The 55,174-nt window shown below is 63.5% G+C and carries 55 protein-coding genes and 1 pseudogene (1 of these 56 cut by a window edge); 23 read left to right on the forward strand and 33 right to left on the reverse strand.

The window, feature by feature from the left end; translation table 11 throughout:
* Positions 1 to 143 (reverse strand): annotated as a pseudogene (locus tag PM2_RS12530) (phage infection protein); the annotation flags it as partial.
* Between the two features lie 341 nt (positions 144 to 484).
* On the opposite strand from PM2_RS12530, the gene PM2_RS12535 reads away from it, so the two are divergent.
* Positions 485 to 2,551 carry an AsmA family protein gene (locus PM2_RS12535; RefSeq protein ID WP_028698493.1) on the forward strand — a complete coding sequence of 689 codons (2,067 nt, stop codon included), beginning with the start codon at positions 485 to 487 and terminating at the stop codon, positions 2,549 to 2,551.
* Between the two features lie 66 nt (positions 2,552 to 2,617).
* Here the strand turns inward: PM2_RS12535 and PM2_RS12540 are convergent, their stop codons facing one another.
* Together PM2_RS12540 and osmE are read right to left on the reverse strand one after the other, a co-directional pair.
* Complete coding sequence (locus tag PM2_RS12540) at positions 2,618 to 3,148, reverse strand: ferritin-like domain-containing protein (RefSeq protein ID WP_016712237.1); 531 nt, start codon at positions 3,146 to 3,148, stop codon at positions 2,618 to 2,620.
* 42 nt (positions 3,149 to 3,190) lie between these two features.
* A complete protein-coding gene (osmE, locus tag PM2_RS12545; protein ID WP_016712236.1) occupies positions 3,191 to 3,532 on the reverse strand; it encodes an osmotically-inducible lipoprotein OsmE in 342 nt (113 codons plus the stop codon).
* Positions 3,533 to 3,655: 123 nt separating this feature from the next.
* On the opposite strand from osmE, the gene PM2_RS12550 reads away from it, so the two are divergent.
* Complete coding sequence (locus PM2_RS12550; protein WP_020424232.1) at positions 3,656 to 4,546, forward strand: esterase/lipase family protein; 891 nt, start codon at positions 3,656 to 3,658, stop codon at positions 4,544 to 4,546.
* Here the strand turns inward: PM2_RS12550 and PM2_RS12555 are convergent.
* Positions 4,543 to 5,415 (reverse strand): DMT family transporter, encoded by an 873-nt coding sequence (locus PM2_RS12555; RefSeq protein WP_028698494.1) that lies wholly within the window; start codon positions 5,413 to 5,415, stop codon positions 4,543 to 4,545. The genes PM2_RS12550 and PM2_RS12555 overlap by 4 nt on opposite strands.
* Before the next feature lie 124 nt (positions 5,416 to 5,539).
* Between PM2_RS12555 and PM2_RS12560 the strand changes: the two genes are divergently transcribed.
* The 3 genes from PM2_RS12560 to PM2_RS12570 all read left to right on the forward strand — a co-directional run bounded on the left by PM2_RS12560 (position 5,540) and on the right by PM2_RS12570 (position 7,757).
* Positions 5,540 to 6,328: an AraC family transcriptional regulator gene (locus PM2_RS12560; protein ID WP_025754343.1), complete on the forward strand. Its 789-nt coding sequence runs from the start codon at positions 5,540 to 5,542 to the stop codon at positions 6,326 to 6,328.
* Positions 6,329 to 6,391: 63 nt separating this feature from the next.
* Positions 6,392 to 6,679 (forward strand): PsiF family protein, encoded by a 288-nt coding sequence (locus tag PM2_RS12565; protein ID WP_025754342.1) that lies wholly within the window; start codon positions 6,392 to 6,394, stop codon positions 6,677 to 6,679.
* Positions 6,680 to 6,749: 70 nt separating this feature from the next.
* Positions 6,750 to 7,757 carry an AI-2E family transporter gene (locus tag PM2_RS12570; RefSeq protein ID WP_016712232.1) on the forward strand — a complete coding sequence of 336 codons (1,008 nt, stop codon included), beginning with the start codon at positions 6,750 to 6,752 and terminating at the stop codon, positions 7,755 to 7,757.
* 36 nt (positions 7,758 to 7,793) lie between these two features.
* Here PM2_RS12570 and PM2_RS12575 read toward each other — a convergent pair whose 3' ends face one another.
* On the reverse strand, positions 7,794 to 9,065 hold the full coding sequence (locus tag PM2_RS12575; protein ID WP_016712231.1) for an Hsp70 family protein: 1,272 nt from the start codon (positions 9,063 to 9,065) through the stop codon (positions 7,794 to 7,796).
* Positions 9,066 to 9,229: 164 nt separating this feature from the next.
* Here PM2_RS12575 and cbpA point away from each other — a divergent pair, with 164 nt between their 5' ends.
* Both cbpA and PM2_RS12585 read left to right on the forward strand, forming a co-directional pair.
* Complete coding sequence (cbpA, locus tag PM2_RS12580; protein ID WP_016712230.1) at positions 9,230 to 10,186, forward strand: curved DNA-binding protein; 957 nt, start codon at positions 9,230 to 9,232, stop codon at positions 10,184 to 10,186.
* A gap of 2 nt (positions 10,187 to 10,188) precedes the next feature.
* Entirely contained in the window at positions 10,189 to 10,494 is a 306-nt protein-coding gene (locus PM2_RS12585) for a chaperone modulator CbpM (protein ID WP_016712229.1), read from the forward strand.
* 68 nt (positions 10,495 to 10,562) lie between these two features.
* On the opposite strand, the gene PM2_RS12590 is transcribed toward PM2_RS12585, so the two are convergent.
* From PM2_RS12590 to PM2_RS12670, 17 genes are all read right to left on the reverse strand, one after another.
* Positions 10,563 to 11,078, reverse strand: coding sequence for a GNAT family N-acetyltransferase (locus PM2_RS12590; RefSeq protein ID WP_019098565.1), 516 nt, complete (start codon positions 11,076 to 11,078; stop codon positions 10,563 to 10,565).
* A gap of 31 nt (positions 11,079 to 11,109) precedes the next feature.
* Complete coding sequence (gene urtE, locus PM2_RS12595) at positions 11,110 to 11,808, reverse strand: urea ABC transporter ATP-binding subunit UrtE (RefSeq protein WP_016712227.1); 699 nt, start codon at positions 11,806 to 11,808, stop codon at positions 11,110 to 11,112.
* Positions 11,809 to 11,827: 19 nt separating this feature from the next.
* Positions 11,828 to 12,685, reverse strand: a complete 858-nt coding sequence (gene urtD, locus PM2_RS12600; protein WP_028698495.1) for an urea ABC transporter ATP-binding protein UrtD — start codon at positions 12,683 to 12,685, stop codon at positions 11,828 to 11,830.
* Entirely contained in the window at positions 12,682 to 13,761 is a 1,080-nt protein-coding gene (gene urtC, locus PM2_RS12605) for an urea ABC transporter permease subunit UrtC (protein WP_028698496.1), read from the reverse strand. Before urtC ends, urtD begins: the two co-directional genes overlap by 4 nt.
* Positions 13,761 to 15,281 carry an urea ABC transporter permease subunit UrtB gene (gene urtB, locus PM2_RS12610; protein ID WP_373446705.1) on the reverse strand — a complete coding sequence of 507 codons (1,521 nt, stop codon included), beginning with the start codon at positions 15,279 to 15,281 and terminating at the stop codon, positions 13,761 to 13,763. Before urtB ends, urtC begins: the two co-directional genes overlap by 1 nt.
* Before the next feature lie 88 nt (positions 15,282 to 15,369).
* Positions 15,370 to 16,635, reverse strand: a complete 1,266-nt coding sequence (gene urtA, locus PM2_RS12615) for an urea ABC transporter substrate-binding protein (RefSeq protein ID WP_016712223.1) — start codon at positions 16,633 to 16,635, stop codon at positions 15,370 to 15,372.
* 184 nt (positions 16,636 to 16,819) lie between these two features.
* Positions 16,820 to 18,226: a D-serine/D-alanine/glycine transporter gene (gene cycA, locus PM2_RS12620; protein WP_028698498.1), complete on the reverse strand. Its 1,407-nt coding sequence runs from the start codon at positions 18,224 to 18,226 to the stop codon at positions 16,820 to 16,822.
* A gap of 159 nt (positions 18,227 to 18,385) precedes the next feature.
* Entirely contained in the window at positions 18,386 to 19,753 is a 1,368-nt protein-coding gene (locus PM2_RS12625) for a PepSY-associated TM helix domain-containing protein (protein WP_028698499.1), read from the reverse strand.
* Between the two features lie 58 nt (positions 19,754 to 19,811).
* A complete protein-coding gene (locus PM2_RS12630) occupies positions 19,812 to 21,878 on the reverse strand; it encodes a TonB-dependent copper receptor (RefSeq protein WP_028698500.1) in 2,067 nt (688 codons plus the stop codon).
* Between the two features lie 66 nt (positions 21,879 to 21,944).
* A complete protein-coding gene (locus PM2_RS12635) occupies positions 21,945 to 22,376 on the reverse strand; it encodes a DUF2946 domain-containing protein (RefSeq protein WP_028698501.1) in 432 nt (143 codons plus the stop codon).
* Between the two features lie 22 nt (positions 22,377 to 22,398).
* Positions 22,399 to 22,884 (reverse strand): copper chaperone PCu(A)C, encoded by a 486-nt coding sequence (locus PM2_RS12640; protein WP_028698502.1) that lies wholly within the window; start codon positions 22,882 to 22,884, stop codon positions 22,399 to 22,401.
* A 46-nt stretch (positions 22,885 to 22,930) separates the two neighbouring features.
* On the reverse strand, positions 22,931 to 23,320 hold the full coding sequence (locus tag PM2_RS12645; RefSeq protein ID WP_019098903.1) for a DUF2946 domain-containing protein: 390 nt from the start codon (positions 23,318 to 23,320) through the stop codon (positions 22,931 to 22,933).
* Positions 23,321 to 23,441: 121 nt separating this feature from the next.
* Positions 23,442 to 24,296, reverse strand: coding sequence for an SPFH domain-containing protein (locus PM2_RS12650; protein ID WP_016712216.1), 855 nt, complete (start codon positions 24,294 to 24,296; stop codon positions 23,442 to 23,444).
* Between the two features lie 26 nt (positions 24,297 to 24,322).
* Positions 24,323 to 24,760, reverse strand: a complete 438-nt coding sequence (locus PM2_RS12655; RefSeq protein ID WP_028698503.1) for an NfeD family protein — start codon at positions 24,758 to 24,760, stop codon at positions 24,323 to 24,325.
* An 89-nt stretch (positions 24,761 to 24,849) separates the two neighbouring features.
* Complete coding sequence (locus tag PM2_RS12660; protein ID WP_016712214.1) at positions 24,850 to 25,569, reverse strand: cobalt-precorrin-6A reductase; 720 nt, start codon at positions 25,567 to 25,569, stop codon at positions 24,850 to 24,852.
* Entirely contained in the window at positions 25,566 to 26,660 is a 1,095-nt protein-coding gene (locus PM2_RS12665; protein WP_028698504.1) for a cobalt-precorrin-5B (C(1))-methyltransferase, read from the reverse strand. The genes PM2_RS12660 and PM2_RS12665 overlap by 4 nt, the downstream gene beginning before the upstream one ends.
* Positions 26,653 to 27,864 (reverse strand): bifunctional cobalt-precorrin-7 (C(5))-methyltransferase/cobalt-precorrin-6B (C(15))-methyltransferase, encoded by a 1,212-nt coding sequence (locus PM2_RS12670; protein ID WP_028698505.1) that lies wholly within the window; start codon positions 27,862 to 27,864, stop codon positions 26,653 to 26,655. The genes PM2_RS12665 and PM2_RS12670 overlap by 8 nt, the downstream gene beginning before the upstream one ends.
* Positions 27,865 to 28,006: 142 nt before the next feature.
* Between PM2_RS12670 and cobG the strand changes: the two genes are divergently transcribed.
* The 7 genes from cobG to PM2_RS12705 all read left to right on the forward strand — a co-directional run bounded on the left by cobG (position 28,007) and on the right by PM2_RS12705 (position 34,522).
* Positions 28,007 to 29,338 (forward strand): precorrin-3B synthase, encoded by a 1,332-nt coding sequence (gene cobG, locus PM2_RS12675; RefSeq protein WP_028698506.1) that lies wholly within the window; start codon positions 28,007 to 28,009, stop codon positions 29,336 to 29,338.
* Complete coding sequence (locus tag PM2_RS12680) at positions 29,331 to 29,957, forward strand: precorrin-8X methylmutase (protein ID WP_016489386.1); 627 nt, start codon at positions 29,331 to 29,333, stop codon at positions 29,955 to 29,957. Before cobG ends, PM2_RS12680 begins: the two co-directional genes overlap by 8 nt.
* A complete protein-coding gene (locus PM2_RS12685; protein WP_016712210.1) occupies positions 29,954 to 30,688 on the forward strand; it encodes a precorrin-2 C(20)-methyltransferase in 735 nt (244 codons plus the stop codon). Before PM2_RS12680 ends, PM2_RS12685 begins: the two co-directional genes overlap by 4 nt.
* On the forward strand, positions 30,676 to 32,373 hold the full coding sequence (gene cobJ, locus PM2_RS12690; protein ID WP_028698507.1) for a precorrin-3B C(17)-methyltransferase: 1,698 nt from the start codon (positions 30,676 to 30,678) through the stop codon (positions 32,371 to 32,373). Before PM2_RS12685 ends, cobJ begins: the two co-directional genes overlap by 13 nt.
* Before the next feature lie 100 nt (positions 32,374 to 32,473).
* Entirely contained in the window at positions 32,474 to 33,163 is a 690-nt protein-coding gene (locus tag PM2_RS12695; RefSeq protein WP_016712208.1) for a hypothetical protein, read from the forward strand.
* 62 nt (positions 33,164 to 33,225) lie between these two features.
* Positions 33,226 to 33,912, forward strand: a complete 687-nt coding sequence (locus tag PM2_RS12700; protein WP_028698508.1) for a hypothetical protein — start codon at positions 33,226 to 33,228, stop codon at positions 33,910 to 33,912.
* Entirely contained in the window at positions 33,899 to 34,522 is a 624-nt protein-coding gene (locus PM2_RS12705) for a hypothetical protein (RefSeq protein ID WP_016712206.1), read from the forward strand. Before PM2_RS12700 ends, PM2_RS12705 begins: the two co-directional genes overlap by 14 nt.
* On the opposite strand, the gene PM2_RS12710 is transcribed toward PM2_RS12705, so the two are convergent.
* From PM2_RS12710 to PM2_RS12750, 9 genes are all read right to left on the reverse strand, one after another.
* Entirely contained in the window at positions 34,519 to 35,115 is a 597-nt protein-coding gene (locus PM2_RS12710; protein WP_016712205.1) for a MarC family protein, read from the reverse strand. The two genes, PM2_RS12705 and PM2_RS12710, sit on opposite strands and share 4 nt — an antisense overlap.
* Before the next feature lie 37 nt (positions 35,116 to 35,152).
* The gene (locus PM2_RS12715; protein ID WP_016712204.1) at positions 35,153 to 37,924 is read right to left on the reverse strand and encodes a hybrid sensor histidine kinase/response regulator; all 2,772 of its coding nucleotides are present in this window, start codon (positions 37,922 to 37,924) and stop codon (positions 35,153 to 35,155) included.
* Between the two features lie 135 nt (positions 37,925 to 38,059).
* On the reverse strand, positions 38,060 to 39,355 hold the full coding sequence (gene purD / locus PM2_RS12720) for a phosphoribosylamine--glycine ligase (protein ID WP_016712203.1): 1,296 nt from the start codon (positions 39,353 to 39,355) through the stop codon (positions 38,060 to 38,062).
* Positions 39,356 to 39,503: 148 nt separating this feature from the next.
* Positions 39,504 to 41,111, reverse strand: a complete 1,608-nt coding sequence (purH, locus tag PM2_RS12725) for a bifunctional phosphoribosylaminoimidazolecarboxamide formyltransferase/IMP cyclohydrolase (protein WP_016712202.1) — start codon at positions 41,109 to 41,111, stop codon at positions 39,504 to 39,506.
* Positions 41,112 to 41,192: 81 nt separating this feature from the next.
* Complete coding sequence (fis, locus tag PM2_RS12730; protein WP_016712201.1) at positions 41,193 to 41,513, reverse strand: DNA-binding transcriptional regulator Fis; 321 nt, start codon at positions 41,511 to 41,513, stop codon at positions 41,193 to 41,195.
* Entirely contained in the window at positions 41,510 to 42,523 is a 1,014-nt protein-coding gene (dusB, locus tag PM2_RS12735) for a tRNA dihydrouridine synthase DusB (RefSeq protein ID WP_016712200.1), read from the reverse strand. The genes fis and dusB overlap by 4 nt, the downstream gene beginning before the upstream one ends.
* Positions 42,524 to 42,698: 175 nt before the next feature.
* Entirely contained in the window at positions 42,699 to 44,051 is a 1,353-nt protein-coding gene (locus tag PM2_RS12740; protein ID WP_028698509.1) for a DUF3426 domain-containing protein, read from the reverse strand.
* A gap of 42 nt (positions 44,052 to 44,093) precedes the next feature.
* The gene (prmA, locus tag PM2_RS12745; RefSeq protein WP_016712198.1) at positions 44,094 to 44,972 is read right to left on the reverse strand and encodes a 50S ribosomal protein L11 methyltransferase; all 879 of its coding nucleotides are present in this window, start codon (positions 44,970 to 44,972) and stop codon (positions 44,094 to 44,096) included.
* Positions 44,973 to 45,086: 114 nt separating this feature from the next.
* Complete coding sequence (locus PM2_RS12750; protein WP_016712197.1) at positions 45,087 to 45,542, reverse strand: MaoC family dehydratase; 456 nt, start codon at positions 45,540 to 45,542, stop codon at positions 45,087 to 45,089.
* A 143-nt stretch (positions 45,543 to 45,685) separates the two neighbouring features.
* On the opposite strand from PM2_RS12750, the gene PM2_RS12755 reads away from it, so the two are divergent.
* The 3 genes from PM2_RS12755 to PM2_RS12765 are packed head-to-tail and all read left to right on the forward strand — an operon-like array spanning position 45,686 to position 47,361.
* Positions 45,686 to 46,048: a CidA/LrgA family protein gene (locus PM2_RS12755; RefSeq protein ID WP_016712196.1), complete on the forward strand. Its 363-nt coding sequence runs from the start codon at positions 45,686 to 45,688 to the stop codon at positions 46,046 to 46,048.
* Positions 46,045 to 46,761, forward strand: coding sequence for an LrgB family protein (locus PM2_RS12760; protein ID WP_016712195.1), 717 nt, complete (start codon positions 46,045 to 46,047; stop codon positions 46,759 to 46,761). The genes PM2_RS12755 and PM2_RS12760 overlap by 4 nt, the downstream gene beginning before the upstream one ends.
* Positions 46,762 to 46,770: 9 nt before the next feature.
* Positions 46,771 to 47,361: an LON peptidase substrate-binding domain-containing protein gene (locus PM2_RS12765; protein WP_016712194.1), complete on the forward strand. Its 591-nt coding sequence runs from the start codon at positions 46,771 to 46,773 to the stop codon at positions 47,359 to 47,361.
* Positions 47,362 to 47,375: 14 nt separating this feature from the next.
* Here PM2_RS12765 and PM2_RS12770 read toward each other — a convergent pair whose 3' ends face one another.
* Positions 47,376 to 48,692 carry a bifunctional DedA family/phosphatase PAP2 family protein gene (locus PM2_RS12770; RefSeq protein WP_016712193.1) on the reverse strand — a complete coding sequence of 439 codons (1,317 nt, stop codon included), beginning with the start codon at positions 48,690 to 48,692 and terminating at the stop codon, positions 47,376 to 47,378.
* 2 nt (positions 48,693 to 48,694) lie between these two features.
* The gene (locus tag PM2_RS12775) at positions 48,695 to 49,363 is read right to left on the reverse strand and encodes a DNA-3-methyladenine glycosylase (RefSeq protein ID WP_016712192.1); all 669 of its coding nucleotides are present in this window, start codon (positions 49,361 to 49,363) and stop codon (positions 48,695 to 48,697) included.
* 487 nt (positions 49,364 to 49,850) lie between these two features.
* Here PM2_RS12775 and PM2_RS12780 point away from each other — a divergent pair, with 487 nt between their 5' ends.
* The 6 genes in view from PM2_RS12780 to rodA are tightly spaced (at most 43 nt apart) and all read left to right on the forward strand, a layout consistent with a single transcriptional unit that may run on beyond the window.
* Entirely contained in the window at positions 49,851 to 51,122 is a 1,272-nt protein-coding gene (locus tag PM2_RS12780; protein WP_016712191.1) for a glutamate-5-semialdehyde dehydrogenase, read from the forward strand.
* Positions 51,091 to 51,783, forward strand: coding sequence for a nicotinate-nucleotide adenylyltransferase (gene nadD, locus PM2_RS12785; protein ID WP_019098025.1), 693 nt, complete (start codon positions 51,091 to 51,093; stop codon positions 51,781 to 51,783). The genes PM2_RS12780 and nadD overlap by 32 nt, the downstream gene beginning before the upstream one ends.
* Before the next feature lie 43 nt (positions 51,784 to 51,826).
* Complete coding sequence (gene rsfS / locus PM2_RS12790) at positions 51,827 to 52,246, forward strand: ribosome silencing factor (protein ID WP_016712189.1); 420 nt, start codon at positions 51,827 to 51,829, stop codon at positions 52,244 to 52,246.
* A 10-nt stretch (positions 52,247 to 52,256) separates the two neighbouring features.
* Entirely contained in the window at positions 52,257 to 52,724 is a 468-nt protein-coding gene (gene rlmH, locus PM2_RS12795) for a 23S rRNA (pseudouridine(1915)-N(3))-methyltransferase RlmH (protein ID WP_003249722.1), read from the forward strand.
* A gap of 16 nt (positions 52,725 to 52,740) precedes the next feature.
* Positions 52,741 to 54,630, forward strand: a complete 1,890-nt coding sequence (gene mrdA, locus PM2_RS12800; protein WP_016712188.1) for a penicillin-binding protein 2 — start codon at positions 52,741 to 52,743, stop codon at positions 54,628 to 54,630.
* Positions 54,631 to 54,668: 38 nt separating this feature from the next.
* Positions 54,669 to 55,174, forward strand: partial view of a rod shape-determining protein RodA gene (gene rodA / locus PM2_RS12805; protein WP_042131952.1) — the start only. Its footprint extends 598 nt past the window's final position; the window shows 506 of its 1,104 coding nt (coding positions 1-506); the start codon lies at positions 54,669 to 54,671; the stop codon falls past the right edge of the window.

Raw genomic sequence — 55,174 nt, forward strand, 5'->3', positions numbered from 1 at the left:
CCTTCGGCTACGGTTTTCAGCGGTTGGGCGATTTCGGCAGCGCTGGAGCGCGATTCAGCGGTCAGGTGTTGTTCGGCGGCTGGCAGGGCAAACGCGTTGGCAGCCAGGATGGACAGGGTCAGGGTCAGCAGATGACGTTTCATGATTTCGGTGCTCCTCTCGGGGGCTGGAAAGTGGGTACGGAGCCAATGCTACGCCGCGTAACGCCAGAGAGAAGTTCATACGGGTAATGGTAACAATCGACCGCATTGATAGAGGTTGGAAACGGCTCTATTCCGTACCTTGCAAGGATAGGCGCGGCGAGTTTCCCCTGCTGCGGGCGGGTAACAGGTAGGGCCTGGCGCGACAAATTGCTGAGCAAAAGGCCAGGAAAAACTTCGCTATCATGGCGCCATCGATAAAACCCTGCGGGTTTTCATCAGTCCCAGATATCAAGTGCCACCGCTGCGCCCGTTTTGTGCCATGCCGCAAGGAGAACCCCGCAATGACGCGTCCCGCCAGAATTCTCGTCTGGACCCTCACCAGCCTGCTGACACTGCTGGCGATCCTGGTGGTTGTGATTGCCATCTTTGACTGGAACCGCGTCAAGCCGCTGCTGAACGAGAAGGTGTCCGAGGCCCTGCAGCGGCCTTTTGCGATCAATGGCAACCTTGCCGTGCAGTGGCATACCGAGCCCGAAGAAGGTGGCTGGCGTGCCTGGGTGCCATGGCCGCACTTCATCGCCGAAGACCTGACGTTGGGCAACCCCGACTGGCTCAAGGAGCCGAAGATGGTCGGCCTGGAGCGTGTCGAGTTCCGCCTGGCGCCGCTGCCGTTGCTGTTCCAGCAGATCAGCATCCCGCGCATCAACCTCACCAAACCGACGGCCAGCCTCACCCGCCTGGCCGATGGCCGGGCCAACTGGACCTTTGACCTCGGGCCAAAAGACGAAAACGCAGAACCTTCAAAATGGCAGCTGGACATCGGCGCCATCGGTTTCGACCAAGGTAATGTCAGCTTCGACGACCAGACCCTGCAAACCAGCATGAAGGTGCAGATCGACCCGCTGGGCAAACCGATCCCGTTCAGCGACATCGTCGGCAAGGCCAGCGCCGAAAAAGCCGGTGGTGCCCAGGACTACGCCTTCGGGCTCAAGGCCCAGGGCCGCTACAAGGGCCAGCCGGTGTCCGGCACCGGCAAAATCGGCGGCCTGTTGGCATTACAGGACGCCAGCCAGCCGTTCCCGCTGCAGGCCGACGTACGGATTGCCGATACCCATGTGGTGCTCGCCGGCACCCTGACCGATCCACGCAACCTCGGCGCCCTCGACCTGCGCCTGCGCTTGTCCGGCGCCAGCCTGGGTAACCTCTATTCATTGACCGGCGTGACTCTGCCAGACACCCCGGCCTACTCCACTGACGGCCGCCTCAACGCCAACCTGCACGCGGCGCAAGGGGCGACATTCAACTATCAGGGCTTCAACGGCAAGATCGGTGACAGCGATATTCACGGTGACCTGGCCTTCGTCGCCAGCCAGCCACGGCCCAAGTTGTCCGGCAACCTGGTTTCGAACCAGTTGCTGTTCAAGGACCTGGCACCGCTGATCGGCGCCGACTCCAACGCCGAACAGAAGGCCCGTGGCGGTGCCAGCAAGCAGCCGACGGGCAAGGTGCTGCCGGTGGAAGAGTTCCGCACCGAGCGTTGGCGCGCCATGGACGCGGATGTCACCTTTGCCGGCAAGCGCATCGTGCACAGCGCGCAACTGCCGTTCAATGACTTGTCGGCCCACGTGATTCTGGAAGACGGCCTGCTGCGCCTGGAGCCCCTGCGGTTTGGCGTGGCGGGCGGCAACCTGGCCTCGAAGATTCGCCTGGACGGGCGCAACGTGCCATTGCAGGGGCGTGCCCAGCTGACTGCACGTGGTTTCAAGCTCAAGCAACTGTTCCCTTCCTTTGCACCGATGCAGACCAGCTTTGGCGAGCTGAACGGTGATGCCGACATCAGCGGCCGTGGCAACTCGGTAGCGGCTTTGCTGGGCACGGCCAATGGTGACCTGCGCATGCTGATCAACGATGGCGCCATCAGTCGTAGCTTGATGGAGATTGCCGGTTTGAACGTGGGCAACTACGTGGTCGGCAAACTGTTTGGTGACGAGGATGTGAAGATCAATTGCGCGGCGGCAGATGTGGGGATCAAGGATGGCCTGGCCACAACGCGCCTGTTCATCTTCGATACTGAGAACGCCATCATCTACATCAACGGCACGGCCAATTTCGCCAGCGAGCAGTTGGACTTGAAGATCACGCCGGAATCGAAAGGGCTGCGGCTGTTCTCGCTGCGCTCGCCGCTGTATGTGCGCGGGCCGTTTGCCAAGCCCAGTGCCGGGGTGCAGGCGTTGCCGCTGGCGCTGCGCGGTGCGGGAATGGTGGCGCTCGGTGTCGTGGCCGGGCCGGCGGCGGGGTTGCTGGCGCTGATTGCGCCCAGCAGTGGGGATGATCCGAACCAGTGCACGCCGCTGTTGCAGCAGATGAAGGCGGGCAAGGCGCCGGCTGCGGTGAAAGGCAAGAAATGATAGGGGGCCGCGTTGCGGCCCAATCGCCGGCAAGCCGGCGATGGGTTGCAGAGCAGCCCCTTGCGATTACAGCCCTTGTAGCAGATCGGACATGTCGTCCGCGTGCTCTTCTTCCTGCGCCAGGATGTCCTCGAAGATGCGCCGCGTAGTCGGGTCTTTATCGCCGATGTACTGAATGATCTCGCGGTAGCTATCAATGGCAATCCGCTCCGCCACCAGATCCTCCAGCACCATCTCTTTCAATGAATTACCCGCCACATATTGGGCATGGGAATTCTTGCTCAGGTTATCCGGGTTGAAATCCGGCTCCCCGCCCAGTTGCACGATGCGCTCCGCCAGTTTGTCGGCATGCTCGGCTTCCTGGTTGGCATGCTCCAGAAACTCGCTGGCCGCCACACTGGCCTTGATGCCGCTGGCCATGAAGTAGTGGCGCTTGTAGCGCAGCACGCAGACCAGTTCGGTGGCCAGTGACTCGTTCAGCAGGCGCAGGATCTCCGTGCGGTCGGCGTTGTAGCCCTCGGTCACCGCGCCTTGCTCGACATGCTGGCGGGCACGCTCGCGCAGGGTTTGCACATCGGTCAGTTCAACGTTGCTCATGGTTATCTCCAGACGGGTCAGGACGGTAGATCAGGGTGGGACTCAGGCGCCATGCAAGGCGTCGCTGTCCTCTTGGCGTTGTTTGCAGGTTTTGAAGCCCTTGGCGTCGACATGGCCGGTGGCGTCGAAGCGCACGTAGTAGGGCTGCTGTTTGCCGTCGCGGTTGAGGATGTAGTCGTTGCAGGTGCCCCCGTGCGGCAGGTCGATCACGTTCGACGGGCTGCCGCCGATGGCGATGACCTTCTGCATGGTCATGCCGTGTTCCACTTGCTTGACCAGTGGTTCGTCGCGGTAGGTGACGTAGTCCACCGGGTTTTCCGGGCGGCTGCCGCAGGCGGCCAGGGTGGCGCTTGCCAGAAGGATTGCCAGGGTCTGCTTGTACATGGTCCCGCTCCTTGCAAAGGGTCTGTGTGGTTTGGAACCACAGCGCGCGCCAGGAGTTCGATTGCGATGGTCATGATGGCCGCTGTAGTGTTGGCCGGTCGTCCACGGAAAGGGGCTGGGGCAATGCAGCAGGAATTGGCCACGCGATACCCGTTGGTGCTGGTGCCGGGCATGCTCGGGTTTGTCCGGTTGGTGCTCTATCCGTATTGGTTCGGCATCGTGCCGGCCCTGCGCAAGGGCGGGGCACGGGTGTTTCCGGTGCAGGTTTCGCCGCTGCACTCAAGCGAGGTGCGTGGCGAGCAGTTGCTGGCGATCATCGAAGACATTTGCCAGCGCACCGGCGCCGCCAAGGTCAACCTGATCGGCCATAGCCAGGGTGCCCTGAGTGCGCGCTACGCTGCGGCCAAGCGGCCGGATCGGGTGGCTTCGGTCACCTCGGTGGCTGGCCCCAACCATGGCTCCGAGCTGGCTGACCACTTGGAGCGCACGGCACCGGGCGATTCCCCCCAGGGCCGTATTCTCAAGGCCGTATTGCATGGTTTTGCCGTGTTGCTGGTGTGGCTGGAAACCGGCTGGCGCCGCGACCCGCTGCCGGTGGATGTGCACGCCTCGCACCAGTCGCTGACCCGCGCCGGGGTGGGGCTGTTCAACCAGGCTTATCCACAGGGCCTGCCGCAGACCTGGGGCGGGGAAGGGGCGTATGAAGTCGATGGCGTGCGCTATTACTCGTGGTCCGGCACCTTGCAGCCCGGCCTGACCGACCAGGGGCGCAACCGCTTTGACGGCAGCAACCGCTTCTGCCGCCTGTTCGCGCGCAGCTTCGTCAAGGAAAAGGGCCAATGTGACGGCATGGTCGGGCGTTTCAGTTCGCACCTGGGTCAGGTGATTGGTGACGACTACCCGTTGGACCATCTGGATATCGTCAACCAGTCGCTCGGCGCCGTGGGCAAAGGTGCAGAGCCGGTGCGGCTGTTCACTGAACATGCCGCCCGGCTCAAGGCTGCAGGGCTTTAGCGGCGAATGGGCGTGGTCCAGCGCTCGGCCAGCACCACCCCGGCCAAGGTCAGCAAGCCGCCGACCAGGTGATAGCGGGCCAGTTGCTCGTCGAGCACCACGGCGGCGATCACTGCGGTGACAACCGGCAGCAGGTTGAAGAACAGCGTGGTGCGACTTGGCCCCAGACGATGCACAGCTTGCATCCACACCAGCGGCGCGATCATCGAGGCCAGCACGCAGGCGTACAGCACCAGGCCGATGTTGTGGCTGTTCAGGTCGGTCTTGTCCGACAGCAGGAACAACGGCAGCAGCACGACGATGGCCACCAGCACCTGCAGGTACAGCAACTGCAGGGGCGGCAGGCGCAGCTGCCATTTCTTCAGCAGGAAGCTGTACAGCGCGTAAGCCAGGGTGGCCACCAGCATCAGCAGGTCGCCGCTGTTCAGGCCATGCGCCAGCAGGCTGGCGGGATGGCCGGCGCTGACCACTTCCAGTACGCCAAAGAACGACACCACTGCGCCCAGCAGGGCACCGTAGCTCAGGCGCTGGCCCAGCCAGGCGATGGAAAGTGCCAGTGACATCAGCGGCATCAGCGAGAGGATGATGCCCATGTTGGTGGCGCTGGTAATGCCGGCGGCGAAGTAGGCCAGGCTCTGGTACAGCGCCATGCCCAGCACGCCCAGCACGAACACCTTGCCCAGGTGCGGGCGGATCGCCGCGCGGTTGCGCCACACGGCAGGCAGCAGGAACGGGGTGAACAGCAGGGCGGCCAGCAGCCAGCGGTAGAAGCCGATTTCGGCGGGGTGGATGGCACCGGCGGACATCTTGGTGACCACGGTGTTGCCGGCCCAGATGAGGATGGCGGTGAGGGGGAACAGGTAGTTCATGTAGCGGCTTACTCGTGTAGGACTGAAAGGGCGTGCACAGCAGGCGCCGATGTCAGCCATTATCAACTGTCTGTCTACAAGGCTATACTTCTATCCAGACAACCCGCCCCGCAAGACAGTCAGCATGCCGCCCAAACACCTCGATATCCCCCAGTTCACCCAGCTCCCGGCCCCGGTGTACTTCCGCCACGACGAGTTCGGTGCCGACACCCTCAGCGCCCCGCACCGTCACACCTGGGGCCAGCTCAACTACTCCGCCCATGGCGTGATGCAGCTGGACGTCGCCGGCCAGCGCTTTCTGTCGCCGCCGCACTACGCCGTGTGGGTACCGCCCGATACCGAACATGGCTGCTACAACCCCCAGGCCATCGTCTACCGCTCGGTCTACCTGGACCGCACCCTGTGCGCCGGCCTGCCGCAACAACCGTGCAGCCTGATGATCAGCGACATTCTCAAGGCCATCCTCGCCGACTTTGCTCGGCGCGACCTCAAGGTGGCGGAGGACGAGCGCGACCAGCGCCTGGTGCAGGTGCTGCTCGACCAGTTGCTGCTGGCGCCCACCCAGGCCTGTTACCTGCCGTTTGCGCATGGCGAAAGCCTGCGTCGGGTGCTCGACGCCCTGGGTGCCGAGCCCGGCGACAACCGCCCGTTGGCCGCATGGGCCGCGCAGGTGCATGTCAGCGAGCGTACCCTGGCCCGCCAGTTCCTGCGTGAGCTGGGCATCAGCTTTGGGGAGTGGCGCTTGCGGCTGCGGTTCTTGCGTGCGATCGAAGCGTTGGAGGCCGGCCTGCCGATTCAGGCCATCGCCTTCGACCTTGGCTACAGCAGTGCCTCGGCGTTCATTGCCATGTTCCAGCGCCAAGCCCAGTGCACGCCGGAGCAGTACCGTAGGCACGCACGGGCAGGGCGCTGAAAAATCTTGGCTACACTCAGCTCGACCCCCGTGCATCGGGCGCGGAGCGAAGGAGACCACTCCATGAAAGTGCTGCACATTCCATTACTGGTGCTGGCCGTGCTGTTCAGCGCCCAAGGCTTCGCGGCCAACACCGCGCAGCAGGAAAAGATGAAAACCTGCAACGCCGACGCCACCGCCAAGGCCCTCAAGGGCGATGAGCGCAAAGCCTTCATGAGCACTTGCCTGAAAAAGGACGTGCCGCAAACCCAGCAAGAGAAGATGAAAACCTGCAACGCCGACGCCACCACCAAGGCCCTGAAGGGTGACGAACGCAAAGCCTTCATGAGCGACTGCCTGAAGAAGAAATGACCTGCGCCTATGCCTGCAGGCGCAAGGCTGGCAGACTGCGGGCATTCCCGCTGTCTGCCGTCGAGGCTGTATGACCTTTACCCCCCGTCAGATCACCCTGGCCAGCCTGATCATCGTCATGGCCGGGCTGCTGCTGGCCTTGCCCCTGAAGTTGCTGCCCAGCCTGCTTGCCGGCCTGCTGGTGTTCGAACTGGTCAACATGCTTACCCCGCGTCTGCAACCGCTGCTGGCCGGCCAACGCGCCCGCTGGCTGGCCGTGGCGCTGCTCGGTACGCTGGTGGTCAGTACCCTGACGCTGCTGATTGCCGGTGCCTTCAGCTTCCTGCTGCACGAGGCGGAAAACCCCGGCGCCTCGCTGGACAAGTTCATGGCGTTGGTCGAGCGCGCCCGTGGCCAACTGCCGCCGTTCATCGAGGGCTACCTGCCCGCCAGCGCCGCCGAGTTCAAGGTGGCCATCGGTGACTGGATCAAGAGCCACCTGAGCGATCTGCAACTGGTGGGCAAGGGCATGGCGCACATGTTCGTGACACTGCTGATCGGCATGATCCTGGGTGCCATCATCGCTTTGCAGCGCATTCCCGATGTTTCCCGGCGCAAGCCCCTGGCCGCGGCGCTGTTCGAGCGCCTCAATCTACTGGTGAAGGCGTTTCGCAACATCGTCTTCGCGCAGATCAAGATCTCGCTGCTCAACACGTTTTTCACCGGCATCTTCCTGGCGGTGGTGATGCCGCTGTTCGGCGTGCACCTGCCACTGACCAAGACGCTGATCGTGCTGACCTTCCTGCTGGGCTTGCTGCCGGTAATCGGCAACTTGATGTCCAACACCCTGATCACCATTGTCGGCTTGTCGCTGTCGATCTGGGTGGCGGCGGCAGCGCTGGGCTACCTGATTGTCATCCACAAGGTCGAGTACTTCCTCAACGCGCGGATCGTGGGGGGGCAGATCAGTGCCAAGGCGTGGGAGTTGCTGCTGGCGATGCTGGTGTTCGAAGCGGCGTTCGGGCTGCCTGGTGTGGTGGCGGGGCCGATTTACTATGCCTATCTGAAGAGTGAGCTCAAGCGGGCTGAACTGGTCTGACAGATTGCCGGGGCTGCAAAGCAGCCCCAAGATGCTTCAGGCCGCCCCGTACCGCTTGCGCGCCTCGATGGCCAGCCCGCTACCAATGCTGCCAAAGATATTGCCTTCCACATGCCGCGCATTCGGCAGCATCGCCGCAACGCTGTTACGCAGCGCCGGAATACCGCTGGAACCGCCAGTGAAGAACACCGTGTCCACCTGGCCTTCGCTCACGCCAGCCTTGGCCAGCAATTCGGTCACGCTACCCCGCACTCGCTCCAGCAGCCCTTCGATCGCTTCTTCGAACAGCACGCGAGTCAGCTCTGCCGTCAGCTCAGGCTCGACACGGCGCAGGTCGATGTGGCGGCTTTCACTGTGGGTCAGCTCGATTTTGCTGGCCTCGACCTCCATCGCCAACCAGTGCCCGGCGCGCTGTTCGATCAGCTTGAACAGGCGGTCGATGCCGAAGCTGTCTTCGATGTCGTAGCGCATGCTGCCCAACGCCAGTTGCGACTTCTGTGAATACAGGGCGTTGATGGTGTGCCAGGTGGCCAGGTTGAGGTGATAGCTGGTGGGCATCAGCGCGCCGCTCTTCATGCGGCTGCCGTAGCCGAACAGCGGCATCACGCCCTGCAGGCTCAACTGCTTGTCGAAGTCGGTACCGCCAATGTGCACACCGCCGGTGGCGAGGATGTCACTCTGGCGTTCGGCGACCAAGTGGCGCTCGGGCGACAGGCGGATCAGGGTGAAGTCGGACGTACCACCGCCGATGTCGACGATCAGCACCAGTTCTTCGCGGCTGATGCTCGACTCATAGTCGAAGGCTGCGGCAATCGGCTCGTACTGGAACGACACATCCTTGAAACCGATCTTGCGCGCGACATCGGCCAGGGTGTCTTCGGCTTCCTGGTCGGCAGCCGGGTCTTCGTCGACGAAGAACACCGGGCGGCCCAGCACCACCTGGTCGAACTCGCGACCCGCGGCAGCCTCGGCGCGCTTTTTCAGCTCGCCGATGAACATGCCCAGCAGGTCCTTGAACGGCAGGGCGCTGCCCAGCACGCTGGTGTCGTGTTTGATCAGCTTGGAGCCCAGCAGGCTCTTCAGCGAGCGCATCAGGCGGCCTTCGTAGCCTTCCAGGTACTCGTGCAGTGCCAGGCGGCCATAAACCGGGCGACGTTCCTCGATGTTGAAGAACACCACCGAAGGCAAGGTGATCTTGCCGTCTTCCAGGGCGATCAGCGATTCCACGCCAGGGCGGTGCCAGCCGACCGTGGAGTTGGAGGTGCCAAAGTCGATGCCCAGGGCGCGGGCCGGGGATACGTCAGACATAGGGAATGAGCTTCCGGAGGCAAAACGGCCGCGCAGTGTATGCCAGTTGGCTACAGAATCAAGACCAGTCGTCTGCCATAGGGCAAACCCAAAGCGGCCTTGAAAGGCTATGCTTGACCCCTATCTTCAGTGGCAACACGCACATTTACATTGGTGATCCATAAATGGACTTCAAAGACTATTACAAGATACTCGGCGTAGAGCCCACGGCGGACGACAAGGCGATCAAGGCCGCGTACCGCAAGCTGGCCCGCAAGTATCACCCCGATGTCAGCAAGGAGCGCGACGCCGAGGACAAATTCAAAGAGGCCAACGAGGCCTACGAAGTCCTGGGCGACGCGCAGAAACGTGCCGAGTTCGACGAAATCCGCAAGTACGGCGGCCAGCATGGCCGGCCGTTCCAGGCACCACCGGGCTGGGAAAGCCGTGGCGGTGGCGGCGGCTTCGAGGGCGGCGACTTCTCCGACTTCTTCAGCTCGATCTTCGGTGGGCGAGGGGGTGGCAACCCTTTCGGTGGCGCCCGTCAGCAACAACGCAGTGCCGGCAGGCGAGGGCAGGACGTGGAGCTTGAACTGGCGGTATTCCTTGAAGAGACCCTGAGCAAGGAGTCCAAGCAGATCGCCTTCCAGGTGCCGCAAACCAATGCCATGGGCCAGCGCACCGGTTTCACCACCAAGACGCTGAACGTGAAGATCCCGGCCGGGGTGACCGACGGCGAGCGTATCCGCCTTAAAGGCCAGGGCGCACCGGGCAGCGGTGGCGGGGCCAATGGCGACCTGTTCCTGACCATCCGCATGGCACCGCACCCGCTGTTCGATGTCGAAGGCCATGACCTGATCATCACTGTGCCACTGGCACCGTGGGAGGCGGCCCTGGGCACCAAGGTGGCGGTGCCGACCCTGGACGGCAAGATCAACCTGACCATCCGCCCCGACAGCCAGAGCGGCCAGCGCCTGCGCGTACCGGGCAAAGGCCTGGCGAACAAGCAGGGCGAGCGCGGCAACCTTTACGCGCAGCTCAAGGTGGTCATGCCGACGACTTCTGACGAATCTACCCGTGAACTGTGGGCCAAGCTTTCCGAAAAGGCCGCGTTCAACCCGAGGGCACAATGGAGTAAGTGATCATGAGCAGCACCCTGATCGTTCAACTGGACATGCGTACCCTGTGTCAGGAAGCCGATGTCACGGCGGACTGCGTGATCGAAATCGTCGAGCACGGCATTGTCGAACCCTCCGGGCGAACGCCTGAGGACTGGTTGTTCGACGATCAGGCGCCGCTGCTGACCCGGCGTGCGGCCAAGCTGCACCAGGAGCTGGAACTGGAATGGGAAGGGGTAGCGCTGGCGCTGGAGTTGCTGCAGGAGGTGCAGCAATTGCGCAGTGAGAACAACATGTTGCGCCAGCGGCTGGGCAGGTTTACTCAGATGTGAGTGTGTTTGCCTAAACTGGCCTCTTCGCGGGCGTGCCCGCGAAGAGGCCAGTTTAGGCAACATCAATCTCAGGATGGCTCTGCACCTGGGTTCAGCACCAGCTGCATGAAGGTCAAGTCCAGCCACCGGCCAAACTTCACCCCCACCTGCGGCATCTGCCCGGTCACCACAAACCCCAACCGCTCATGCAGGCGCACCGACGCCGCATTACCACTTTCGATGGCCGCGACCATCACATGCTTGCCGCAACCGCGTGCCCGCTCGACCAGCGCCGCCATCAACACCGGCCCCAACCCCTTGCCACGCTGGTCACCCCGGACATACACCGAGTGCTCCACGGTCAGGCGAAAACCTTCGAACGGCCGCCAGTCGCCAAACGAGGCATACCCCAGTACACCCGTCTCATCCACCGCCACCAGGATCGGATACCCCTGCTGCGCGCGTGCATCGAACCAGGCCTGGCGGTTGGCCAGGTCTACCGGGGTTTCGTTCCAGATCGCCGTGGTGTTACGCACAGCGTCGTTGTAGATGTCGAGGATGCCTGGCACGTCGGCAGGCAGGGCATCGCGTATTTCGTAACTCATGACAGCGTCTCGCAGGGGCGTTGCTTGCAGATTAAATGGTTACCAGCCCACGCACACCTTCGGCCTGCATGTTTTCGCCACGCCCGCGTTGGACGATCTCACCGCGAGCCATGACCAGGTACTGGTCGGCCAGTTCTTCGGCAAAGTCGTAGAACTGCTCCACCAGCAGAATCGCCATGTCACCACGCTCGGCCAGCCGGCGGATGACAGCACCGATTTCCTTGATGACCGAAGGCTGGATGCCTTCGGTCGGCTCGTCGAGGATCAGCAGGCGCGGGCGGCTGGCCAGGGCGCGGCCGATGGCCAGCTGTTGTTGCTGGCCGCCCGACAGGTCACCGCCACGGCGTTGCTTCATCTGCTCCAGTACCGGGAACAGCTCGTAGATGAAAGCGGGGACTTCGCGGGCTTCACGGGCCGGGAAGCGGGACAGGCCCATCAGCAGGTTTTCCTCGACGGTGAGGCGCGGGAAGATCTCGCGGCCCTGGGGTACATAGGCGATACCGGCATGTACCCGTTGCTGGGGCTTGAGGCTGGTGATGGGCTTGCCTTCCCATTCGATGCTGCCATCGCGGGCAGGTACCAGGCCCATCAGGCAGCGCAGCAGGGTGGTCTTGCCCACGCCATTGCGGCCCAGCAGGCAGGTGACTTCGCCAACCTTGGCTTCGAAGGACAGGCCCCGGAGGATGTGGCTGCCGCCGTAGTATTGGTGCAGCGTGTCGATTTTCAGCATGTCATGTCCTTGGAATAGATCATCGGCCCAAATACACCTCAACCACCCGCTCATCCGCCTGCACCTGCTCCAGCGAACCTTCTGCCAGCACACTGCCCTGGTGCAACACGGTCACATGGTCGGCAATGCTCCCCACAAACCCCATGTCATGCTCCACCACCATCAGCGAGTGCTTGCCGGCCAGGCCTTTGAACAACTCGGCGGTGAACTCGGTCTCGGCATCGGTCATGCCGGCCACCGGTTCGTCCAGCAGCAGCAATTGCGGCTCTTGCACCAGCAACATGCCAATCTCCAGGAACTGCTTCTGCCCATGGGACAGCAAGCCGGCCTGACGTTGAGCCAGGGGCAGCAGACGCAAGGTGGTCAGCACCTCTTCGATGCGCTGGCGCTGCTCACCGGCCAAGCGCGCCGCCAGGCTGGCCCACACCGACTTGTCGGTCTTCAGCGCCAGCTCCAGGTTCTCGAACACGGTCAGCGCCTCGAACACCGTGGGCTTCTGGAACTTGCGGCCAATGCCGGCCTGGGCGATCTGGTATTCGCTCATGCGGGTCAGGTCGAGGGTGTCGCCAAAATAGGCGCTGCCGGTGTCGGGGCGGGTCTTGCCGGTGATCACGTCCATCATCGTGGTCTTGCCGGCGCCGTTGGGGCCGATGATGCAACGCAGTTCGCCCACGCCGATGTACAGGTTCAGCGCGTTGAGTGCCTTGAAGCCATCGAAGCTGACGCTGATGTCCTCCAGGCTCAGCACCGTGCCGTGGCGGGTATCCAGGCCGGCCTTGCGGCTCTGGCCCAGGCCGATGGCATCACGGCCGGCGCCCAGGTTGTCGAACACAGGTTCCAGCATGAATTCCGGGTGGACCGGGGGCACGCCTCTCATGACTGGCTCCTTTTCTTCAACAGGCCGACCACGCCCTTGGGCAGGTACAGGGTGACAAGGATGAACAGTGCGCCAAGGAAGACCAGCCAGAACTCCGGGAAGGCCACGGTGAACCAGCTTTTCATGCCATTGACCAGGCCGGCACCGAGCAACGGGCCGATCAGCGTGCCACGCCCGCCCAGGGCCACCCACACGGCGGCTTCGATGGAGTTGGTCGGCGACATCTCGCTGGGGTTGATGATGCCCACCTGTGGCACGTACAGCGCACCCGCCAGGCCGCACAGCACAGCGCTCAGCACCCACACCAGCAGCTTGAAACCACGCGGGTCGTAGCCACAGAACATGAGGCGGTTTTCGGCATCGCGCACGGCGGTGAGCAGGCGGCCGAATTTGCTACGGGTCAGGCGCCAGCACAGGTACAGGCTGGCCAGCAGCAAACCGACGGTAAGCAGGAACAGCACTGCCCGGGTGCCTTGCGCGGTAATGTCGAAACCGAGAATGGTGCGGAAGTTGGTGAAGCCGTTGTTGCCACCAAAGCCGGTTTCGTTGCGGAAGAACAACAGCATACCGGCGAACGTCAGGGCCTGGGTCATGATCGAGAAGTACACGCCCTTGATTCGCGAACGGAAGGCAAACCAGCCGAACACCAGTGCCAGCAGCCCCGGCGCCAGCACCACCAGGCACAGAGCCCAGGCGAAATGCTGGGTGCCGGCCCAGTACCACGGCAGCTCGGTCCACGACAGAAAGGTCATGAACCCCGGCAGGCCGTCACCGGCCGCCTGGCGCATCAGGTACATGCCCATGGCGTAGCCGCCCAGGGCGAAGAACAGGCCGTGGCCCAGCGACAGCAAGCCGGCGTAGCCCCAGACCAGGTCCAGGGCCAGGGCGACGATGGCGTAGCAGAGGATCTTGCCGACCAGGGTCAGGGTGTAGGCCGACACTTGCAAGGCATGGTCCGCCGGCAGCAGTGACAACAGCGGCAGGGCGACCAGCAGCAGGACGACGAGGGCGGCGATGGCCAGCGTCAGGCGCGGCCCGGCCTTTTGTGTAGCGGTGACAAGCAGTGGCTGGTTCATCAGTCGATTACCCGTCCCTTGAGGGCGAACAGGCCTTGCGGGCGTTTCTGGATGAACAGAATGATCAACGCAAGGATGAGGATCTTGCCAAGCACGGCACCGATCTGCGGCTCCAGCAGCTTGTTGGCGATGCCAAGGCCGAAGGCGGCCCAGAGGCTGCCGGCCAGTTGGCCGACGCCGCCCAGCACCACCACCAGGAACGAATCGATGATGTAGCTCTGGCCCAGGTCCGGGCCGACGTTGCCGACCTGGCTCAGGGCCACGCCGCCGAGCCCGGCAATGCCAGAGCCCAGGCCGAAGGCGAGCATGTCGACGCGCCCGGTGGACACGCCGCAGCAGGCGGCCATGTTGCGGTTCTGGGTGACGGCGCGCACGTTCAGGCCCAACCGCGTGCGGTTGAGCAGCAGCCAGGTGAGCAGCACCACGGCCAGGGCAAAGCCGATGATGACCAGGCGGTTGTACGGCAGCACCAGGTTGGGCAGCAGCTGGACGCCGCCCGACAGCCAGGCCGGGTTGCTCACCTCGACGTTCTGCGCGCCGAACAGCAGGCGGATGGCCTGGATCAGGATCAGGCTGATGCCCCAGGTGGCCAGCAGCGTTTCCAATGGGCGGCCGTAGAGGTGACGGATGACCGTGCGCTCCAGCGCCATGCCGACCCCGGCGCTGATGGCGAAGGCCACCGGCAGGGCGATCAGCGGGTAAAACTCGATGGCGTCCGGGGCGTAGCGCTGCACCAGCACCTGGACCATGTAGGTGCTGTAGGCGCCCAGCATCAGCATTTCGCCGTGGGCCATGTTGATCACCCCGAGCAGGCCGAAGGTAATGGCCAGGCCGAGTGCTGCCAGGAGCAGGATCGAGCCCAGCGACAGGCCACTGAAGGCCTGGCCGAGCAGCTCGCCGACCAGCAGCTTGCGCTTGACCTGGGCCAGGCTGGTTTCGGCAGCGGTGCGCACCCCTGGGTCGCTTTCTGCATTGGGTTGTAGCAGGGCTTCGAGGCGGGTGCGGGCCAGCGGGTCGCCGGTTTCGCCCAGCAGGCGCACGGCGGCCAGGCGTACTGCCGGCTCGCTGGCGCCCAGTTGCAGGTTGGCCAAGGCCAGGCCGAGGGCGGCGTGCACGGTGGTGTCGGGTTCGCTGGCGAAGCGCCGGTCGAGGAAGGCCATTTGCGCAGGTTGTGCGCTTTTTTGCAGTTGCTGGGCGGCGGCCAGGCGGGTGTCGCTGTTGTCGCTGAGCAACCGGTGGCTGGCCAGGGCGTTGTCGATCAGGCCGCGCAGGCGGTTGTTCAGGCGTACTTTGCGGGTGTCGTCAGCGGCGATGCGGCCTTGGCGCAGGTTTTCGAGCAGTGGCAGGCGTGCGGCATCGGGTTGCGCCGCCCAGCTTTCGAGCAACTGGGCTTGCTCGGCGGGCTTGGCGGTGAGGAAGAATTCGCCCTCGCTGGCCTGGGTTGCCAAGGGCAATAGCAGGAGAAGGGTGAGCAGGAGTCTGAGCATGCGGGTAATCCTGGAAATCGGCGGTGGATTCATCGCGGATAAATCCGCTCCTACACGGTCGGCGCTGAACCTGTAGGCGCGGATTTATCCGCGAAAGGGCTGCAAAGCAGCCCCAATGCACTCAGTTACCTTTCACTGCATAGTCCGGGCGCTTGTCATTCCCCGGAATGAACGGGCTCCACGGCTGCGCCCGCAGCGGCTGTTCGGTTTCCCACACCACGCTGAACTGCCCGTCATCCTGAATCTCGCCGATCATCACCGGCTTGTGCAGGTGGTGGTTGGTCTTGTCCATGGTCAGGGTGAAGCCCGATGGCGCCTTGAAGGTTTGCCCGGCCAGCGCTTCGCGCACCTTGTCCACATCGGTGGACTTGGCTTTTTCCACGGCTTGCGCCCACATGTGGATACCTACGTAGGTGGCCTCCATCGGGTCGTTGGTCACGGCCTTGTCGGCGCCCGGCAGGCCCTTGGCCTTGGCGTAGGCCTTCCAGTCGGCAACGAACTTCTGGTTCACCGGGTTATCCACCGACTCGAAGTAGTTCCAGGCGGCCAGGTGGCCCACCAGCGGCTTGGTGTCAATGCCGCGCAGCTCTTCTTCGCCTACCGAGAACGCCACCACCGGCACGTCGGTAGCCTTCAGGCCCTGGTTGGCCAGTTCCTTGTAGAACGGTACGTTGGAGTCGCCGTTGACCGTTGAGATGACCGCCGTCTTGCCGCCTGCGGAGAACTTCTTGATGTTGGCGACGATGGTCTGGTAATCGGCGTGGCCGAACGGCGTGTACACCTCTTCGATGTCCTTGTCGGCCACGCCTTTGCTGTGCAGGAAGGCGCGCAGGATCTTGTTGGTGGTGCGCGGGTAGACGTAGTCGGTGCCCAGCAGGAAGAAGCGCTTGGCACTGCCGCCGTCTTCGCTCATCAGGTATTCCACGGCCGGGATCGCTTGCTGGTTGGGCGCGGCGCCGGTGTAGAACACGTTCGGCGACATCTCTTCACCCTCGTATTGCACGGGGTAGAACAGCAGGCCGTTGAGCTCCTCGAACACAGGCAACACCGACTTGCGCGACACCGACGTCCAGCAGCCGAACACCACCGCCACCTTGTCCTGAGTCAGCAGCTGGCGGCTCTTTTCGGCGAACAGCGGCCAGTTGGAGGCCGGGTCGACCACTACCGGCTCTAGCATCTTGCCGTTCACACCGCCCTTGGCGTTGATCTCGTCGATGGTCATCAGCGCCATGTCCTTGAGCGAGGTCTCGGAAATGGCCATGGTCCCGGACAGCGAATGCAGGATGCCGACCTTGATGGTCTCGGCGGCCTGGATACTCCAGCTCAGGCCCATTGCGGCAATCGATGCGCTAAGGGTAAAGGCCTTGATCAGACTGCGACGCTTCATGTGCTCTCTCCGCTGAGTTTTTATGTGTTGGGCAAGCGGGGAGGGTATTGCAAGGGGTGTGCCTAGTGGCGCAAGGGGCGTAATAGACGGGTTGTGCGAGGTGTTGGGGCGTTGGTTGGATCCAGATTGGTGCCTGGGATATTTGTGTGCACAGGATTGGGGCTGCAAAGCAGCCCCAGGGCTATCAGCCGTTACGCACAGCCGAGCGTGGATGACGTCTGCTGCGCACACCCTGATAAGTCACTGCCAGCAGCACGAACCAGATCGGCGTCACCACCAACGCTGAACGCGTATCTGCTTCCAGGCTCAGCAACACCAGGATGAAAGCGAAGAACACCAAACACACGTAGCACATGAAGCGCCCGCCCGGCATCTTGTACTTCGACGCCTGGTGCAGCGCTGCACGATGCTTGCGGTACTTCAGGTACGACAGCAGGATCAGCGTCCACACGAACATGAACAGCACCGCCGAAACGGTGGTCACCAGGGTGAACGCTTCGACCACGTTCGGCACCAGGTAAATCAGCACGGCCCCCAGCAGCAGGCAGGTGCAGGAGAAGTACAGGCCGTTGGCCGGCACCGAGCGGCTCGACAGTTTTTCGAACGCCTTGGGTGCGTCACCTTCCTGGCTCAGGCCATAGAGCATGCGGCTGGTGGAGAACACGCCACTGTTGGCCGAAGAGGCCGCCGAGGTCAGTACCACGAAGTTGATGATGCTGGCTGCCGCCGGCAGCCCGGCCAGTACGAACAGTTCCACGAACGGGCTTTTGCCCGGCACCACGTCGCGCCACGGGGTCACGGCCATGATCGCAATCAGCGCCAGCACATAGAAAACGATGATCCGTACCGGGATCGAGTTGATAGCCCGTGGCAGGGTGCGCTCCGGGTTCTTTGCTTCGGCTGCGGTGGTGCCCACCAGTTCGATACCGACGAACGCGAACACGGCAATCTGGAAGCCGGCGAAGAAGCCCATCAGGCCATTGGGGAACATGCCGCCGTCATTCCACAGGTTGGCCAGTTGCGCCGTGCGCCCGCTGGGCGAAGTGAAGCCGGTGATGACCATGTACAGCCCGGTGGCGACCAGGCCGAGAATGGCGACGATCTTGATCAGGGCAAACCAGAATTCCATCTCGCCGAACATCTTCACGGTGACCAGGTTCAGCGACAGCAGCAGCCCTACACAGGTCAGCGCGGGTATCCACTGTGGAAGGTCCGGGAACCAGAACTGCGTATAGGCCGCGATGGCCACCACGTCGGCAATACCAGTGACCACCCAGCAGAACCAGTAGGTCCAGCCGGTGAAGTAACCTGCCCAGGGGCCGAGCAGGTCGGCCGAGAAGTCGATGAACGACTTGTAGTTGAGGTTCGACAGCAGCAGTTCCCCCATGGCGCGCATGACGAAGAACAGCATGAAGCCGATGATCATGTAGACGAAGATGATCGATGGCCCGGCCAGGCTGATGGTTTTGCCCGAGCCCATGAACAGGCCGGTTCCGATGGCGCCACCGATGGCGATCAGCTGGATGTGGCGGTTGGTCAGGTTGCGTTGCAGGTGTTGCTCTTCGGGTGCTGTGGATGAGGTTTGCGTCATAGGCTGCATTCCCTTGTAAGGTCGGTCTTCTTGTCTGAGGTAGCCGGCTAGGCTAACACGCGCGTTCCAGTTCGGGGCGCGACAGATCGACTCTACATTTGGGTAGCAGTGTTCTGCCTGTGCCGGCCTCTTCGCGGGTAAACCGGCGCAGGCTAAAACTCAGGCGCTGGCCAGCACCCGACGACGGCGTACCACCAGGCTATCCACCACCCACATCATCACCATCGACACCCCCACCAGCGGGAAAATCACCCCCAGCACCAGCATCACCCCCACCGCCGTCTTCCAGCGCGGCAGGTCATGGCGCAGCGGCGGTACGCCCAGCCCACCCGTTGGACGGCGCTTCCACCACATCACCAGCCCGCTCACCGAGCCCAGCAGGATCATCAGGCACACCAGCAGGATGATGATCTGGTTGAGGGCGCCGAACATCTTGCCTTCGTGCAGCATTACCCCCAGCTCGGTGGCGCGGGCGACCGGGCTGTAGTCCTGCCAGCGCACATCGGCCAGGACCTTGCCGGTGTATTGGTCGACATGCAGGGTGGCGTCGTTGCGCGGGTCGTCGGCAAACACGGCAATGGTGAACACGCCGTCTGCCGTAGTCGGCAGGGTGATGCTGTAACCCGGCTCGACCTGGCGGGCAGTGGCGATGTCTTCGACCTGCTGCACGCTCACCTGGGGTGCTGCGGGCATGTCCGACATCATGTGGTGCCCGGTGTGTTCGGCGTGCGCGCCGGACTGCGGCATCGGCGTGTTCTCCATCGCCCAGGGCACGGTCTGGCGGTGCGCACTGTTCAATTCACCCGCCTGCTGGTCCGACTTGGGCACGTCGTTCCACATGGCCGCCGGGAAGCGGTTCCACACATCGGCGTACTGCTTGCCCCACAAGCCGGTCCAGGTCATGCCGCTGACCAGCATCAGCAACAGCAAGGCCGAGCCCCAGAAGCCGGTTACCGCATGCAGGTCGCGCCACAACAGCCTGCCGCGTGACGACAGCCGTGGCCATAGCACGCCGGCACCGTTGCGTCCGCGCGGCCACCACAAATACAGGCCCGACACCACCAGCACGATGCCCCAGCCGGCCGCCAGCTCCACCAGGCGGTCACCAACCGTGCCGACCATCAGTTCGCCATGCAGGGCGCGGGCGATGGCTTGCAGGTTTTGCTTGCCGTCCTGCTCGCCGAGGACCTTGCCGCTGTACGGGTCGACAAACACATTCAGTTCACGCCCGCCGTCATGCACCACGAACTGCGCACTGCGCTCCGCGTTCAGCGGCGGCAGGTACTGGCCGACGTGAGCCTTTGGGTAGGCCTGGCGCACTTCGGCCAGCATTGCATCGGCGCCCTGTCGGTGGTGGCCGGCTTCGACCACCATCAGGTCGCGGTACAGCAGCGGGTCGAGCTGCGGCTTGAACAGGTAGATGATCCCGGTGATCGCCAGCAGGATCATGAACGGGGCCACGAACAGCCCCGCATAGAAATGCCAACGCCAGGCCAGGTTATAGAAATTGATGCGTGTTCCTCTCATGGGAACCTCCTGTGTGACCAGCTGATGGGCGCAACCGAAGTTGCGCCCGTTGTTGTTGTCAGAAGCTGAAATCGACCTTGGTCCAGAAGGTCCTGCCTGGCTCATTGACCGGCTGTGGATCTGTAGCCGGGTAGCCGAACCCGGCGTTCCCGGCCAGGTTCAAGTGCTCGGCGTAGGTTTTGTCGAACAGGTTGTCGACCCCCGCGCTGAGCTTGAGGTTGTTGTTCACCTTGTAGGCGCCATTGAGCGAGAACACGCCGAAGCCGGCGCTCTTGTCGTAGTCCTTGCCGACCACGTTGCCCTGGTTCTCGGCAATGCGGTTTTGCGCCGCCACCAACCGCCACAGTGCGCCGACGCTCCACACATCACGGCTGTAGGTCAGGCCCAGGCGGCTCTCCAGGGGTGGCATTTGCGGTAGCGCTTTGCCATCACTGCTGTTCTTGCCCCAAGCGTAGGCCAGCGTGCCGTCGGCCTTCCAGTTTTCGGTCAGCTGGTAGGCCGCGCCCAGTTCGCCGCCCATGATGCGGGCGTCGATGTTCTGTGCCTGGGAGGTGCTCATGCCCATCATGCCGGTGCGGTAGTCGAACAGGATGTAGTCGCGGATCTGCCCGACATAGCCCGAAGCCCAGGCTTCCAGGCGCTCGGTGCGGTACTGGATGCCGAAGTCGAGCTGGGTGGTTTTCTCCGGCTTGATACCGTCAAAGGCGTTGGCCGCCCCCGGTGGTGCCAGCTTGGGCGAGAACAGCTCCCAATAGTCGGGGAAGCGCTGGGCATGGCCGAGGCCGATGTAGGTGGTGGCCGGGATGGCTGCCAGGTCGTGCTCATAACGGACGAAGCCGCTGGGCAAGGTGTCGGCGCGAGTATCGCCTTCGGTGGCGCTGCCTTTGCGCAAGTCACGGGCCGAGGCGCGGTCCAGGCGGGCACCGGTAATCAGCCGGTCCTCACCGCTGACGTACCAGGTCAGTTCGCTGAAAGCGCCGTAGTTGTGGAAGTCGGCGTCCTTGGTCCAGGCCTGGCCCTTGTGCGCGTCCACGCCCATGCCACCGCGCTTGCGGTGTTCGTTGGTCTGCGCGTCGATGCCGCCGATCAGTTGCACGTCGGCCCAGCGCCAGGTGGCCTTGATGCGTGCGCCCATGGTGCGGCGGTCGACGTTGCTGACCATCGGCATGCCCATCATGCCGCTGCCCGATGGGGTGCGCAGGCTGTAGTTGTCCATCACATGGTCGGCGTAGTTGTAGTAGACCTGTGCCTCGACCTTGTCGAGCACCTCGCCTAGGTTGGACTTTTCAAAGCGCAGGCCCAGGCTTTCGCGCTTGAACTGCGAGCCGTCCATACCACGCCCGGCATAGCGGGCCTCGCCATCGCCCTTGCCGGCAGTCAGCTCCAGCAGGGTGTCCTGGTCGGGCGTCCAGCCGAGGGCGACATCGCCGTTCCATTTTTCCCAGCGCGACGGCACGGTGTCGTTGTTGCCGTCGTGGTAGTCGTCCGAGCGAGACTGGTTACCGACGAAGCGGGCATAGGCCTGGCTGTTGCCGGCGGCGGCATCCAGCACCTTGTCGAAGCGGCCGTTGGAGCCGGCCAGCAGGCTGGCGTTCACCCGGCTGCCGAGGGTGCCGAATTTCTCTGGTTCGCGTTCGAAAAGGATGGTGCCTGCCGAGCCGCCCGGGCCCCAGATCACGCTTTGCGGGCCTTTGATCACGGTGAGGCGGTCGTAGGTTTCCGGCGAGATGTAAGACGTGGGCGCGTCCATGCGGTTGGGGCAGGCGCCCAGCATCAGGCCACCGTTGGTGAGGATGTTCAGGCGCGAGCCGAACATGCCGCGCAGTACCGGGTCGCCGTTGGTGCCACCGGCACGTATTGCCGAGAAGCCGGGGATGGTCTTCAGGTAGTCGGCGCCGTCGCTGGCCGGTACGGGCTGGCGCGGGTCTTTCGGGTTGGTGACCACGGTCAGCGGCGAACTCGGGGCCACGGCGGTGATCACCGTCGGGCTCAGCTCGGGTGCTTCGTGCACATGGCCCTCATGGCCAGGGTCGGCGGCCAGGGCCACGGGCGCGAGCAGCGAGCCGCACAGGGCGGCGATGGTCCCACGCAGGGACAAGGCAAAAACAGGGGTGCAGCCGGACATAATGATTCCAGTCGATCAGTCATGAGTTAGCGCGAAGCCTCCTGGCTTCGTGCGCAAAATGTGGGTTCAGACGCTGATCGCGGAAGGTGGGGCGCGGCTGCGCGCACCGGGGAATACAGCCTGCCGGGCATGGCCCTGGTGCGTTGGCGCAAGCAGGTGGGGGGTGGGGACGACACTGCCGGCACTGAGCGGGCTGAGGGCCTGGGGCAGGGCCGGGCAGTTGAACAACAGGCTGCAGTAACCGCACTTTTCCCACATCACATGCAGCTGGCCATCGTTGCCGTGGCCTTGATGGGTGTCGCCGCCATGCTGATGGGCAGCCGTCATCGGCATGTCCATCGGCATGCTCATGCCGGCATGGTGGTCCATTGGCATCGACTGGGAAATCAGCGGGCCGATGAAGATCATCCACATGGCGAACAGGCTCAGCCATCCACCACCGGCGCGCCTGCGGTCAGGGCGGGTGGTACGGCTGATGCTGTTGCGCGGCAGGCTCATGGCGAGTGCCTGTCAGCAGGTGTCAGTGCGCGTGTTCGTGGGCTTGCGGCTGGTCCGCTGGCGCCTGCTTCTGCACGGCCACCTCAACAGTGATGTTGCCGGCCTTTTCGAAGTGCAGGGTCAACGGGAAGCGCTTGCCGTCGGTAAGCAGGCTGCGGTCCTTGGGCTGCATCAGCATCACGTGGTAGGCGCTGGGGGCGAAGGTCAGGTCCTTGCCGGCAGGTACCACCACGCTGGGCACCTGCTGCATCTTCATGGCGCCGCTGGCGCTCATGGCATGCTCGTGCAGTTGCGCGTCATCGCTGATGGGGCTGTTGACGCTGAGCAGGCGGTCATCGGTCTTGCCATTGTTGTGCACCACGAAATACGCCGCGACGTTCGGCGCGTTGGGTGGTAACTGCAGTGACCAGGGGTGGGCGATGTGCAGGTCGCCCACGCTGTATTCGTGGGCATTGGCAAAGGCGCCAGGCAGCAGCAGGGCGGCCATGACGAGGGCGTGCTTGAGCATGGTGAATCTCCGTTCTGTTCAGGTTCAGGCAGACAACGTGATGAACTCAGGCCAGCGGAGAGGCACGGGGGTTGAGCGCAGGCCAAAGTTGGCGCGGCGAGGGTTGGTAGTCAGCCGGTGGCGACAATAGCCCGGCGAGCAGTGTCGGCGGGTTGTGCAACTGTGGCGGGTAGCCGGGCAGGGCCAGCAGCGGTGCGGCGCCCGAGCAGCACCAGCAGTTCATCATGCTGGCGCTGTCGTCGTTTTGCGTGCCGAGGTCGATCTTGGCCAGGGCCTGGACGTCGACTTTGGCCTTGTTGGCCATGCTGGAACAGAAAGCCCCCCACAGCAACTGCTCGGCCGGGCCCTTGGGCGCAGCAGAAGACAGCGGCATGGCCAGCAGGTTGAACAGCACTGCAAGGCAGGCTATCCATGCAATGTGCCGACGTGGGGGCATGGAGAGATCCGGTCAGGAATCGTGGTGGGTATTGTAAGGCGGAGTATAGGTAAAAATGGCGGGGTGCGGTGAAGTGACGCAGGTTGCCGGTTAATGGGGGCGCAAAGCGCCCCTGACAATCTCAAGCCTTGTTACGGCCCATCAACCCGCGCACGGTCTCCTGCAGGTCAGCCGGCAGCACCACCACCTTGGCATTGCTGCTGCCCGCCAGGTTCTCCATGGCCCCGACATAGCGCTCGCCCAGCAGGTACATGGCCGGTACGGTCTCGTTGCCCACCGCTTCCTTGACCAACGAAATCGCCCGCGCTGAAGCTTCGGCCAGGCTGATCTGCGCTTCGGCATCCAGCCTGGCCGCTTGCAGGCGTGCTTCCGCTTCAAGGATCGCCGCCTGCTTGGCCCCTTCGGCACGGGTTACATCGGCCTTGCGCTCACGCTCGGCTGCCGCCTGACGCTCCATGGCGAGCTGCATGTTCTCGGAGGGCTTGATGTCCTGGATTTCCACCGAGCGCACGGTCACGCCCCAGTCTTCGGTTTGCTCCGACATCGCATCGCGCAAACGTGCCTTGATCTGCTCGCGGCTGGACAAGGCTTCGTCCAGGTCCATGGCACCGACGATGGCACGCAGCGAGGTCATGGTCAGGCTGGTGACGGCGAACGAGAAGTTCTGCACGCCGTAGGAGGCCTTCTGCGGGTCGACCACCTTGGCGAAGCACAGCGCGTTGGCCACGATGACTGCGTTGTCCTTGGTGATGATTTCCTGTTGCTGCACATCGAGGATGATGTCTTTGGTCGGCAGGCGGTAGGCGACCACATCCATGTACGGGATGAGGATGTTCAGGCCGGGCTTGAGCGTGCTGTGGTAGCGGCCCAGGCGCTCGACGATCCATTCCTCGCCCTGGGGCACGATACGCACCCCCTTGAACACGGTGATCAGGACGAACAGGGCGATGGCCGCGACGACGATAAGGCTGGTCATGATGCGAAATTCCTTTTAGTGCAGGTTCAGGCCCGGATGACGCGGGCGGTGTTCCCCTCGATGGCGGTAAGGCGCACCCGTTCGCCAGCAGGGATCTCGCTGTCGGCGATGCAGGTCCATTCTTCGTTACCCAGAATCGGCTTCTGGAAGCGCACGCGGCCTTTCTGGAACTCCGAAACGCCAGCGGTCAGCAAGCCCACTTCACCGATCACGCTGTCGGCGGTCCAGCGCACATCCGGCGGCTTGCGCCGGAACAGCTTGAACCAACACGCGGTGGTGACCGACGACAGCAACACCCACAGCAATACCTGCATGTCCAGTTGCAGACTGGGGGCGGCCAGCGAGGTGAGAGAGACCAGCACGGCACCGATGCCGAACCAGAGGATGAAGAACGTCGGCAGGACCAGTTCGAGCAGGATCAGCGCGATGCCGAAGACCAGCCAGATCCACCATTGCATTTCCATATGGGTGAAACCTTCCGGGGTGGGGGAATTGAGTTTAAGGCAGTAGGGCGGTAACGGGCCACTTGGCAGGCTGGAAGAAAAATCTGAAATCAGTGTAGGAGCGCTGTTGCCAGATCAGTCAGTGAGCCGAATTGTCGGTCAACTTCCGGCAGCACCGGGCGCTTCAGGATCAGTACCGGCACATCCAACTCCCGCGCCACTTCGAGCTTCGGTTCGGTCGCCACACTGCCGCTGTTCTTGCTGATCAGCACATCGATCCTGCGGCGCCGGAACAACGCCCGTTCATCCTCGATATGGAATGGCCCGCGGGCACCAATCACTTCGCAACGCTCGTTGCCAGGGCATGCCTCCAACGCCCGCAAGGTCCAGAACTGTTCCGGCGGTATTTCGTCCAGATGTTGCAGCGGCTCTCGCCCCAGCGTGAACAGCGGCCTGCGAAACGGCTTGAGCGCCTCGATCAACGCCGCCCAGTCCTCGACCTCGCGCCAGTCGTCCCCCGCTTGCGCCTGCCAGGCCGGGCGTCGCAAGGCCCAGCACGGGATGCCGGCAATACGCGCAGCACTGGCGGCGTTGCGGCTGATCTGCGCGGCGTAAGGGTGGGTGGCATCGATCAACAGCGTGATACCGGCCTCGCGCAGGTAGCTGGCCAGGCCTTCAGCGCCGCCAAAGCCACCGACCCGCACCTGGCATTGCAGGTCCTGCGGCACGCGGCCGATACCCGCCAGGCTGTAAACGTGCTGCGGGCCGAGGCGACGGGCGATGGCCAGGGCCTCGGTGACGCCGCCCAACAGCAGAATGCGCGCAGTCATTGCACGCCCGCCCGGCCAACGATGCCGCCTTGGCGGTCGATGGCGAACACTTCCACTTGCACCTGTGCCGGCACCACGCTGCGGGCGAAGGCCAGGGCGTGGGCACACACGGCATCACCGAGGGCAACGCCGGCCGCATGAGCCAGAGCGAGTGCTTGCTGGCTGGTGTTGGCGCCGATGATGGCGGCCTGCAACGCTTCGTCAGCGCCAATGTCTGCAGCCCAGCCAGCCAGTTGCGGCAGGTCGATGCTGGAATGGCGGCTGTGCAGGTCCATGTGCCCGGCCGCCAGTTTGCTGATCTTGCCGAAGCCACCGCACAGGCTCAGGCGTGGCACCGGCACCTTGCGCAGGTGCTTGAGCACTGCGCCAACGAAATCACCCATTTCGATCAGGGCGATTTCTGGCAGGCCGTAGACGCGGCGCATGGTGTCTTCGCTGGCGTTGCCGGTGCAGGCGGCGATATGCGTGTAGCCGTTGGTGTGGGCCACGTCGATGCCTTGATGAATCGAGGCGATATAGGCTGCACAGGAAAACGGCCGCACGATGCCGCTGGTGCCGAGGATCGACAGCCCGCCCAGTATGCCCAGGCGCGGGTTCATGGTCTTCAGGGCCAGTTGCTCACCGCCCTGCACATTGACCGTGACCTCGAAACCGCCGGGATAGCCACACTCATCGGCCAGGCGCTGCAGGTGTTCAGTGATCATGCGCCGAGGTACCGGGTTGATGGCCGGTTCGCCCACCGCAAGCACCAGCCCCGGCCGGGTCACGGTGCCGACGCCGGTCCCCGCGACAAAGCGGATGCCCGTCTCGGCCAGCAGACGTACCTGGCTGTAGAGCAAGGCGCCGTGTGTCACATCCGGGTCGTCGCCCGCATCCTTGAGGGTGCCGGCTTCGGCGCCTTCGCCGATCAGGCGGCAGAACTCCAGGCGCATCTGCACCACCTTGCCCTTGGGCAAGGTGATATCCACTGCATCGTCTTGCTGGCCGGTGAGCAGCAGCTTGGCCGCTGCCAGGCTGGTGGCGGTAGCGCAGCTGCCGGTGGTCAGGCCGCTGCGCAGGGGCGCCGGCTGTTCGCGGGTTTCTTCACGCATCGGCGGGCTTCATCACTTCCAGCAGGGTGATCGGCAGCGCCTGGCGCCAGGTGTCGAACGTGCCCAAGGGTTGGGCATGGGCGACATGCAGGCGGGTCAGTTCACCCCCGTGCTGTTCGCGAAAGTGCGCCAGGGCCAGTTCGCTTTGCAAGGTCACTGCGTTGGCCACCAGCCGGCCGCCGGGGCGCAGGTTCGCCCAGCAAAAGTCCAGCACGCCTTCACGGGTGACGCCGCCGCCGATGAAGATGGCATCGGGCTGTTCCAGGCCTTGCAGTGCCATTGGCGCCTTGCCGCGAACCAGTTGCAGGCCAGGTACGCCCAGCGCATCGCGGTTATGTTCGATGAAGCCCTGGCGGCCTTCGTCGGCCTCGATGGCCAGTGCGCGGCAGGCCGGGTGGGCACGCATCCATTCGATGCCGATCGAGCCGCAGCCGGCGCCCACGTCCCACAGCAGTTCGCCGGGCTGGGGCGCCAGGCGCGCCAGTGTGATAGCGCGGACATCGCGCTTGGTCAGCTGGCCGTCGTGCCGGAAGGCACTGTCCGGCAGCCCGGCCAGGCGATGCAGGCGTGGCGCTTCGGGTGAGGCCAGGCATTCGATGGCCACCAGGTTGAGCGCTGCGGTTTCGGCGTGCGGCCAGTTTTGGGCGGTGCCCTCCAATGCGCGCTCTTCCTGGCCACCCAGGTGTTCGAAAACCTGCAGGCGGCTTGGCCCGAAGCCACGTTCGCGAAGCAATGCTGCAACGGCCGCCGGGCTGTTGCCATCGTTGCTCAGCACCAGCAAGCGCACACCGCTGTGCAGGTGGGCATTGAGCGCCGCCAAGGGGCGGGCGACCAGCGACACCACTTGCACGTCCTGCAGCGGCCAGCCCAGGCGCGCAGAGGCCAGGGCGCAGGAAGAGGGCATCGACAGCACGCGCATTTCATCGGCAGGCACCTGGCGCGCCAGGCTGGCGCCGACGCCGTAGAACATCGGGTCGCCGCTGGCCAGCACGCACACCGGCTCGCCGCGCAAGGCCAGCACCGGGGCCAGCGAGAACGGGCTTGGCCAGCCCAGCCGTTCGCCGGGCACGCAGCGTGGCAGCAAGGCCATCTGGCGCGGGCTGCCGAAGATCCGCGCAGCACCCAGCAGCGCGCGCCGGGCCTGTTTGCCCAGGCCACTGAAGCCGTCTTCGCCGATGCCTACTACTGTCAGCCAGGGTGCCATGTATACCTCTTCAAGATTTTGGGGCCGCTGCGCACCCAAAAATCTGCTCAAACTCGAATGATGCTCGACCACCGGCTTTTCATGCCGCCGGACAAAGCAGGCATAATACCGCGCCTTCTACACTCAAGCGCATTTTCACAGATTGCCGGACGCCCCTTTGACGCAGGCCCATGCTCCCAACGTTTCGCCCCGCCCCTCGGCCTGCCCGGGGTTGTGGCGCATCGTCAGTGCCCGTGACGGCGGCATCTGCCGCATCAAGCTGCCGGGCGGCCTGCTGCTGGTCAGCCAGGCCGAAGCGGTGGCGGCGGCGGCCGAGCGCTTCGCCGGCGGTGTGATCGAGGCCACCAACCGTGGCAACCTGCAAATTCGTGGCATCGGCAGCGAGCACCGTGCGCTGATCGACACGTTGCTCGTTGCCGGCCTGGGCCCGCGCGAAGCGGCCGGTGATGATGTGCGCAACCTGATGCTAAGCCCGCTGGCCGGGCATGACCCAGCCATGCTGCTGGATGCGCGGCCGTTGGCCGAGCAGATCCTCCTTATGCTGGAAAGCACCCCGCGCTTCCATCAACTGTCGGCCAAGTTCGCCGTACAGCTGGATGCCGGCGAACGCCTGGCCATGCTCGAACACCCTCACGACCTGTGGCTGTCGGCCCTGCGCCTGGAGCAGCAGACCTGGCTGGCGTTCGGCCTGGCGGGTTGCCCGGCAGATGGCCAGGCGCTCGGTGCGGTGCCGCTGGAGCAAGGCCTGGCGCTGGTGCGTGCCGTGCTGGAACGCTTTCTCGACCTGGCAACCCCTGCGCAGGCGCGCATGCGCCAGTTGCTTGAGGTATACCCGGCAAGCGATTTCGTCGATGGGCTCGGGCTGGACATCCGCCGCGACGACGCCGTGCTCACATGGCGACGCGAACCACACCGTGCTTCTTGGCTGGGGGTGCTACCCCAGGTTCAAGGCCTTGCCCTTGGCGTTGCCCCACCCCAAGGCCGCCTGACCCCAGCCATGTTGCGCGGTGCTGCATGTATTGCCCGTGAATGGGGCGATGGCAGCCTGCGCCTTAGCCCCTGGCAAAGCCTGGTGCTGACCAATCTGCAAGAACGACACATCGATCAGGCCCAGGCCGACCTGTCTGCGCTGGGCTTGCTGTGCCACGACCATGAACCCTTGGCACGTATCAGCGCCTGCACCGGCGCCAGCGGCTGCGCCAAGGCCCTTGGCGAGACCAAGGCCGACGCCGTTGCCTTGGCCGCGCTGCTGGGCCCAGGTGTACCCGCCAGCGTGCACCTGTCCGGTTGCCCCCGTTCCTGCGCCGTGGCTCATGTAGCCCCGGCCACTTTGCTGGCCCGTTCACCGGGCCGTTATGACCTGTACCTGCGTGATGCGCGCCATCCGGGCTTCGGAGCCCTGCGCGCCACCGACCTTACCTTGAATGAAGCAGGCGCCATGCTCGACCTGCCGACGGAGCACCTTGATGATTGACTACATCCGCGATGGTCAGGAGATCTATCGCAATTCCTTCCGGATCATCCGTGAGGAAGCCCGGCTCGAGCGGATTCCCGCAGACCTCGAAAAGCTCGCCGTGCGCGTGATCCACGCCTGCGGCATGGTCGATGCCATCGACGGCCTGCAGTTCTCCGAAGGTGCCGGCCGGGCCGGGCGCGAAGCGCTGCTTAACGGCGCGCCGATCTTGTGCGATGCGCACATGGTGGCTGAAGGCATTACCCGGGCACGCCTGCCCGCAGACAACAAGGTTATCTGCACCCTGCGCGACCCGAGCGTGCCAGGCCTGGCGAAGGATGCTGGCAATACCCGCTCCGCCGTAGCCCTCGAGCTGTGGCGCCCATACCTGGAAGGCAGCGTAGTGGTGATCGGCAACGCGCCTACCGCGCTGTTCTACCTGCTGGAGATGATTGACGCGGGCGCTCCCAAGCCGGCACTGATCCTTGGCTTCCCGGTCGGTTTCGTCGGCGCCGCCGAGTCCAAGGCCATGCTCGCCGCCGACAGCCGTGGCGTGCCGTTCGTGATCATGCAGGGCCGCCTGGGCGGCAGCGCGATGGCCGCCGCTGCGGTCAACGCCCTGGCCACGGAGGTGGAATGATGGCGCCGCGTGGACGACTGCTGGGCCTGGGCGTGGGCCCTGGCGACCCTGAACTGATCACACTCAAGGCCCTGCGCCTGTTGCGCGAAGCGCCTGTGGTCGGCTACTTCGTGGCCAAGGGCAAGCGTGGCAACGCCTTCGGTATCATCGAGGCACACCTGCAGCCCGAGCAGACCCTGCTGCCACTGGTCTACCCGGTTACCACCGAAGCCCTGCCAGCGCCGCTGTCCTATGAACAGGTAATCAGCGACTTCTACGACGAAGCCAGCGTGCAGGTGGCCGAGCACCTGGATGCCGGCCGCGACGTGGCGGTGATCTGCGAAGGCGACCCGTTCTTCTACGGCTCCTACATGTACCTGCACGATCGCCTGGCGCAGCGGTATGAGGCCGAAGTGATCCCGGGCGTCTGCTCGATGCTCGGTGGTGCTTCGGTGCTGGGCGCGCCGTTGGTCTACCGCAACCAGAGCCTGTCGGTGTTGTCGGGTGTATTGCCGGCCGAAGAGCTCAAGCGCCGCCTGGCCGACGCCGATGCTGCGGTGATCATGAAGCTTGGCCGCAACTTCCCCAAGGTACGCGAGGTGCTGGCCGAACTGGGCCTGGACGGGCGTGCGCTGTATGTGGAGCGGGCCACCATGGCCAACCAGAAGATCGTGCCGCTGGACCAGGTCGACCCGCAGTCGTCGCCGTACTTCTCGCTGATCATTGTGCCGGGTGAAAAATGGCAGGGTTGAACATGCACAAGGCACCCGCCATTGTCATCCTTGGCCCAGGCAGCCTGGCCACCGCGCAGCGAATCCAGAAGCGTTACCCGCAGGCGTCGATCCATGGCCTGGAAGGCCGGGTCGAAGGTGTCGACCTTCATTACACCGCGTTCGGCGACACCCTGCGCCGGCTGTACCAGCAGGACACGCCGATCATCGCCCTGTGCGCTGCAGGTATCGTCATCCGTAGCCTGGCCAGCCTGCTCAGCGAGAAGGGCGTCGAGCCGCCGGTGCTGGCCGTGGCCGAAGATGGCAGCGCGGTAGTGCCGTTACTCGGTGGCCTGAGCGGCGTGAACGTGATGGCGCGTGAACTGGCTGAAGCACTGGGGGTTGCCGCTGCCATTACCACCAGTGGCGAGCTGCGTTTTGGTACCTGCTTGCTGAACCCGCCACAGGGCTATGCCCTGGCGGATATCGAGCAAGGCAAGCGCTTTGTCTCCGACCTGCTGGCCGGCGAATCGGTGCGCATCGAAGGTGATGCCCCCTGGCTGCAGCAGGCGCAGTTACCCGCCAGCGAGGCGGCTAGGCGCACCATTCATGTGGGGCATCAGGCGCGCCCGGCCAACCGCGACGAACTGCTGATTCACCCGCGTTCGGTGGTTGTGGCTGTTGCAGGCGGTAACCTGCACGGTATTCGTGCCGCACTGCAGCAGGCCGGCATCGCCGAGCCATCGGTAGCCTGTCTGCTGGCGGACGAGCAGGCCATGGCCGACAGCGGCTTGCATGAGGCCGCGCAGGCGTTGGGTGTGGCCTTGCGCTTCGCTGCCAATCCAGACGGGGTAGCCAGCATGCTTGCGGCGGCGTTGCCCGATGCCCGGCTGACCGAGCTTGAGGGGGCGGCCATTGCCGTGGCGCCTGCCCCGGTCGAGGTGGCGCAGGTTGGCCGCCGTCGTGGTCGTCTGGCCGTTATCGGCCTGGGGCCGGGCGCTGCCGAACTGATGGTGCCGGCGGTGAAGGCAGAGCTGGCGCGTGCCGAAGACGTACTTGGCTATGAAACCTACGTGCGCATGGCCGGGCCGTTCCGTGACGACCAGGTGCTGCACTGCACCGACAACCGTGAAGAGATGCAGCGCGCCCGGCATGCCTTCGAGCTGGCGGCCCAGGGCCGTTCGGTGGTGGTGGTGTCGTCGGGTGATCCGGGCGTGTTCGCCATGGCTGCTGCTGTGCTTGAAGCGTTGCATGAGTCCAGTGACCCGGCGTGGCACCGCGTCGACCTCGAGATACTGCCTGGCGTATCAGCCTCGCTCGCGACGGCCGCCCAGGCAGGTGCACCACTGGGGCATGACTTCTGCGTGATGTCGCTCTCGGACAATCTGAAGCCCTGGTCCATCATCGAGAAGCGGCTGGATCTGGCGGCCCAGGCTGACCTGGTACTGGCCTTCTACAACCCGATTTCCAAGTCCCGACCGCACCAGCTTGGGGTGGCGCTGGAGGTTGTGCGCCGGCATCGCGATGGCAACACCCCTGTAGTCCTTGGCCGTGACATCGGTAGGCCGGGGCAGACGCTGAAGGTAGTCACATTGGCCGAGTTGCTGCCAGAAATGGTCGACATGCGCACCATGGTTCTGGTCGGCTCGTCCACGACCTGCCAATTCCCAAGCGCCGATGGCAAGCAGTGGGTGTATACCCCGCGCTGGTACCCGGCAGACGAGTGAGGTACCGAGGGAACCGGTTCATGCCTGCTCCCTCGTCGTTTTCGGCATAGGGTGAATGCCCCTCGATGATTCCCGTCGAGGGCATTCAAGGACCCTTTCCATGACCGATACCAAAGCATCCAGTGGCGATAGCATTGCTGTTGTCGAACAATCCCTTCTGGCGCTGAGCGCAGGCATGTCGGCGCAAAGCCGGCGCGATGCCAAGACCACCTTCCAGTTCGCTTCTCGCGTGGCGTCCAAACTGCATGACCGCGACGGAGAGTCCGAAGCCTGGTTCAACAAGTTTCTGGAAGTAATGCGCACTCTGGGCTGGGTGGCGGGCCGGCGTTCTTACGAGCGCGACTATGACAAGAGCAAATCGCTGACCCTGGGCCCGATCGCGTTCAAGGTCGCCAGTGCCGCAGGTAAAGCCTTGCTCGGCGGGCCAGTAGGCGAGGCCATGGCCAAGTTGGCCGGTGATGCCATCACTGCGTTCGGCAACATCGAAGAAGCGCAGAAGGTTTACAAACAGAACGTCAAAGGCAACCCGGTCTCGACCACAGGGTTGGGAACGTGCATTGAAACGCCTGAGGGCGAACTGTTCATGCTGGTGAACGCATTCAGTGCTTCGCCAAGTGAAAACGACCTGAATACCACGGTGTTCGAATGGAAGAGTTCGAGCAAAGACCGCTACTGCGGTTCGGCAGTACTTGCCCTGAATGAAGTGGTGTACACCGACCAGGTGCGCGCAACCATCGAGCAGAAACTCGCTGACAAGGCCGTCAAGGCCGCCGACGAATACGAGATTTGAGAGCAAACGGGGCCTGCGGGCCCCGTTCTTCATTCTGCACGTTTGAAATTCGAGGTATTGCAATGAGTAAGGAAGGCTACTCCTTGTGGCTCGTTGGTGGCACCGCGCTGCTGGTCGCGGACGCGGCGCAGCCCTTGAGGCAGTATGCGCTGGACTCGATTCTGTTTGCCCAGCTGCGCTCGGACAAATTGAACGGCTCACGGTTTACCCACTACGGGCGCTGGTACAGCGGGTACCGCACGGCACTGGAGGAGCGAGGCTGGGTGGTCGTGCGCAGCCGCAGTGATCACCAGCAGGCGCAGGCTGGGCAATCACTGGTGCCGGTTCAGCGGCTCAGCGACGATTTGCAGGCCCGTCATCCCAGCCTGGCGGGTCATTTGCGGGCTGCCCTTACCCTGCTCTCGCAGGTGGTGGTGCAGAAGCACCTGCAACCCTTCACGCTGGCGGAGCAGGACAAGACCACACACTGCGCCTACGAGCTGGGCGTGATGCTGCCTGATGCGTCTCTGGATATGTGTGGGTTGGCGTTCAAGAGTGCCTTGCCTGCATCACAGATTCGTCCCGATACCCGTTTGCAGCCTATACCTGCCGAGGGGATAGACCTGCGGGCCAGTGCCGGAACATTGAGCGAATACCTGACTGTCGCTCATCGCCAAGGCCTGCACGATCTGCTTGAGCGAACACAGCATGTTGGAAAAATCATTGATCTAGGCGTGTTGAAGCCGGAGGGTTGCGATGCAACAGCATGAAGCCGTAGTCGTAGGCGCAAGCCTGGTTTCGTTCATTTCCGGCGTCAGCCTTGAGCAGCGTCAGGCCGTGAAGCTTGCTTCGTTATGGGCCGAGGCCGTGACGTTGCAAGACATGGCCAAAGCAACGCAGCAGGAACAATACGATTACTACCGCAAGAAGTTGATGTACCTGGGGTGGGACGCGAAGTCTGCTGAAGAAGTCCATTGGCCGGACCCGCAGCGGCCCAGAATTGTCGATCAGGCGTTGAGCAAGATCGACGCCGTCGCAGGGGCTCAGCATTCCAGCAGCATGGCGCTGGCGTTCGAGGCACTAAAGAGAAACGGCAAACCCTTGCTGCATTTCGAGTCTCGCAGCAGGGACCGAGCGCAGTTTCAACTGTTGTCCTGTGCGCCAGTCAGTGGCAACTACGTGGATATTGTGGTGTACCACGAGGCTGGCAACACGGCGGTATTCACCAATGGCTTTCTGTTTCGCGAGCGCCGCAACATGCAGGTGGCCGCAGAGCTGGTGCGTTTCAATACACGCCTGTTCAATCAGGAACGTCGCAGCGGTGTCGAGCGGGCACTGGTGAAGATTGCCTTGAAGGAAATCCATGAAATGGAGGTTTAGGGCATCAGGTATCCCTTGATACCGGTAAAGATGATCTGCGCTGCCAATGCGCAGACAAACAGGCCCATCAAGCGGCTGACGATCTGCAGGCCCTGCTCGCCAAGAATGCGTTCGATACCGTGTGACAGGTACAGCACCAGGCCCACGGTGAAGCTGGCCAGGGCAATGCTGATGATGGCCAGCAACTTGTCATCCCAGTGCGGCTGGCCGACGCCCATCACCAGCAGGGCACCAATGGTACCGGGGCCGACGGTCAGTGGGATGGTCAGCGGTACGATGGTCACATCTTGCTGCACGTTATCGGCCTGCACGGCCGGTTTGCCTTGGGCCATGCCCAGGGCCGAGATGAACAGCACGCTGCCGGCTCCGATGCGGAAGGCGTCGGCGGTGATGCCAAAAATACCGAAAATCACCCGCCCGAACAGGTACAGCAGCACGCTGGCGACCAGCGCTGCGAAGGCCACCTTCCAGGCCAGTTGCTTACGCTCCTTGCTGGAGTGGCCGCGGGTCAGGCTGATGAAGCACGACAGCACGAAGAACGGGCTGTAGAGCACGAGCATTTTCAGGTAGACGCTGAACAACTCATGGAGCATGGGGCGTAGTCCTCAGCAATGCGGATGCTTGTGTCAGCTAGGAAGTATGCGCTGGATCTACCTGGGTTTTCCGCTGGTTGGCCCAGTACTGGATCAGCTCGCGCAACTGTGACAATTCCACCGGCTTGGCCATGTGCCCGTCCATGCCCGCCAGCCGTGCGCGCTCCTTGTGTTCGGCCAGAATGTGCGCCGTCAGCGCCACCACTGGTGTGCGCTGGCGCTGGTTGGCTGCTTCCCAGGCACGCAGCTGCTGGGTGGCCGAGAAGCCGTCCAGTATCGGCATTTCGCAGTCCATCAACACCAGGTCATAGCGATGCGCTTTCATCGCCTGCAGGGCTTCTTCGCCATTGCAGGCCGTGTCGGGCTCGAGGTTGAGCTTGCCGAGCATGCCGCGGATGACCTTGGTCGAAATGCTGTTGTCCTCGGCGACCAGCACGCGGAAGTTGCCAGGCAGGTCCAGCGCCTGCGGTATGCCTGGGAGGCTTGCAGGCACCGCCTGCTCGCGGCCGCGCTGTGCCAGCTCTTCGGCCAGGGTGGTTTTCAGCGTGTAGCCGGCCACCGGCTTGGCCAGTATCCGCTTGACCCCGGCGTTACGCGCAATGACCTTGCTCGGCGCATTGCTGATGCCGGTGAGCATCACCACCAGGATGTCGTGGTTCAGGCTCGGGTCTTCCTTGATTTTAGCGGCCAGCTGCATACCGGTCATGCCGGGCATGTTCTGGTCCAGCAGCACGGCGTCGAAGTAGTCCCGCAGGTGCGCCTTGGTACGCAGCAGCGCCAGGGCCTCCTTGCCCGATGGCACCGCGCTGACGTTCATGCCCCAGGCGCTGCACTGCTGTACCAGCACCTTGCGGCAGGTGTCGTTGTCGTCCACCACCAGCACACGGGCATCGCGCAGCGGCCCTTCGAGGTCGGCCGGTGGTTGCTCCAGGCGTGAAGGGTCCAGCGGCAAGGTCAGCCACAGGGTGTTGCCCATACCGGTGCTGCTCTTGATGCCGAACTCGCCCTGCATCAGGCCGATCAGCTGCTTGGCAATGACCAGGCCAAGGTGGCCGCCCAGCTTATTGCTGGACAGGAAGTGGTGGCTGTGCAACTCGGCCTGCAGCAAGGCTTCGCGGTCGGCGGCGGGCAGCGGTTCGCCGCTGTCCTGCACGGCAATACGCAGGCGTGGCACCTCGCCGCGCTGGTCCAGCGCCACCACCAGCAGGATCTCGCCCTGGTCGGTATTTTTCAGTGCATTCTCCAGCAAGCTCGACAGGGCCTGGCGCAGTCGTGTCGGGTCGCCGCTGATCACGCGCGGCACCTGTGGCTGGGTGAAGCTGATCAGCTCGATGTTTTGTTGCTCGGCCTTAGCGCGGAAGATGTTCAGGCAATCCTCGATCAGCGCGTTAAGGTCGAATTGCACATCATCCAGTTCGATCTGCCGGGATTCCAGCTTGGAAATGTCGAGAATTTCGTTGATCAGCGTGAGCAGCTCGTTACCGGCGCTGTGGATGGTCTGCACATAGTCGCGTTGCTTGACTGACAGCGGCGTACCCAGCAGCAGCTCGGTCATGCCCAGCACACCATTCATGGGGGTACGGATTTCGTGGCTGATCTTGGCCAGGAACTCGGCCTTGGCATTGATTTCGGCATCGCTGGCGGCCAGTGCACGGCTAGCACTGAATCGCTCCTCGCTCATGCGGCGCAGGCGTTCGCTGACGGCCAGGTTCAGCAGCAGGCCGCTGACCACGGTCAGGCCCAACAGGATGCACAGCAACCAGGGCGTCGAGGTGCGGGTCAGGCCCAGCAAGGCCGGCAGCAGTACCAGGCCACCCAGGTTGAACACCACCATGGCCAGGCTGAACAGGCGCCCGGGTGCATAGCCACGGTACCAGTGGTAGCTGCTGACCAGCAGCATGCTCACGCTGCCCAAGGCCAGCAGGGCGTAGGTCATCAGGTTGAGGGGCAGGGTGTCGACGAACAAGAGCACCAGGCCGCTGACCCCGACCACCAGCATCTCACCTTGCAGCAGGCGGTTAAGCCGTGGCGAATTGCACGGCGTGAAGAAATGTTGGGTGAAATACAGCCCGGCCAGGCCTGCCAGCACCAGTGTCAGGTAGGCGGCGGGTGTTTGCGCGTTGTGCCACACATGCCACCAAGGGCCGCTGAGGTTCAGCAGGATCAGGCCGCTGAGCAGCATCAGGCCGTGGTACAGCGCCAGGATCAGGGTGGTGGTGGAACGGCTGTAGAGGAAGCGGATCAGGTTGTGCATGATCAGCATCACCAGGCCACCGAACAGCATGCCGAACAGCAGGGGCTGGCTTTGGTCTGAAGCCGCTACGGCTGCCGGTTCCAGGCTGATGGCCGGGCGTAGCTGGTGTTCGGAAACCAGGCGCAGGTAGATGTCCAGCGGTTGTTTGCTGTTGGGCAGGGGTAATATATGGTCGCTGCCACGCAGGGTGGGGCTGGCGTTGCCGGCCAGGCGCCCGTGGTGCAGCTGACGCAGAAGCTGGTTGCCATCGAGGGCATAGAGGTCCAGGCCAGAAAGGTCTGGGGCAAATACCCGCAGCAGTTGTTCCTGGTCGCCGGGTTGCAGGCGGTAGTGCAGCCACAAGGCCTGTTCCGCAGGCGCTGCATCCAGCTCGGCAAGAATCAGAGGGCTGAACTGGTTGCGGTAGCGCTCGGAGCGCACATCGCTCAGTTGCAGGTTGGCCTGTTCGTCGAGCAGAACGGTCCAGCCTCCGTCATGTTCGGCAGCTGCCGGGAACATGCAGAGCAAGGTCAGCAAGCTGACGATCAGAGCTGAGGCAATCCGAAGCCGACGCACTACGAAATCCCTTCTTGGTCGATGTGCCGGGTACTCACTATGCGCGGCGCGCCAAGTCGAAGGCAAGGCCCGTGGCGGGCCTTGTCGACGAGCCGGATGCCGTGCGCTGAAAGCGCTACGGCGCTCCGGTAGTACTTACTGCTGGTGCTCACCGCGCTCGCGGGCGATGGCCCGATAACCGATGTCGGTACGGTAGAAGCTGCCGTTCCAGCTCACTTCCTTGGCCAGACGGTAAGCTTGCTGCTGCGCGTCAGCAACGGTGCTGCCCATGGCGGTGGCACACAAAACGCGGCCGCCGTTGGTGACCACTTGGCCATCCTTGAGCGAAGTACCGGCATGGAACACCTTGCCTTCGATCTTGGCCGCAGCGTCCAGGCCACTGATGGCGTCGCCCTTGGCGTAGTCGCCTGGGTAACCGCCAGCTGCCAGCACCACGCCCAGGCTTGGACGCGGGTCCCACTGAGCTTCGACCTTGTCCAGCGCTTTGGCGAAAGCGGCTTCGATCAGCAGCACCAGGCTCGACTCCAGGCGCAGCATGACCGGCTGGGTCTCTGGGTCGCCGAAGCGGCAGTTGAACTCGATGACTTTGGGGTTGCCCGCCTTGTCGATCATCAGGCCTGCGTAGAGGAAGCCGGTGTAGACGTTGCCTTCCTCGGCCATGCCGCGCACGGTCGGCCAGATGACCTGGTCCATCACGCGCTGGTGCACGTCTGCGGTCACCACCGGGGCAGGGGAGTAGGCACCCATGCCGCCGGTGTTCGGGCCGGTGTCCTGGTCGCCGACGCGCTTGTGGTCCTGGCTGGTGGCCATGGGCAATACGTTGTGGCCGTCGACCATGACGATGAAGCTGGCTTCCTCGCCGTCGAGGAACTCTTCGATCACCACACGCGAACCGGCTTCACCAAAGGCGTTACCGGCCAGCATGTCACGCACGGCGGCTTCGGCTTCTTCGAGGGTCATGGCGACGATCACGCCTTTGCCCGCAGCCAGGCCGTCGGCCTTGATCACGATCGGTGCGCCTTTCTCTTGCAGGTAGGCAAGTGCAGGTTCGATTTCGGTGAAGTTCTGGTAGTCGGCGGTCGGGATCTTGTGGCGTGCCAGGAAGTCCTTGGTGAAGGCCTTGGAGCCTTCCAGCTGGGCCGCGCCCTTGGTTGGGCCGAAGCAGTCCAGGCCACGGCTGCGGAACAAGTCCACCACGCCGATGACCAGCGGTGCTTCCGGGCCGACGATGGTCAGGTCGACGTTCTTCTCGGCGAAGTCGGCCAGTTGCTCCAGCGCGCAGACGTCGATGGCGACGTTTTCGCACTTGGCTTCAATAGCGGTGCCGGCGTTGCCTGGGGCAACGAAGACTTTCTCGACGCGTGGGTCCTGGGCGACTTTCCAGGCCAGGGCGTGCTCACGGCCGCCGCTGCCGATGATCAAAACTTTCATGTCAAAACCTCGATTCAGGTGATCCTGAGGCTGCCGGCGATCTCTGTGGGAGCGGGCTTGACCCGCGAATGCGGTGGTGAAGGCACCATCGTATTCGCGGGGCAAGCCCGCTCCCAAAGGATCTCGACTCGCCTCGGGATCCACGTAATTAGTGGCGGAAGTGGCGCATACCGGTGAACACCATGGCGATACCGGCTTCATCAGCGGCTGCAATCACCTCGGCATCACGCATCGAACCACCCGGCTGGATCACGGCGCTGATACCCACTTTAGCCGCATTGTCGATGCCATCACGGAACGGGAAGAACGCGTCCGAGGCCATGACCGCACCCTGCACCTGCAGGCCAGCATGCTCGGCCTTGATTGCAGCAATGCGCGCGGAGTTGACGCGGCTCATCTGGCCAGCGCCTACGCCGATGGTCTGGCGCTGCTTGGCGTAGACAATGGCGTTCGACTTGACGAACTTGGCCACTTTCCAGGCAAACACCAGGTCGTGGATTTCCTGTTCGGTCGGGGCGCGCTTGGTGACGATTTTCAGGTCATCAGCGGTGATCATGCCGATATCGCGGCTCTGCACCAGCAGGCCACCGTTGACGCGCTTGAAGTCCCAACCGGCAGCGCGCTCGGCAGGCCATTCGCCGCACTCAAGCAGGCGTACGTTCTGCTTGGCGGCAACCACTTCACGGGCAGCCTGGGAAATTTTCGGCGCGATGATCACTTCGACGAACTGGCGGTCGACGATGGCCTTGGCGGTTTCGCCGTCCAGCTCGCGGTTGAAGGCAATGATGCCGCCGAATGCCGACTCGGTGTCAGTGGCATAGGCCAGGTCGTAGGCCTTGCGGATGCCGCCTTCGTCTTCAGGCACAACGGCCACGCCGCACGGGTTGGCGTGCTTGACGATAACGCAGGCTGGCTTGACGAAGCTCTTCACGCACTCCAGCGCGGCGTCGGTGTCGGCCACGTTGTTGAACGACAGTTCCTTGCCTTGCAGCTGGACGGCAGTGGAAATGCTGGCTTCGCCTTTCTTGGCCTCTACGTAGAACGCCGCGCTCTGGTGCGGGTTCTCGCCATAACGCATTTCCTGGGCCTTGACGAACTGGCTGTTGAAGGTGCGCGGGAATTCGCTGCGATCGGCAGTCGAAAGGGTGTCCTTGGCCTGGTCGATGGTGCCCATGTAGTTGGCGATCATGCCGTCGTAGGCGGCAGTGTGCTCGAACGCCTTGAGCATCAGGTCGAAGCGCTGGGCGTAGGTCAGGCCACCGGCTTTAAGGCCTTCGACGATGCCGGCGTAGTCGCTGGCGTTGACCACGATGGCCACGTCTTTGTGGTTTTTGGCAGCCGAACGGACCATGGTCGGGCCGCCGATGTCGATGTTCTCGATAGCGGTCGGCAGGTCACAGCCAGGCTTGGAAATGGTGGCTTCGAACGGGTACAGGTTGACCGCGACCAGGTCGATCGGCTTGATGCCGTGCTCGTTCATGATGGCGTCGTCGGTGCCGCGACGGCCGAGGATGCCGCCGTGGATCTTCGGGTGCAGGGTCTTGACCCGGCCATCCATCATTTCGGCGAAGCCGGTGTAGTCGGCCACTTCCACCGCGTTCACGCCGTTGTCCTTGAGCAGCTTGTAGGTGCCGCCGGTGGACAGGATCTCGACACCGAGCTGTTGCAGCTCACGGGCGAATTCGAGGATACCGGTCTTGTCGGAGACGCTGATCAGGGCGCGGCGGACTGGCAGGCGGGTAGTCTGGTCGGTCATTTCGGGTTCCAATAACGCGGTGGAGTCAGCAAAAAAGGCGCCTCTGTTCAGGGAGCCGCCTTTTCTGGTTGGGATTCTGGCTTACAGCAAGTCGTACTGCTTGAGCTTCTTGCGCAGGGTGCCTCGGTTCAGCCCGAGCATCTCGCTGGCCTTGGTCTGGTTGCCCTTCACGTAGTTCATCACGCATTCGAGCAGGGGCGCCTCGACTTCGGAGAGCACCAGGTTGTACACGTCCGTCACGGTCGCGCCTTCCAGGTGGGCGAAGTAGTTGTGCAGCGCCTTCTCGACGCTGTCGCGAAGGGTCTGGCCCTCTTCGCTCGGCGTGTTGAGGTGCTGTTTCAGGTTGGCGTTTTCGCTCACGGGCGTTGTTCCACTCACAAATGTCTCGGTCATCATCGTCATGCGGCCACCCCTTGTCCGTCCTCTGTCTCAAGGCTCTGTCGACGTTCACTGAAAAACGCGCGAACGTTGGCGCACTGCGCTTGTGTATCTTCCAAAGCGTTGAACCGGGAGCGAAACTCCTTGCCGCCGGGTCGTGTTGCCAGGTACCAGCCAACGTGCTTGCGGGCGATACGTACGCCCATCACATCGCCATAGAAGGCATGCAGCGCGGCCAGGTGCTCCAGCAGGATGCGTTCCACTTCGTCCAGCTGCGGCGCTGGCAGGTGTTCGCCAGTGCGCAGGTAATGCTCGATCTCGCGAAAGATCCACGGCCGCCCCTGGGCGGCGCGGCCGATCAACAGGCCGTCGACCCCGGTGGCATCCAGCACCGCCCGGGCCTTTTCTGGCGAAGTGATATCGCCGTTGGCAAAAACCGGGATCGACACCGCCTGTTTGATGGCAGCGATGGTGTCGTATTCGGCCTCGCCGGTGTACAGGTCGGCGCGTGTACGGCCATGCACCGCCAGCGCCTGGATGCCGGCCTGTTCGGCGATCTTCGCCACGTTCAGGCCGTTCTTGTTCGCCCGGTCCCAACCGGTGCGGATCTTCAGGGTCACCGGAACATCCACGGCGCCTACAACGGCGTGGAGGATTTCGTGGACCAAGGCTTCATCTCTCAATAAAGCAGAGCCTGCAGCTTTGTTGCAGACTTTTTTTGCCGGGCAGCCCATGTTGATATCGATGATCTGGGCGCCCGCTTCGACGTTGGCCTTCGCCGCCGCTGCCATCATCTGCGCATCACCGCCGGCGATCTGCACCGAGCGTGGCTCGGGATCACCTTCATGGATGCGGCGCAGGCTCGACTTGCGGCTGTTCCACAGGCTCATGTCGCTGCTGACCATTTCCGACACCACCATGCCCGCGCCCAGGCGCTGGCAAAGTGTACGGAAAGGCTGGTCCGTGACCCCGGCCATGGGCGCGAGGATCAGGTTGTTACGCAGTGTGTATTGGCCGATGCGTACCGCCGACATAGGTGATCCCTGTTGTGGGGCCGAATCTTGGAGTTCGAAAAAGGGTTGGCATGATACCCGCTCTCGGTGACCGGATAAAGATGGATTTGGATAAAATCTGAACAGTTGTCGGCTTATGACTTTTGGTGCCACATATGGACAGCGGGGCTGCCTGGCAGCCCCGCTGGCGCACTGCCTATTCCGGCGAACGGAAGCTCAGGCTGTAGTTGACGGCCTTCGGCCCCGGGTCGAGGATGTCCAGAGCGATATGGATCGGCGTCTGGCTGGGCATGTCGCCACGCCCGGCCAATTCGCCTGAGAGGTACTCGCTGGGCTTGAAGCGACGACTGGCGATCAGCTGGCCATTGAGGTCGGCAAAGCGCAGTTCCAGCAGCGGGAACGGCTGGGAGAAGGGGGCGCGGTTGTAGATGATCGCATCGACGATCAGTGCACCCTTGAAGTCGGGGTGGCTGCGCACCACCAGGTTGCTGCTCTTGATGCGTGCAATATCGACGCGGGTGGGCACCTGGCAACCGACCATCGGGCAGACCTGCTGGAAAATTGGCCGGTACTGGTCCTGGCGGGCCATCTCGTCGAAATGGAACCACACGTACTGGAAGGCCAGCAGGCCAGCAGCCAACAAGGTCAGAAAACCCCACAGCAAACGCTTGCCCCAGTTGGGGGCGGGTTTTTCCCAGCCCAGCTGCAGCGGGTCGTCGACCACGTCGACCAGCGGTTCCTTGCGGGCCGGGCGCTCAGGTTTACTGGCAAGGCCTGGTTCAAGGCGGTCGCCGGGTAGTGGCTCGTCAGGTTCATCGTCGCGGGCCGACAGATGCAGCGCCAGCGGCTCATCGTCGCGGGCGCTCAGGCCTTTTTCCGGTATTTCGTCATCGCTGGCGCGCAGTGGCTCGCTGAAGGCAGGCTGCTTATCGATTTCGGGCGCGCGGTGTACGGGCGGCTCGTCATCGATATCCAGGTCGAGGTTGCTGCCCAGGGTCGGTTCGGTGCGCTCGCCGGGTGCCGGTTCCAGGTCCAGCGCCAGGGGCTCTGGCTCCAACAGCGCCGGGGCGGCTTCTGTCGGCTGTTGGGGTTCGAAGGGCTCATCGGTGGCTGTGCCGAACAGGTCGTCTGCGTGCTCGTCCGGGTGCAGCTCGTCGCGCCGTGCCTGCAGCCCGCCATCCAGGTTGGCCGGGCGTGTGGGTGCCGGTTGGCCACGACGTTCCAGGCGCTCCAGTTCCTTGTCGAGGTCGAGCTCATCCAGTGCCTGGGCGGTAAGCGCCCAGGCATCGTCAGCGCTATCGTTGCGCACTTCGATGGCGGGCTCAGGGGTGACCGCCTGTTCGATCAGCGGTTCGGCCGGCACAGCGGGTACTGGCGCAGGCGCCACGGGGGCATTGGCGCGGTTCTGCTCCAGCAACTGCTTGGCGGCATTGAACACCTGCAAGCAGTGACCGCAGCGCACCACACCGCGAGCCACGCTCAACTGGTGGTGGGTGACGCGAAAGCTGGTCTGGCAATGCGGGCACTGGGTGACGAAACTGTCGGTCATGCGGCAATCCGGGAGCTGTGCAGAAGACTATTCTAGGCCCGCTTAACGGCGGCGACCACTGATGCGCACCCAGCCGTCGCGTACGACGATCGGGTCCAGCTCGAAGTCGGCGGCGTAGGCGGCAGCCACTTCTTCGCCCTGCTCGGCGAGGATGCCCGACAGAGCCAGCAGGCCACCTGGGCGGACCAGGCCGGACAACTGCGGCGCCAGCGATACCAGCGGGCCGGCCAGAATGTTGGCGACCAGCACGTCGGCCTGCATGGCCGGCATGTGCTCGGGCAGGTACAGCGCCAGCTTTTCATCGGCAATGCCGTTGCGCTGGGCATTGTCGCGCGAAGCCTCGATGGCCTGCACGTCGATGTCGGTACCGACTGCTTCACGGGCGCCCAGCAGCAACGCGGCAATGGCCAGGATGCCCGAGCCACAGCCAAAGTCCAGCACCTGGGTGCCTTGCATTTGCTGGGCATCCAGCCACTCCAGGCACAAGGCAGTGGTGGGGTGGGTGCCAGTGCCGAAGGCCAGGCCCGGGTCGAGCAGCAGGTTGACGGCGTCCTTTTCCGGGGCATCGTGCCAGCTCGGCACGATCCACAGACGTTGGCCGAAACGCATCGGCTGGAAATTGTCCATCCAGCTGCGTTCCCAGTCCTGGTCCTCGATCACTTCGGCCTGGTGCTCGGGCAGCTCGGCGCCGGTCAGCAGGCGCAGGTGGGAAAACACCTGCTCAGGCTCTGCATCGGCCTCGAACAGGGCCAGCAGGTGGGTGTGCGACCACAGCGGGGTGGTGTTGAGGTCTGGCTCGAAGATCGGTTGATCTTCGGCGTCCATGAACGTGACCGAGACGGCGCCTACTTCAAGCAGGGCGTCTTCGTAGGTTTCGGCTTGTTCCGGGCTGATGGCCAGGCGTACTTGCAGCCAGGGCATGGCGGGCACCTTTGGTAAATCGACAGGGGCAGCCCTAGGCTGCGCGAAGGCTGGCAGTTTACGCGAGTGCGGGGGATTTGTGGATCGGGGCGCACGCGGCGCCCCCGGAATGCATCAGACAAAACACAGGGAAAGCGATTCAGCTATATAAGCAGGCTTCTCTTCACCCTCAATTTCCAAGGTGGCAATCGCCTTCAGCAACCACTGCCCCGGCTTTTTCTCTGTCACCTCGGCCAGGTCCACTTTCAACCGCACCTGGCTGTCGACCTTGACCGGCTGAATGAACCTGACGCTGTCCAGCCCATAGTTCACCACCATCTTAAGCCCTTGCGGCAGGACCAGGATGTCCTCGATCAGCTTGGGAATCAGCGACAATGTCAGGAAACCGTGGGCAATCGTGCCGCCAAACGGTGTTTTTGCCGCCTTCTCAGGGTCGACATGAATGAACTGAAAATCGCCGGTTGCCTCGGCGAACAGGTTGATGCGCTGCTGGTCGATCTTGAGCCAGGCAGAGCGGCCCAGTTCCTTACCAACGTACTGCGAAAGCTCTGTAACCGGTACATAGGGCATCGCGGACTCTCCGGGTTGTCAGTTGGTACGAAAGTGCAAGATCAGCACGGCGAACCGTTTCAGTCAAGTTGCCCGCTTTTCGGCGAATATCGGTCTATAGCCGGGCGTGCTTATAATGGCCACCATGCCCGAGGGAGATGCTTATGCTGTTGCGTGGTTTGAGCTGGCTGGTGCTGTTCCAGCTGCTGGGAACGGCGATCAATCACCTGTTGGTGCCGGTTTTGCCGGGGCCGATTATTGGCCTGTTGCTGCTGTTGTTCTTTCTCATGGCTCGCGGTGAAGTGGGCAAGCCGTTGAACGAGGCCGCCAGTAGCCTGTTGCGCTACCTGCCGCTGTTGCTGGTGCCGCCGGCGGTAGGGGTGATGGTGTATGCCAAGGACATTGCCGCTGATTTCTGGGCCATTGTCGGTGCCTTGCTGATTTCCTGTCTGGTGACGCTGGTGTTTGTCGGGGTGCTGATGCAAAAGCTCATCCAGCGCCAGGGCAAGCGTGAGGAGCAGCCATGATGCTCGACTGGCAAGGCGCGCTTGACGCAGTCGTCCATCACCCGTTGTTCGGTATCGGCATTACGCTCGGGGCCTACCAGGTTGTGCTGGCGGCCTACGAAAAGACCCGCTGGATCTTTCTGCAGCCGGTGCTGGTGTCGATGTTGCTGGTAATCGGTGTATTGCTGCTGTGCGGTATCGACTACAGCGAGTACCGCAAAAGCACCGAAATCATGAACATCCTGCTGGGGCCTGCCACTGTCGCCCTGGCTGTGCCGCTCTATCTCAACCTGCGGCGTATCCGCCAGCTGTTCTGGCCCACATTTACTACGCTGGTAGTCGGGGGGCTGTTCGCCACCCTGTTCTGCCTGTTGCTGGGCTGGTGGTTCGGTGCCGAACACATGATCCTGATGACCATGGCGCCGAAGTCCGTGACCTCGCCGATCGCCATGCTGGTGGCCGAACAGATTGGTGGCGTGGCGGCCTTGGCTGCGGTGTTCGTATTGATTACCGGGGTGATCGGGGCCATCTTCGGCCCGGCACTGCTGAACCGCTTCGGGGTACACAGCCCTGAGGCGCGAGGCATGTCGCTTGGGGTGACCGCGCACGCGGTGGGCACTTCGGTGGCCCTGCAGGAAAGTGATGAATGCGGCGCCTTTGCCGCGCTGGCGATGAGCCTGATGGGCGTGGCCACGGCGGTGTTCCTGCCGCTGGCGGTCAGCCTGGTGGCTTGAGGACTTGTGATGACGCTACCGCTGTTTCCGCTCAATACCGTGCTGTTTCCTGGCTGCTTTCTCGATTTGCAGATTTTCGAGGCGCGCTACCTGGACATGATAAGCCGCTGCATGAAGCAGGGCGAAGGTTTTGGTGTGGTGTGCATCCTTGAGGGCGAGCAGGTTGGCAAAGCGCCGCCGATGGTCGCCTCGATTGGCTGTGAGGCGGTCATCCGCGACTTCGTGCAGCAGGACAACGGGTTGCTGGGTATCCGTGTTGAAGGCGTTCGGCGCTTTAACCTCGACAGCACCGAAGTGCAGAAAGACCAGTTGCTGGTAGGGCAGGTACAGTGGTTGCCGGAACAGGCGGACAGCCCGTTGCTTGAAGCCGACGATGACCTGTTGGCGCTGCTGGTGGCGCTGGGTGAGCACCCGATGGTCGAAGCGCTGGACATGCCGAGGCCAGTGGATGGGCGTCAGGCGCTGTCCAATCAGCTGGCGTACCTGCTGCCGTTCATGGAAGAGGACAAGCTGGACTTGTTGACCCTGGATTCACCGCAGCAGCGGCTGGGGGAGATCCAGAAGCTGCTGGAGCGGATTCAGGGCGAACTGTTTGCCTGAGGGTACTGGCTACATCAATATTGGTATCGAAGTAAAGCCTGCGGCAGCGCATGCATGGCAAAGAACGCCAGCAGCGCCACGCAGGCCGGTAACACCAGCCACCACGCCCGCTGCGGCAAGGCTGGCAGTGTCTGGCGCCGTTGCACCAGGGTCAGGCTAAGCGCACACACGCAGCACGCCAGCAGTGCTCCGGCCAGAATGTCTGTCGGCCAGTGAGCCCCCAGGTAAACCCGCGACAGGGCAATCGCCAGGGCCGGAATGCAACCCAGCATCACCCAGGTCAGGCGCATCCGCGGTGGCTGCCCACGCCCCGCCAGCACGGCCATCACCAGAAAGAACGCAAACGACGCCGAACTGTGCCCGCTGGGCATGCTGTAGCTGGTCAGCGGGTCGGTCAGCACTTCCGGCCGTGCCCGGGCGAACAGCCATTTGAGTGTGCCGTTGGCAATCGCCGTGCCCATCAGGGCGCCGACAGCGAACATGGCGTGTCGCCACTGCCGGGCAAGCAGCAACAGGCCTGTCAGCAGCCCGCCAAGGAAGAACTGAGTACGGAAGTCGCCCAGCCTCGTCACAAGGACCACGGTGCCATCGATGGCCTGGCTGCGGTGTTCCTGGACCAGTGTCATCACGCCTTGATCGAACTCATGCAGGTAAGGCCAACCGATAAATATCCCGGCCAGGGCGATGAAACTGAGGCCTGCAACCAGCCGGGTGCCGTGACGCTGGTCACGCAGGCTGCAGTTAAGGCTAAGGCCAATCACCACGGCCAGGGTGCCGGCGATGATGCCCGCATCCAGCCAGAAGCCTTCCGGCAGCGGCAGGCGCATGGCTGCGCCAGTGGCCCAGCCGGGCAGCAGATAGGCGACCGACCAGCCAGCGCCGGCCACCAGGCTGACGGCGATGAAGCGCGGCAGAGGCATGTCGAACATGCCGGCCACCATCGGCAGCATCGGCCGCAGAGGGCCGATGAAGCGGCCTACCAGCAGGCTGGCAATGCCATAACGCTGGAAGTAGGTCTCGGCGCTGCCAATCCATTCCGGGTGATGGCGCAGTAAGGGTAGGCGGCGGATGTTCTGGTGGAAGTGCTTGCCCACCGTATACGACAGCACATCACCCAAAAGGCCGCCAAGGAAGCCCAGCAGCAAGGTTTCACCCAGGCTGAAGGCGCCACTGCCGGCCAGTACCGCGACGGCGAACAGCAGCACGGTGCCCGGCACGATGATGCCGGCGATCGCCAGGCATTCGATGCAGGCCACCAGGAAAATCGCCAGGCCAAGCCACTGTGGGTTGGCGCTGAGCCAGCCGGTCAGGCTGTCGAGCCATTGGCCCATGTTCAGCTTCCTTGTTCGAGAATGAAGAAGTCACGGCCTTCGACTTGGCCGCGACGTAACGGGTTCCGCGTGCAGAAGCGGGCGTATTCGGCATCGACGAAACGGTAGGGCAGGTGTTCGTCACGTCCGTGCGGGATGCCCAGGCGCGCGGCCTGGATAACCCGTGGTACGGCGTTGCCGCAATCGTCCACGTACAGTCGCTCGGCGTCGAAGCGCTGGGCATCCCAGTGCGGCACTTTCAGGCCCAGGGCCCGGCATAGCAGGGTCTGGCCCGCGCACAGGCGCTCATCCGGGCGCAGCTTGCCACTGGCATCGGGGTTGTTCAGTTGCATCTGCGCCAGGCTGTTGGGGCCTGAAAGGGCATCCTGCCAAGGATAGGCGGACTTGATCAGCACCGCGTTGCCCGGCCCGTGGGCGCTGAAGTTCAGCGAGTCGCCGCCGCGGGCGTAGTACATGTAGATGTGACCACCATCCAGGAACAGCGCTTTGCGCTTTTCGGTGTAGCCGAGCGAGGCGTGGCTGCCTTTGTCGGCGAGGTAGTAAGCCTCGGTCTCGATGATGCGCGCGGCAAGCCACAGGTCGCCGTGGCGATGGCGGATAACCTTGCCGAGCAGGGCTTTGGCCAGGGTCTGGGCATCGCGGTCGAAAAAGCTGTCGGGCAGGGCTGGCATGCGGGCGGTTCGTGGCTGGGGAGGCGGGATGATAGCAATGATTGGCTTAATCGAGGCTGAACCAGGGGCGCGATTGAATGGTATCTGTATGTTTCGCTTGTGGGGCTTCGGTGTGCTCGCCGTGGTGTATTCGTTGTCGTTGAAATTGAGCGCCGCCCGCGCGGCGCATCGCGAGCTGCGCTCGCTCCTACGTTTGTTTCGGGCCAGTAACACCTGCGCCAACGCGCGCGACCGCCCTGTTCGTACGACACGATATCGAGCCTTGCGCCAAGGAGTTCGCGCGCAAATCCCACAGGATTGATTGGCCCGAAACAAGCGTAGGAGCGAGCGCAGCTCGCGATGCGCCGCGCGGGCGGCGCTCGATTTCACAGGCGCAGATAATCGTGAGACGAACTACCATTTTCTACCATCCGCCACCCGCCGCTGGGCGTACACCTGCGCGGCAGTTATAATCAGCCGATTTCCCCTTCGCCAAGACACCGAACCCATGACTGAGTCCGTTCTTGACTATATGACCCGCCTGGGTCGCGCTGCCCGTGAGGCTTCCCGGGTGATCGGCCGTGCCAGCACCGCGCAGAAGAACCGCGCCCTGCAAGCCGCCGCCGATGCGCTGGATGCTGCCCGTGCCGAGCTGACTGCCGCCAACGAACTGGACCTGGCCGCCGGCCGCGCCAATGGCCTGGAGCCGGCGCTGCTCGACCGCCTGGCGCTAACCCCGGCACGCATCGACGGCATGATCACCGGCCTGCGCCAGGTGGCCAGCCTGCCGGACCCGGTCGGTGCGATTCGCGACATGAGCTACCGCCCATCGGGCATTCAGGTCGGCAAGATGCGCACACCGCTGGGGGTGATCGGAATCATCTACGAATCGCGCCCGAACGTGACCATCGATGCCGCCAGCCTGTGCCTGAAGTCGGGTAACGCGACCATCCTGCGCGGCGGCTCCGAAGCCATCCATTCCAACCGCGCCATCGCCACCTGCATCCAGCGTGGCCTGGCTGAAGCCGGCCTGCCGGCAGCCGTGGTTCAGGTTGTCGAGACCACTGACCGCGAAGCCGTGGGCGCGCTGATCAGCATGCCGCAGTTCGTCGACGTCATCGTGCCGCGCGGCGGCCGTGGCCTGATCGAACGCATCAGCCGCGATGCCCGGGTGCCGGTCATCAAGCACCTGGACGGCATCTGCCACGTCTACGTCAGCCAGCATGCCGACCTGGACAAGGCCTGGAACGTGGCCTTCAACGCCAAGACCTACCGCTATGGCATCTGTGGCGCCATGGAAACCCTGCTGGTCGACCAGCAGGTGGCCGAGCGCTTCCTGCCGGAAATGGCCCGCCGCTTCCGGGAGAAGGGTGTGGAGCTGCGTGGCTGCGAGCGTACCCGCGCGCTGATCGAGGCCAAGCCGGCCAGCGAAGACGACTGGCACACCGAGTACCTGGACGCGATCCTGTCGATCCGCGTGGTGGACGGCCTGGACCAGGCCATCGAGCACATCAACCACTATGGCTCGCACCACACCGACTCGATCATCAGTGAACACCAGGGCGAAGCCCGCCAGTTCATGGCTGAAGTCGACTCGGCGTCGGTCATGCTCAACACCCCGACGTGCTTTGCTGACGGCTTCGAGTACGGCCTGGGTGCGGAAATCGGCATTTCCACCGACAAGCTGCATGCCCGTGGCCCGGTCGGCCTGGAAGGCCTGACCTGCGAGAAGTACGTGGTCATCGGCGATGGCCAGCTGCGCGGCCAGGGGTCGTGCTGAGTTGAGCAAGGCCCAGGCAGTCCGGCGCATCGGCATTCTAGGCGGCACCTTCGACCCCGTGCACATCGGCCACCTGCGCAGCGCGCTGGAAGTGGCCGAGTTCATGGGGCTGGACGAGTTGCGCCTGCTGCCCAACGCCCGGCCGCCGCACCGCGACACCCCGCAGGTGGCCGCCGAGGATCGCCTGGCGATGGTTCGTGAAGCGGTGCAAGGCGTTGCCTGCCTGAGCGTCGATGCCCGCGAGCTGGAACGTGACAAACCGTCGTACACCATCGAAACGCTGGAGTCGATCCGCGCCGAACTGGCCGACAACGACCAGCTGTTCCTGGTGCTGGGCTGGGATGCCTTCTGTGGCCTCCCTACCTGGCACCGCTGGGAAGAACTGCTGCAACACTGTCACATCCTGGTGCTGCAACGCCCGGATGCCGACGTAGAACCCCCTGACGAGCTGCGCAACCTGCTGGCTGCGCGCTCGGAGAGCGATCCTGCCGCCATGTCCGGCCCGGCGGGAAATATTTCGTTCGTCTGGCAGACGCCGCTTGCGGTGTCGGCTACACAGATCCGACAGCTGCTGGCCAGCGGCAAATCGGTGAGGTTCCTGGTGCCGGACGCCGTACTGGCCTACATCGAGGCGCACGAACTGTATCGTGCGCCCAACTGACGGTGCCTCTGGCGCCTCATCTAACGAGTTGAACGAGTTTTATATGACCAAGCAGAAAATTTACGGCGAAGAACTGGTCGCCCTGACCAAGGCAGCGCTGGAAGACGTCAAGGCCCAGGACATCCAGGTCATCGACGTGCGCGAAAAGCACAGCCTGACCGACTACATGATCATTGCCACCGGTACCTCCAACCGCCAGATCAACGCGATGCTGGAAAAGGTCCGCGAAGCCGTGAAGGCCAAGGGCGCCCAACCACTGGGTGAAGAAGGCAAGGGCGACAGCGACTGGGTGCTGCTGGACCTGAACGACGTCATCGTGCACATGATGACTGCCGCTGCCCGCCAGTTCTATGACCTGGAGCGCCTGTGGCAGGGTGCCGAGCAAAGCCGTGCTGCCGATGGCAAGCACCACAGCCCGGACCACGCTCACGAGTACTCCGACAAGCTCAAAGACCGCGAATAAGGGCAGCGCTGTGCGTTTGCGCCTGATTGCGGTCGGCTCGCGCATGCCGAAGTGGGTCGAGGAAGGCTGGCATGAATATGCCAAGCGCCTGCCTGCCGAGCTGTCGCTGGAGCTGGTGGAAATCCCGCTGAATACCCGTGGCAAGAATGCCGACGTCGCCCGCCTGATCCGTCAGGAGGGCGAAGCCATGCTGAGCAAGGTGCAGCCTGGGGAACGCATTGTCACCCTCGAGGTCCATGGCAAGCCCTGGAGTACCGAGCAGTTGGCGACCGAGCTGGATCGCTGGCGCCTGGATGCGCGCACGGTGAATTTGATGGTGGGGGGCCCGGAAGGCCTTGCGCCTGAGGTCTGTGCGCGCGCCGAGCAACGCTGGTCGCTGTCGCCGCTGACCCTGCCGCACCCGTTGGTAAGGATACTCATCGGCGAGCAGATCTACCGCGCCTGGACCGTGTTGTCCGGGCACCCTTACCACAAATGAGCCTGTAAGCAGTCCGATGTCGCAGCCGATCCGTCTCAAGGACCACGAGAAAGACGCCCGCTTGGTGCGCAACCGCGTCGTGGTCGGCGCGGTGGCGATCATGCTGCTTATTTGTGTGCTTATCGCACGGCTGTATTACCTGCAGATCATCCAGTACGACTACCACTCGACGCTGTCGGAGAACAACCGGGTGCACGTGCAGCCGATTCCCCCGACTCGTGGGCTGATTTTCGACCGCAACGGGGTGATCGTTGCCGACAACCGGCCCAGCTTCAGCCTGTCGATGACCCGCGAACGTGCAGGTAACTGGCAAGAAGTGCTGGATACCATCGTCGAAGTGCTGGAGTTGACTGCCGATGACCGGGCGCTGTTCGAGAAGCGCATGCGTCAGGGCCGTAGGCCCTTCGAGCCCGTGCCGATCCTGTTCGAGCTGAATGAAGAGCAGATCGCCCGGGTGGCAGTAAACCAGTTCCGCCTGCCAGGTGTGGAAGTGGTTGCGCAGCTGGTGCGGCATTATCCGCAGGGGGCGCATTTCGCCCATTCGGTGGGTTATGTGGGGCGCATCAACGAGAAAGAGCTGAAAACCCTCGACCCGGTGAACTACAGCGGCACCCACCATATCGGCAAGACCGGCATCGAGCGCTTCTACGAAGACGCCTTGCACGGCCAGGTCGGCTACGAGGAAGTCGAGACCAACGCCCGTGGCCGTGTGCTGCGAGTGCTCAAACGCACCGACCCGAAACCTGGCAAGGACATCGTGCTGAGCCTGGACATCAAGCTGCAGGAAGCCGCCGAAGCCGCGCTGGGCGGTCGGCGTGGCGCGGTGGTGGCGCTCGATCCGCGTACTGGCGAGGTGCTGGCGATGGTCAGCCAGCCAAGTTTCGACCCCAACCTGTTCGTGACGGGCATCAGCTTCAAGGCTTATGCCGAACTGCGCGACTCGATAGACCGGCCGCTGTTCAACCGCGTGCTGCGTGGCCTGTACCCGCCGGGTTCGACCATCAAGCCGGCCGTGGCGATTGCCGGCCTGGACAGTGGCGTGGTCAACGCCAGCAGCCGAGTGTTCGACCCGGGCTACTACCAGTTGCCCAACTATGACCACAAATACCGTAACTGGAACCGCTCCGGCGATGGCTGGGTCGATCTGGACACCGCGATCATGCGTTCCAACGACACCTACTTCTATGACCTTGCGCACAAGATGGGCATTGATCGGTTGTCCAGCTACATGAACAAGTTCGGCATCGGCCAGCGGGTTTCCCTCGACATGTTCGAGGAGTCCGCCGGGTTGATGCCATCGCGTGAATGGAAGCGTGCCACGCGCCGCCAGGCCTGGTTCCCGGGTGAAACCCTGATTCTCGGCATCGGCCAAGGCTACATGCAGGCCACGCCACTGCAACTGGCCCAGGCCACCGCATTGATCGCCAACAAGGGCGTGTGGAACCGCCCGCACCTGGCCAAGACCATCGAAGGCCAGCCGCCGGTGGACGAAAACCCCATGGACAACATCGTGCTGCGTGACAAGTCCGACTGGGCCAAGGTCACCCACGGCATGGAGCAGGTGATGCACAACGCCCGTGGTACTGCACGCAAGGCGGCCGCTGGCGCCCAGTACCGCATTGCCGGCAAGAGCGGTACCGCCCAGGTGGTGGCGATCAAGCAGGGTGAGAAGTACGACCGCAACAAACTTCAGGAGCGCCACCGCGACCACGCCCTGTTCGTCGCCTTTGCCCCGGCCGATGACCCGAAGATCGTGGTCTCGGTGATGGTCGAGAACGGTGAGTCCGGCTCTGGTGTTGCTGCCCCCGTGGTACGCCAGATCATGGACGCCTGGCTGCTCGACGAAAACGGCCGGCTCAAGCCCGAGTTCGCGCCTGCCACCGTGACCCAGGAATCGGCCCTGTGATGAACAATTTCGATCGCATGCTCTCCAGCGAGGATGTGATGCGTCGGCGCGCCAGCTTTCTGCAGCGCATTCATGTCGACGGCCCCTTGCTGGTCATTCTGCTCACCCTTGCGGCCGGCAGCCTGTTCGTACTGTATTCGGCCAGTGGCAAGAACTGGGACTTGCTGCTCAAGCAGGCCACCTCGTTCGGCATCGGGCTGGTGTCGATGTTCGTCATCGCCCAGCTCGAGCCACGCTTCATGGCCCGTTGGGTGCCGCTGGCCTACCTGACCGGTGTGCTGTTGCTGGTGGTGGTGGACGTGATGGGCCACAACGCCATGGGGGCCACGCGCTGGATCAACATCCCCGGGGTGATCCGCTTCCAGCCCTCGGAATTCATGAAAATCATCATGCCGGCGACCATCGCCTGGTACCTGTCCAAACGCACCTTGCCACCGCATTTGAAGCACGTGGCCATCAGCCTTGTGCTGATTGGCGTGCCGTTCATATTGATCGTACGCCAGCCCGACCTGGGCACCGCGCTGCTCATCCTTGCCTCCGGTGC

Source organism: Pseudomonas monteilii NBRC 103158 = DSM 14164 (assembly GCF_000730605.1).
Classification (GTDB): domain Bacteria; phylum Pseudomonadota; class Gammaproteobacteria; order Pseudomonadales; family Pseudomonadaceae; genus Aquipseudomonas; species Aquipseudomonas monteilii.

What these genes read in the sequence shown, in the direction of transcription:
- PM2_RS12535 (WP_028698493.1), top strand. Translation starts at nt 485, where the DNA reads ATGACGCGTCCCGCCAGAATTCTCGTCTGGACCCTCACCAGCCTGCTG.
- PM2_RS12540 (WP_016712237.1), bottom strand. Translation starts at nt 3,148, where the DNA reads ATGAGCAACGTTGAACTGACCGATGTGCAAACCCTGCGCGAGCGTGCC.
- osmE (WP_016712236.1), bottom strand. Translation starts at nt 3,532, where the DNA reads ATGTACAAGCAGACCCTGGCAATCCTTCTGGCAAGCGCCACCCTGGCC.
- PM2_RS12550 (WP_020424232.1), top strand. Translation starts at nt 3,656, where the DNA reads ATGCAGCAGGAATTGGCCACGCGATACCCGTTGGTGCTGGTGCCGGGC.
- PM2_RS12555 (WP_028698494.1), bottom strand. Translation starts at nt 5,415, where the DNA reads ATGAACTACCTGTTCCCCCTCACCGCCATCCTCATCTGGGCCGGCAAC.
- PM2_RS12560 (WP_025754343.1), top strand. Translation starts at nt 5,540, where the DNA reads ATGCCGCCCAAACACCTCGATATCCCCCAGTTCACCCAGCTCCCGGCC.
- PM2_RS12565 (WP_025754342.1), top strand. Translation starts at nt 6,392, where the DNA reads ATGAAAGTGCTGCACATTCCATTACTGGTGCTGGCCGTGCTGTTCAGC.
- PM2_RS12570 (WP_016712232.1), top strand. Translation starts at nt 6,750, where the DNA reads ATGACCTTTACCCCCCGTCAGATCACCCTGGCCAGCCTGATCATCGTC.
- PM2_RS12575 (WP_016712231.1), bottom strand. Translation starts at nt 9,065, where the DNA reads ATGTCTGACGTATCCCCGGCCCGCGCCCTGGGCATCGACTTTGGCACC.
- cbpA (WP_016712230.1), top strand. Translation starts at nt 9,230, where the DNA reads ATGGACTTCAAAGACTATTACAAGATACTCGGCGTAGAGCCCACGGCG.
- PM2_RS12585 (WP_016712229.1), top strand. Translation starts at nt 10,189, where the DNA reads ATGAGCAGCACCCTGATCGTTCAACTGGACATGCGTACCCTGTGTCAG.
- PM2_RS12590 (WP_019098565.1), bottom strand. Translation starts at nt 11,078, where the DNA reads ATGAGTTACGAAATACGCGATGCCCTGCCTGCCGACGTGCCAGGCATC.
- urtE (WP_016712227.1), bottom strand. Translation starts at nt 11,808, where the DNA reads ATGCTGAAAATCGACACGCTGCACCAATACTACGGCGGCAGCCACATC.
- urtD (WP_028698495.1), bottom strand. Translation starts at nt 12,685, where the DNA reads ATGAGAGGCGTGCCCCCGGTCCACCCGGAATTCATGCTGGAACCTGTG.
- urtC (WP_028698496.1), bottom strand. Translation starts at nt 13,761, where the DNA reads ATGAACCAGCCACTGCTTGTCACCGCTACACAAAAGGCCGGGCCGCGC.
- urtB (WP_373446705.1), bottom strand. Translation starts at nt 15,281, where the DNA reads ATGAATCCACCGCCGATTTCCAGGATTACCCGCATGCTCAGACTCCTG.
- urtA (WP_016712223.1), bottom strand. Translation starts at nt 16,635, where the DNA reads ATGAAGCGTCGCAGTCTGATCAAGGCCTTTACCCTTAGCGCATCGATT.
- cycA (WP_028698498.1), bottom strand. Translation starts at nt 18,226, where the DNA reads ATGACGCAAACCTCATCCACAGCACCCGAAGAGCAACACCTGCAACGC.
- PM2_RS12625 (WP_028698499.1), bottom strand. Translation starts at nt 19,753, where the DNA reads ATGAGAGGAACACGCATCAATTTCTATAACCTGGCCTGGCGTTGGCAT.
- PM2_RS12630 (WP_028698500.1), bottom strand. Translation starts at nt 21,878, where the DNA reads ATGTCCGGCTGCACCCCTGTTTTTGCCTTGTCCCTGCGTGGGACCATC.
- PM2_RS12635 (WP_028698501.1), bottom strand. Translation starts at nt 22,376, where the DNA reads ATGAGCCTGCCGCGCAACAGCATCAGCCGTACCACCCGCCCTGACCGC.
- PM2_RS12640 (WP_028698502.1), bottom strand. Translation starts at nt 22,884, where the DNA reads ATGCTCAAGCACGCCCTCGTCATGGCCGCCCTGCTGCTGCCTGGCGCC.
- PM2_RS12645 (WP_019098903.1), bottom strand. Translation starts at nt 23,320, where the DNA reads ATGCCCCCACGTCGGCACATTGCATGGATAGCCTGCCTTGCAGTGCTG.
- PM2_RS12650 (WP_016712216.1), bottom strand. Translation starts at nt 24,296, where the DNA reads ATGACCAGCCTTATCGTCGTCGCGGCCATCGCCCTGTTCGTCCTGATC.
- PM2_RS12655 (WP_028698503.1), bottom strand. Translation starts at nt 24,760, where the DNA reads ATGGAAATGCAATGGTGGATCTGGCTGGTCTTCGGCATCGCGCTGATC.
- PM2_RS12660 (WP_016712214.1), bottom strand. Translation starts at nt 25,569, where the DNA reads ATGACTGCGCGCATTCTGCTGTTGGGCGGCGTCACCGAGGCCCTGGCC.
- PM2_RS12665 (WP_028698504.1), bottom strand. Translation starts at nt 26,660, where the DNA reads ATGCGTGAAGAAACCCGCGAACAGCCGGCGCCCCTGCGCAGCGGCCTG.
- PM2_RS12670 (WP_028698505.1), bottom strand. Translation starts at nt 27,864, where the DNA reads ATGGCACCCTGGCTGACAGTAGTAGGCATCGGCGAAGACGGCTTCAGT.
- PM2_RS12680 (WP_016489386.1), top strand. Translation starts at nt 29,331, where the DNA reads ATGATTGACTACATCCGCGATGGTCAGGAGATCTATCGCAATTCCTTC.
- PM2_RS12685 (WP_016712210.1), top strand. Translation starts at nt 29,954, where the DNA reads ATGATGGCGCCGCGTGGACGACTGCTGGGCCTGGGCGTGGGCCCTGGC.
- cobJ (WP_028698507.1), top strand. Translation starts at nt 30,676, where the DNA reads ATGGCAGGGTTGAACATGCACAAGGCACCCGCCATTGTCATCCTTGGC.
- PM2_RS12695 (WP_016712208.1), top strand. Translation starts at nt 32,474, where the DNA reads ATGACCGATACCAAAGCATCCAGTGGCGATAGCATTGCTGTTGTCGAA.
- PM2_RS12700 (WP_028698508.1), top strand. Translation starts at nt 33,226, where the DNA reads ATGAGTAAGGAAGGCTACTCCTTGTGGCTCGTTGGTGGCACCGCGCTG.
- PM2_RS12705 (WP_016712206.1), top strand. Translation starts at nt 33,899, where the DNA reads ATGCAACAGCATGAAGCCGTAGTCGTAGGCGCAAGCCTGGTTTCGTTC.
- PM2_RS12710 (WP_016712205.1), bottom strand. Translation starts at nt 35,115, where the DNA reads ATGCTCCATGAGTTGTTCAGCGTCTACCTGAAAATGCTCGTGCTCTAC.
- purD (WP_016712203.1), bottom strand. Translation starts at nt 39,355, where the DNA reads ATGAAAGTTTTGATCATCGGCAGCGGCGGCCGTGAGCACGCCCTGGCC.
- purH (WP_016712202.1), bottom strand. Translation starts at nt 41,111, where the DNA reads ATGACCGACCAGACTACCCGCCTGCCAGTCCGCCGCGCCCTGATCAGC.
- fis (WP_016712201.1), bottom strand. Translation starts at nt 41,513, where the DNA reads ATGACGATGATGACCGAGACATTTGTGAGTGGAACAACGCCCGTGAGC.
- dusB (WP_016712200.1), bottom strand. Translation starts at nt 42,523, where the DNA reads ATGTCGGCGGTACGCATCGGCCAATACACACTGCGTAACAACCTGATC.
- PM2_RS12740 (WP_028698509.1), bottom strand. Translation starts at nt 44,051, where the DNA reads ATGACCGACAGTTTCGTCACCCAGTGCCCGCATTGCCAGACCAGCTTT.
- prmA (WP_016712198.1), bottom strand. Translation starts at nt 44,972, where the DNA reads ATGCCCTGGCTGCAAGTACGCCTGGCCATCAGCCCGGAACAAGCCGAA.
- PM2_RS12750 (WP_016712197.1), bottom strand. Translation starts at nt 45,542, where the DNA reads ATGCCCTATGTACCGGTTACAGAGCTTTCGCAGTACGTTGGTAAGGAA.
- PM2_RS12755 (WP_016712196.1), top strand. Translation starts at nt 45,686, where the DNA reads ATGCTGTTGCGTGGTTTGAGCTGGCTGGTGCTGTTCCAGCTGCTGGGA.
- PM2_RS12760 (WP_016712195.1), top strand. Translation starts at nt 46,045, where the DNA reads ATGATGCTCGACTGGCAAGGCGCGCTTGACGCAGTCGTCCATCACCCG.
- PM2_RS12765 (WP_016712194.1), top strand. Translation starts at nt 46,771, where the DNA reads ATGACGCTACCGCTGTTTCCGCTCAATACCGTGCTGTTTCCTGGCTGC.
- PM2_RS12770 (WP_016712193.1), bottom strand. Translation starts at nt 48,692, where the DNA reads ATGGGCCAATGGCTCGACAGCCTGACCGGCTGGCTCAGCGCCAACCCA.
- PM2_RS12775 (WP_016712192.1), bottom strand. Translation starts at nt 49,363, where the DNA reads ATGCCAGCCCTGCCCGACAGCTTTTTCGACCGCGATGCCCAGACCCTG.
- PM2_RS12780 (WP_016712191.1), top strand. Translation starts at nt 49,851, where the DNA reads ATGACTGAGTCCGTTCTTGACTATATGACCCGCCTGGGTCGCGCTGCC.
- nadD (WP_019098025.1), top strand. Translation starts at nt 51,091, where the DNA reads ATGGCCAGCTGCGCGGCCAGGGGTCGTGCTGAGTTGAGCAAGGCCCAG.
- rsfS (WP_016712189.1), top strand. Translation starts at nt 51,827, where the DNA reads ATGACCAAGCAGAAAATTTACGGCGAAGAACTGGTCGCCCTGACCAAG.
- mrdA (WP_016712188.1), top strand. Translation starts at nt 52,741, where the DNA reads ATGTCGCAGCCGATCCGTCTCAAGGACCACGAGAAAGACGCCCGCTTG.